This is a genomic window from Paenibacillus sp. BAC0078, assembly GCF_054483875.1.
Genome location: NZ_JBTLRW010000008.1, coordinates 115,344 through 173,014 on the forward strand (window position 1 = coordinate 115,344; position 57,671 = coordinate 173,014).

General features: G+C 52.1%; 47 protein-coding genes and 1 pseudogene (2 of these 48 cut by a window edge). 41 read left to right on the forward strand and 7 right to left on the reverse strand.

What is annotated here, in order from left to right; all coding sequences use genetic code 11:
• Positions 1-135 carry the 3' end of an MDR family MFS transporter gene (locus ACX1DY_RS16580; RefSeq protein WP_458965295.1) on the forward strand. The gene continues 1,359 nt to the left of window position 1, outside the view, so the window shows 135 of its 1,494 coding nt (coding positions 1,360-1,494); its start codon lies off the left edge, out of view; it ends in the stop codon at positions 133-135.
• A 174-nt stretch (positions 136-309) separates the two neighbouring features.
• On the opposite strand, the gene ACX1DY_RS16585 is transcribed toward ACX1DY_RS16580, so the two are convergent.
• On the reverse strand, positions 310-1,212 hold the full coding sequence (locus ACX1DY_RS16585) for a DMT family transporter (RefSeq protein ID WP_458965296.1): 903 nt from the start codon (positions 1,210-1,212) through the stop codon (positions 310-312).
• A gap of 123 nt (positions 1,213-1,335) precedes the next feature.
• On the opposite strand from ACX1DY_RS16585, the gene ACX1DY_RS16590 reads away from it, so the two are divergent.
• The 5 genes from ACX1DY_RS16590 to ACX1DY_RS16610 all read left to right on the forward strand — a co-directional run bounded on the left by ACX1DY_RS16590 (position 1,336) and on the right by ACX1DY_RS16610 (position 6,449).
• The gene (locus ACX1DY_RS16590; protein WP_458965297.1) at positions 1,336-2,211 is read left to right on the forward strand and encodes a LysR family transcriptional regulator; all 876 of its coding nucleotides are present in this window, start codon (positions 1,336-1,338) and stop codon (positions 2,209-2,211) included.
• 105 nt (positions 2,212-2,316) lie between these two features.
• Positions 2,317-3,357 (forward strand): LacI family DNA-binding transcriptional regulator, encoded by a 1,041-nt coding sequence (locus tag ACX1DY_RS16595; protein ID WP_458965298.1) that lies wholly within the window; start codon positions 2,317-2,319, stop codon positions 3,355-3,357.
• A gap of 36 nt (positions 3,358-3,393) precedes the next feature.
• Positions 3,394-4,554, forward strand: a complete 1,161-nt coding sequence (locus tag ACX1DY_RS16600; RefSeq protein ID WP_458965299.1) for a Gfo/Idh/MocA family protein — start codon at positions 3,394-3,396, stop codon at positions 4,552-4,554.
• A 40-nt stretch (positions 4,555-4,594) separates the two neighbouring features.
• Positions 4,595-5,326: a ThuA domain-containing protein gene (locus ACX1DY_RS16605; RefSeq protein ID WP_458965300.1), complete on the forward strand. Its 732-nt coding sequence runs from the start codon at positions 4,595-4,597 to the stop codon at positions 5,324-5,326.
• Between the two features lie 19 nt (positions 5,327-5,345).
• Positions 5,346-6,449: a Gfo/Idh/MocA family protein gene (locus tag ACX1DY_RS16610; protein WP_458965301.1), complete on the forward strand. Its 1,104-nt coding sequence runs from the start codon at positions 5,346-5,348 to the stop codon at positions 6,447-6,449.
• Positions 6,450-6,608: 159 nt separating this feature from the next.
• Here ACX1DY_RS16610 and ACX1DY_RS16615 read toward each other — a convergent pair whose 3' ends face one another.
• Positions 6,609-6,815 (reverse strand): DUF1657 domain-containing protein, encoded by a 207-nt coding sequence (locus ACX1DY_RS16615; RefSeq protein ID WP_458965302.1) that lies wholly within the window; start codon positions 6,813-6,815, stop codon positions 6,609-6,611.
• Between the two features lie 162 nt (positions 6,816-6,977).
• Between ACX1DY_RS16615 and ACX1DY_RS16620 the strand changes: the two genes are divergently transcribed.
• The 9 genes and pseudogenes from ACX1DY_RS16620 to ACX1DY_RS16660 all read left to right on the forward strand — a co-directional run bounded on the left by ACX1DY_RS16620 (position 6,978) and on the right by ACX1DY_RS16660 (position 17,701).
• The gene (locus ACX1DY_RS16620; protein ID WP_458965303.1) at positions 6,978-7,838 is read left to right on the forward strand and encodes a DUF421 domain-containing protein; all 861 of its coding nucleotides are present in this window, start codon (positions 6,978-6,980) and stop codon (positions 7,836-7,838) included.
• 1,039 nt (positions 7,839-8,877) lie between these two features.
• Positions 8,878-10,044: pseudogene (locus ACX1DY_RS16625) on the forward strand (right-handed parallel beta-helix repeat-containing protein); the annotation flags it as partial.
• A 21-nt stretch (positions 10,045-10,065) separates the two neighbouring features.
• Complete coding sequence (locus ACX1DY_RS16630; RefSeq protein ID WP_458965304.1) at positions 10,066-11,547, forward strand: pectate lyase family protein; 1,482 nt, start codon at positions 10,066-10,068, stop codon at positions 11,545-11,547.
• A 104-nt stretch (positions 11,548-11,651) separates the two neighbouring features.
• The gene (locus tag ACX1DY_RS16635; RefSeq protein WP_458965305.1) at positions 11,652-12,629 is read left to right on the forward strand and encodes an aldo/keto reductase; all 978 of its coding nucleotides are present in this window, start codon (positions 11,652-11,654) and stop codon (positions 12,627-12,629) included.
• A gap of 213 nt (positions 12,630-12,842) precedes the next feature.
• A complete protein-coding gene (locus ACX1DY_RS16640; protein WP_458965306.1) occupies positions 12,843-13,820 on the forward strand; it encodes an AAA family ATPase in 978 nt (325 codons plus the stop codon).
• Between the two features lie 2 nt (positions 13,821-13,822).
• Positions 13,823-14,911: a DUF58 domain-containing protein gene (locus ACX1DY_RS16645; protein WP_458965307.1), complete on the forward strand. Its 1,089-nt coding sequence runs from the start codon at positions 13,823-13,825 to the stop codon at positions 14,909-14,911.
• Positions 14,908-16,245: a hypothetical protein gene (locus tag ACX1DY_RS16650; RefSeq protein WP_458965308.1), complete on the forward strand. Its 1,338-nt coding sequence runs from the start codon at positions 14,908-14,910 to the stop codon at positions 16,243-16,245. Before ACX1DY_RS16645 ends, ACX1DY_RS16650 begins: the two co-directional genes overlap by 4 nt.
• A gap of 33 nt (positions 16,246-16,278) precedes the next feature.
• On the forward strand, positions 16,279-16,686 hold the full coding sequence (locus ACX1DY_RS16655; protein ID WP_458965309.1) for a MerR family transcriptional regulator: 408 nt from the start codon (positions 16,279-16,281) through the stop codon (positions 16,684-16,686).
• A gap of 91 nt (positions 16,687-16,777) precedes the next feature.
• Positions 16,778-17,701 carry an alpha/beta hydrolase gene (locus tag ACX1DY_RS16660; protein WP_458965310.1) on the forward strand — a complete coding sequence of 308 codons (924 nt, stop codon included), beginning with the start codon at positions 16,778-16,780 and terminating at the stop codon, positions 17,699-17,701.
• A 116-nt stretch (positions 17,702-17,817) separates the two neighbouring features.
• Here the strand turns inward: ACX1DY_RS16660 and ACX1DY_RS16665 are convergent, their stop codons facing one another.
• Positions 17,818-19,872 carry a beta-galactosidase gene (locus tag ACX1DY_RS16665; protein ID WP_458965311.1) on the reverse strand — a complete coding sequence of 685 codons (2,055 nt, stop codon included), beginning with the start codon at positions 19,870-19,872 and terminating at the stop codon, positions 17,818-17,820.
• Between the two features lie 147 nt (positions 19,873-20,019).
• On the opposite strand from ACX1DY_RS16665, the gene ACX1DY_RS16670 reads away from it, so the two are divergent.
• The 5 genes from ACX1DY_RS16670 to ACX1DY_RS16690 all read left to right on the forward strand — a co-directional run bounded on the left by ACX1DY_RS16670 (position 20,020) and on the right by ACX1DY_RS16690 (position 26,944).
• Complete coding sequence (locus ACX1DY_RS16670; RefSeq protein ID WP_458965312.1) at positions 20,020-20,853, forward strand: helix-turn-helix transcriptional regulator; 834 nt, start codon at positions 20,020-20,022, stop codon at positions 20,851-20,853.
• A gap of 182 nt (positions 20,854-21,035) precedes the next feature.
• Positions 21,036-23,663: a hypothetical protein gene (locus tag ACX1DY_RS16675; RefSeq protein WP_458965313.1), complete on the forward strand. Its 2,628-nt coding sequence runs from the start codon at positions 21,036-21,038 to the stop codon at positions 23,661-23,663.
• Positions 23,664-23,704: 41 nt separating this feature from the next.
• Complete coding sequence (locus tag ACX1DY_RS16680) at positions 23,705-24,418, forward strand: ABC transporter ATP-binding protein (RefSeq protein ID WP_458965314.1); 714 nt, start codon at positions 23,705-23,707, stop codon at positions 24,416-24,418.
• Positions 24,415-25,797: an ABC transporter permease gene (locus ACX1DY_RS16685; protein ID WP_458965315.1), complete on the forward strand. Its 1,383-nt coding sequence runs from the start codon at positions 24,415-24,417 to the stop codon at positions 25,795-25,797. Before ACX1DY_RS16680 ends, ACX1DY_RS16685 begins: the two co-directional genes overlap by 4 nt.
• Before the next feature lie 49 nt (positions 25,798-25,846).
• Positions 25,847-26,944, forward strand: coding sequence for an efflux RND transporter periplasmic adaptor subunit (locus ACX1DY_RS16690; RefSeq protein WP_458965316.1), 1,098 nt, complete (start codon positions 25,847-25,849; stop codon positions 26,942-26,944).
• Positions 26,945-27,333: 389 nt separating this feature from the next.
• Here ACX1DY_RS16690 and nagZ read toward each other — a convergent pair whose 3' ends face one another.
• Positions 27,334-28,650 (reverse strand): beta-N-acetylhexosaminidase, encoded by a 1,317-nt coding sequence (nagZ, locus tag ACX1DY_RS16695; RefSeq protein ID WP_458965317.1) that lies wholly within the window; start codon positions 28,648-28,650, stop codon positions 27,334-27,336.
• A 119-nt stretch (positions 28,651-28,769) separates the two neighbouring features.
• On the opposite strand from nagZ, the gene ACX1DY_RS16700 reads away from it, so the two are divergent.
• The 12 genes from ACX1DY_RS16700 to ACX1DY_RS16755 all read left to right on the forward strand — a co-directional run bounded on the left by ACX1DY_RS16700 (position 28,770) and on the right by ACX1DY_RS16755 (position 39,746).
• Positions 28,770-29,273 carry a ferritin gene (locus ACX1DY_RS16700; RefSeq protein WP_458965318.1) on the forward strand — a complete coding sequence of 168 codons (504 nt, stop codon included), beginning with the start codon at positions 28,770-28,772 and terminating at the stop codon, positions 29,271-29,273.
• A gap of 270 nt (positions 29,274-29,543) precedes the next feature.
• A complete protein-coding gene (locus ACX1DY_RS16705; RefSeq protein ID WP_458965319.1) occupies positions 29,544-30,407 on the forward strand; it encodes a cation diffusion facilitator family transporter in 864 nt (287 codons plus the stop codon).
• 128 nt (positions 30,408-30,535) lie between these two features.
• Positions 30,536-31,441: an NUDIX hydrolase gene (locus tag ACX1DY_RS16710; RefSeq protein WP_458965320.1), complete on the forward strand. Its 906-nt coding sequence runs from the start codon at positions 30,536-30,538 to the stop codon at positions 31,439-31,441.
• Between the two features lie 20 nt (positions 31,442-31,461).
• Positions 31,462-31,953 carry an NADAR family protein gene (locus ACX1DY_RS16715; RefSeq protein WP_458965321.1) on the forward strand — a complete coding sequence of 164 codons (492 nt, stop codon included), beginning with the start codon at positions 31,462-31,464 and terminating at the stop codon, positions 31,951-31,953.
• Between the two features lie 414 nt (positions 31,954-32,367).
• A complete protein-coding gene (locus ACX1DY_RS16720; RefSeq protein WP_458965322.1) occupies positions 32,368-32,781 on the forward strand; it encodes a bacteriohemerythrin in 414 nt (137 codons plus the stop codon).
• Positions 32,782-32,961: 180 nt separating this feature from the next.
• Positions 32,962-34,155, forward strand: coding sequence for a metallophosphoesterase (locus ACX1DY_RS16725; protein WP_458965323.1), 1,194 nt, complete (start codon positions 32,962-32,964; stop codon positions 34,153-34,155).
• A gap of 191 nt (positions 34,156-34,346) precedes the next feature.
• Positions 34,347-34,838 carry a MarR family winged helix-turn-helix transcriptional regulator gene (locus tag ACX1DY_RS16730; RefSeq protein WP_458965324.1) on the forward strand — a complete coding sequence of 164 codons (492 nt, stop codon included), beginning with the start codon at positions 34,347-34,349 and terminating at the stop codon, positions 34,836-34,838.
• 97 nt (positions 34,839-34,935) lie between these two features.
• Positions 34,936-35,754, forward strand: coding sequence for an SDR family oxidoreductase (locus ACX1DY_RS16735; RefSeq protein WP_458965325.1), 819 nt, complete (start codon positions 34,936-34,938; stop codon positions 35,752-35,754).
• 79 nt (positions 35,755-35,833) lie between these two features.
• Positions 35,834-36,511, forward strand: a complete 678-nt coding sequence (locus ACX1DY_RS16740) for a response regulator transcription factor (RefSeq protein ID WP_458965326.1) — start codon at positions 35,834-35,836, stop codon at positions 36,509-36,511.
• Positions 36,508-37,884, forward strand: a complete 1,377-nt coding sequence (locus ACX1DY_RS16745; protein ID WP_458965327.1) for a sensor histidine kinase — start codon at positions 36,508-36,510, stop codon at positions 37,882-37,884. Before ACX1DY_RS16740 ends, ACX1DY_RS16745 begins: the two co-directional genes overlap by 4 nt.
• 69 nt (positions 37,885-37,953) lie before the next feature.
• On the forward strand, positions 37,954-39,072 hold the full coding sequence (locus tag ACX1DY_RS16750) for an ABC transporter permease (protein WP_458965328.1): 1,119 nt from the start codon (positions 37,954-37,956) through the stop codon (positions 39,070-39,072).
• On the forward strand, positions 39,069-39,746 hold the full coding sequence (locus tag ACX1DY_RS16755) for an ABC transporter ATP-binding protein (RefSeq protein ID WP_458965329.1): 678 nt from the start codon (positions 39,069-39,071) through the stop codon (positions 39,744-39,746). Before ACX1DY_RS16750 ends, ACX1DY_RS16755 begins: the two co-directional genes overlap by 4 nt.
• Positions 39,747-39,827: 81 nt before the next feature.
• Here the strand turns inward: ACX1DY_RS16755 and ACX1DY_RS16760 are convergent, their stop codons facing one another.
• Both ACX1DY_RS16760 and ACX1DY_RS16765 read right to left on the reverse strand, forming a co-directional pair.
• Positions 39,828-40,421: an AarF/UbiB family protein gene (locus tag ACX1DY_RS16760; protein WP_458965330.1), complete on the reverse strand. Its 594-nt coding sequence runs from the start codon at positions 40,419-40,421 to the stop codon at positions 39,828-39,830.
• A 28-nt stretch (positions 40,422-40,449) separates the two neighbouring features.
• On the reverse strand, positions 40,450-41,220 hold the full coding sequence (locus ACX1DY_RS16765; protein ID WP_458965331.1) for a HipA family kinase: 771 nt from the start codon (positions 41,218-41,220) through the stop codon (positions 40,450-40,452).
• Between the two features lie 192 nt (positions 41,221-41,412).
• On the opposite strand from ACX1DY_RS16765, the gene ACX1DY_RS16770 reads away from it, so the two are divergent.
• The 8 genes from ACX1DY_RS16770 (at position 41,413) to ACX1DY_RS16805 (ending at position 55,908) form a co-directional block, all read left to right on the forward strand.
• Positions 41,413-43,671, forward strand: a complete 2,259-nt coding sequence (locus ACX1DY_RS16770) for a hypothetical protein (RefSeq protein ID WP_458965332.1) — start codon at positions 41,413-41,415, stop codon at positions 43,669-43,671.
• A 164-nt stretch (positions 43,672-43,835) separates the two neighbouring features.
• On the forward strand, positions 43,836-46,838 hold the full coding sequence (locus ACX1DY_RS16775) for a glycosyl hydrolase (RefSeq protein WP_458965333.1): 3,003 nt from the start codon (positions 43,836-43,838) through the stop codon (positions 46,836-46,838).
• Between the two features lie 248 nt (positions 46,839-47,086).
• Positions 47,087-47,950 carry an ABC transporter permease gene (locus tag ACX1DY_RS16780; protein ID WP_458965474.1) on the forward strand — a complete coding sequence of 288 codons (864 nt, stop codon included), beginning with the start codon at positions 47,087-47,089 and terminating at the stop codon, positions 47,948-47,950.
• 49 nt (positions 47,951-47,999) lie between these two features.
• Positions 48,000-48,905: a carbohydrate ABC transporter permease gene (locus ACX1DY_RS16785; RefSeq protein WP_458965334.1), complete on the forward strand. Its 906-nt coding sequence runs from the start codon at positions 48,000-48,002 to the stop codon at positions 48,903-48,905.
• Positions 48,906-49,036: 131 nt separating this feature from the next.
• Positions 49,037-50,638 (forward strand): extracellular solute-binding protein, encoded by a 1,602-nt coding sequence (locus ACX1DY_RS16790; RefSeq protein WP_458965475.1) that lies wholly within the window; start codon positions 49,037-49,039, stop codon positions 50,636-50,638.
• A gap of 122 nt (positions 50,639-50,760) precedes the next feature.
• Positions 50,761-52,326 (forward strand): response regulator, encoded by a 1,566-nt coding sequence (locus tag ACX1DY_RS16795; RefSeq protein WP_458965335.1) that lies wholly within the window; start codon positions 50,761-50,763, stop codon positions 52,324-52,326.
• 1 nt (position 52,327) lies between these two features.
• Entirely contained in the window at positions 52,328-54,052 is a 1,725-nt protein-coding gene (locus ACX1DY_RS16800; protein WP_458965336.1) for a sensor histidine kinase, read from the forward strand.
• A 53-nt stretch (positions 54,053-54,105) separates the two neighbouring features.
• Positions 54,106-55,908, forward strand: coding sequence for a glycoside hydrolase family 36 protein (locus tag ACX1DY_RS16805; RefSeq protein ID WP_458965337.1), 1,803 nt, complete (start codon positions 54,106-54,108; stop codon positions 55,906-55,908).
• A gap of 394 nt (positions 55,909-56,302) precedes the next feature.
• Here ACX1DY_RS16805 and ACX1DY_RS16810 read toward each other — a convergent pair whose 3' ends face one another.
• A complete protein-coding gene (locus tag ACX1DY_RS16810) occupies positions 56,303-57,190 on the reverse strand; it encodes a LysR family transcriptional regulator (RefSeq protein ID WP_458965338.1) in 888 nt (295 codons plus the stop codon).
• Between the two features lie 196 nt (positions 57,191-57,386).
• Here ACX1DY_RS16810 and ACX1DY_RS16815 point away from each other — a divergent pair, with 196 nt between their 5' ends.
• Positions 57,387-57,671 carry the 5' end (the start) of a YeiH family protein gene (locus tag ACX1DY_RS16815; protein ID WP_458965339.1) on the forward strand. 795 nt of this gene lie beyond the right edge of the window, so 285 of the gene's 1,080 nt are visible here — the first part of the coding sequence; it begins with the start codon at positions 57,387-57,389; the stop codon falls past the right edge of the window.

Here is a 57,671-nt window from a genome sequence, read left to right on the forward strand (position 1 = left end):
GATGTGTTCTTCCTGTCCGCCTGCATCGCGATAGCGGGAGTGGTACTTAGCTTAATCCTCCGCAAACCGAAGGTAGCACCTCAGCCTTCGCCTGACGGTCAGGCAACTGATCCGGCAATGATGATGGGCCATTAAATAAGAGTATACAAGTAGAAACGGCTTTGCCGTCCTCTGAAAGAGGCGGCATCCGTTTCAGCGAGAAATATAAGGATGATTGATGGCGTGAAACATATTAATCTTATATTTCAAAAAAGCCGCTTCAGCTTGTGCTGTTGCGGCTTTTTTTTGTGTGAAAATAATATCAAATCTCTATGAATTGGCCCGCCGTTTCTTGTGGAGCCTGATGGCACCGGGGGCAAAATGCGCTTTGCCCAAAAGCTCAGAGGCGACGATGCCCAGCAGAACAAGCGCTGCTCCGGTGTAGCCCTGCATCGACAGCTTCTCTCCGACAAACCAGAAGCCGAACAAGGCGGCGAATACCGGTTCCATGGAGAAAATCAGACCGGTGCGGGTTGGTGTCGTGTATTTCTGGGCGATGGGCTGAAGAATGAAGCCGCATGCACTGCAAAAGAGGCCCAGCGCCAGAATGGCGATCCAGCCGGACGTGGAAGAAGGCAACGAAGGAGTCTCGAACAAGGCAGACAGGACAAGTGCATATCCACCAGCAAAGCCTAGCTGCAGAATGCCGATGCTTAAGGTGTCGCAGGTTTTTACTGCTTTGCCGGTGAGCAGAATCTGTACCGCATAGAATACGGCAGAGAGTATGCAGAGGAAGTCACCAGGCTGAATACGCAGCGAAGAATTTAAGGTCAGTAGTCCGATTCCGGCGATGGCCAATATGGTGCCGAAAACTTGTGGAGGAGCGACTTTTTTTCTGAATACAAGCACTTCAATCATCGGGACAAAAATAACAGTCAAGGCGACAAGAAAGCCCGCGTTCGAGGTAGTTGTGGTCTTAAGGCCGAAGGTGATGCAGGTGAAAACGCCGAGCAGCAGGAATCCGAGCAATGCTCCGTATTTGAGTGTTCTGGCATCCACCTTGCGGAGACGCTTGTGGAAGAGGAGTGCCGCCAGAATAAATGCGAGCCCGAAGCGCAGCGCGATCAGATTAAACTCCCCGAGAGTCCCGAGCCCCATCTTCATGAACAGGTAGGAGGAACCCCAGAATATGGTTACTATAAAGAGCATCAGCTCAGCCTTGAGCGGCTTCATTTCATCATCATCCTTCTATAAATCAATTGGTTATAGTATAATACGCTCAAATACATAAGGTAACTGAATGTTTATCATATAAAACATGAGAATTTTTCATGTATACCGGAGGTGCGCAAAGGCTTGAGTATTAGCAAATATGAGGTGTTCCTGAAGGTTGTAGAGCTGGGCAGCCTAACCAAAGCCGCAGAGGTGCTGGGCTTCACCCAGTCCGGGATCAGCCACACGATCAGCAGTCTGGAATTGGAGTTCGGCTTCTCCCTGCTGATTAGAAACCGTTCCGGCGTTAAATTAACAGTAAACGGAGAACAGGTCGTTCAGCCTATCCGCGAGATTATCAAGTGGAACGAGCAGTTGAAGCAGCAGGTTGCGGATATCCACGGACTGGAGACAGGGACGATTACAATCGGCACCTTCACCAGTGTCTCTGTGCATTGGCTGCCGGGAATGATTAAGGAATTCCGCAAGGAATACCCATATATTGAATTTAAACTGATGGAAGGCGGATATTTGGAGATTGAGCAATGGATCGAAGCCGGAGTTATTGATTGCGGCTTTATTTCGCTCCCCACAAGGGAGAAATTTGAAGTGTTTCCGCTGAAGCAGGACCGGATGCTCGCTATTCTCTCCAAGGAGCATCCCTTGAGCAGGGCGCCATTTATGCCGCTTGCGCAGATTGCCTATGAGGATTTCATTATCCCGAAGGCCGGCTCGGATTATGATGTCAGACGGGTGCTGGAGAAGGCCGGAATCAAGCCGAACATCAAATTCTCGGCCGGAGATGACTATGCGATTATTGCGATGGTGGAAAATGGGCTGGGCATCAGCATTTTGCCGGAGCTGGTCATTCAGCGCCAGAAGCACAACGTAGCCATGCTGGAGCTGGAGGAGCGAAGCTTCCGTTCATTGGGGATTGCCGTCCATTCAATGAAATACACGTCTCCGGCCACCAAACGGTTTCTGAAGCATGTTCAGGACTGGTTTAAGGCTGATGATTAAAATTGATTGCGGCAATTCGGGTGCATATCACAGATTGGTGATTGACGGATGCCGAGCTTCGTGAGAGAATGTACGCGTGTACATTTTTGGTTTCGAAAAGAAAGGATGATTGCTATCGCAAGCCGCAAAGAAGTCGCTGAGCTGGCGGGTGTCTCCGAAGCTACCGTCTCCCGCGTACTCAACAACGTTGGGCCGCTCAAGGAGCAGACCAAGGAGCGGGTGCTTGCTGCCGCGAGAGAGCTTGGCTATACACCAAGCTCCCTGGCCCGCAGCTTTGCCCGCAGGCGGAGCGGCAACCTGGGTGTGATCATGCCTTATTTGCCCAAGGCGCGGCTGTTCTCCGCGTATTATTTCTCCGAAATTCTCAGCGGCATCGGGAGCCGGGCAAGAGAAGAGGGCTACGATCTGTTGATGATCTTCCGCGATGCCGATGAACCGCTGGATTACAGCGAATTGTTCCGGATGCGCAAGGTCGATGCCTGCATTGTCCTTGGGGCCAAAGAGGACGCCGGGGAGCTTGCCGCGCTGCGGAAGCTGAAGGAAGAGGGGCATCCGTTTTGTCTGGTCAACCAGCATTTTGAGGGCGAGAATTTTCACGAGGTGGATGCCGACCATGTTCTGGGTTGCCGTCTGGCTGTGAAGCATCTGCTTGAGCAGGGCTTTACCAGGATTGCTTTCTTGAACGGGCCTGAGGCCTATTCGAACAGCCGCGACCGTCTTGCAGGATATACGGACGCTCTGGCGGATGCGGATATCTCCTTGGACCCGATGCTCCTGTTCGAAGGGAATTTCAGCCGCCGAAGCGGAATCGCCGCAGCTCGGCAAATTGCCGCGCAGTTAGAGTGCATCGAGGCTGTTGCCGTTGCCAATGACCGGATGGCGATTGGCCTGCAGCAAGGGCTGCGGGAGCTGGGCATACCGGGAGAGCGGATGCCGGCCATCGTCGGCTATGACGATTCAGATGCCGCCGAGTTGGCGACTCCTGCACTGAGCAGCGTGCGGGTCCCTTTTTTTCAACTGGGGGAAATTGCTGCCGGCAAGGTGCTGGCACTGCCGGACGGCAGCGGAGACCAGGAAGCGGGCGAAGTCATCAGAATTAAGCTTCCTGCTGAGCTTGTGGTTCGTGATTCATCGCTAAAGGCTTAAAGAATCTGCATTTACATCACATTGAGGAGGAATCAGATGAAACAGCTTCGTGTCGGAATGATTGGCTACAAGTTCATGGGGAAGGCGCACAGCAATGCCTATCGCAGTCTGCCTATGTTTTTCCCGAAAGCGCTTAAACCGGAAATGTCCGTGTTGTGTGGACGGAATACCGCAGCCGTTCAGGAAGCGGCGGCCCAGCTAGGCTGGTCGGAAACCGTAACCGATTGGCGGGAGCTGGTTGCCCGCGATGATATTGACCTGATTGATATTAACGCCCCAAGCAATGCTCATAAGGAAATTGCGCTTGCGGCAGCGCGAGCGGGCAAACATATCTTTTGTGAGAAGCCGCTGGCCCTTAGCCTGGCGGATTCCCGCGAAATGCTGGAGGCAGCTGAAGCTGCGGGCGTTATTCATATGGTTGGCTTCAATTACCGGTTCTCTCCGGCGGTAAGACTGGCCAAAAGGCTGGTGGAGAGCGGACGGCTGGGGAAAATCTATCATTTTCGCGCCTGGTTTCTGCAGGACTGGATAATTGACCCCGAATTCCCGCTAGTGTGGAGGCTGCAGAAGGAGATCGCCGGGTCCGGCTCACATGGCGACCTCGGCGCACATCTGATTGATCTGGCACATTACCTCGTCGGGGATATGCAAGAAGTCATCGGCATGAGTGAAACCTTCATCAAGGAGCGGCCTTTAGCCGCCGAAATGACCGGACTCAGCGCCCGGGCGGGTGCCAATGCGGCTAGAGGGCCAGTTACTGTAGATGATGCCACACTGTTCCTGGCGCGTTTTGCTAACGGGGCGCTTGGCAGCTTTGAGGCCACACGTTTTGCTGCCGGTCACCGCTCGACTAATTCTTTTGAGATCAATGGCAGCTTAGGCAGCGTAAAGTTTGATTTCGAGCGGATGAACGAGCTGGAGGTGTATCTAAGCTCGGATGCTGAGGATGTGCAGGGCTTCCGGCGTGTACTTGCGACCGATCCTCCCCATGACTATGCGGAAGCCTGGTGGCCGCCGGGGCATACGATTGGATTCGAGCATACCTTCATTCATGAAATACTGGAGCTGTCCTCCGCAGTTGCGGAAGGCCGCCAGCCTGTGCCAAGCTTTGCCGATGGTGTGAAATGTCAGGCCGTACTGGAGGCAGTGGAACGTTCTATTCAGGAACGCCGCTGGACCCTGCTTTCTGAGATGTAAATTATTCCAACATTAGTATTCAGGAGAAGGAGTGACAATGATGAAGAAGGCATTAATCGTATGGGGCGGCTGGGATGGTCATGAGCCGGAGCAGGTTGCCGGAATATTCGCGGGGCTGCTGCGCCAGGAGCATTTCGAGGTAGAGGTTGCGGATACACTTGAGGTCTTCGAAGACCGTGAAAAGCTGCTGAGCCTCGATCTGATTGTTCCGGTCTGGACGATGGGGCAAATCACCCAGGAGCAGGTGGACAATGTATCGGCAGCCGTACAGAACGGGACCGGACTTGCGGGCTGTCACGGTGGAATGTGCGATTCTTTTCGGACCAATGTGGATTGGCAGTTCATGACCGGAGGTCAATGGGTCGCTCATCCAGGCAATGACGGAGTAGATTACAAGGTGGAAATCCACCCGGGCTCAAGTCCGCTGGTAGATGGTATAAGCGACTTCAACGTCTGCACTGAGCAGTATTATCTGCATTATGATCCGGCGGTGGAGATACTGGCTACAACACGCTTTCCCATCGTGGATGGGCCGCATGCCGCTAATAAGGCTGTAGATATGCCGGTAGTCTGGACCAAACGCTGGGGTCATGGCCGGGTCTACTACAACTCGCTGGGCCATCATGCCGACATAGTTGATTTGCCGCCGGTAAAGGAATTAATGCGGCGCGGTTTGCTCTGGGCGGCGGACGGCAAGCAGATTGCACAGGCACTGTTAAAAGATCAAGCGGCGTTCGCCGGGTACAGCGGCATGGCGGACAGCCAACTATAAGGCGGGGGCGAACAAGAAGATGGATAAAGTAAAAGTCGGCATTATCGGCTGCGGCAAAATAAGCGGTATCTATATGGAGAATTGTCAAAAGTTCGAGCTGCTGGACCTTGCCGCGTGTGCGGATATGGACCGTGTTAGAGCCGAAGAACAGGCAGCACACTACGGAATTCCCCTTGTCTATACGGTTGACCAGCTGCTGGAAGACCCGGAGATTGAAATTGTGATCAACTTAACGATACCTGCAGCGCATGCCGAGATCAGCCTTCGGGCGCTGGAGGCCGGAAAACATGTATACGTGGAGAAACCGCTCACCGTAACGAGGGAGGAAGGGCGGAGAGTACTGGAATTGGCCGCAGAAAAGGGGCTGCTCGTCGGCAGCGCTCCTGAAACCTTCCTGGGAGCCGGTATCCAGACAGCGCTGAGGCTGATTGAAGACGGCATCATCGGCCGTCCGGTTGCAGCAACAGCGTTCATGATGGGCCGGGGACATGAGCATTGGCATCCTGATCCGGAGTTTTACTACGCTGCCGGCGGCGGACCGCTTTTTGATATGGGTCCCTATTATCTGACAGCACTTGTACAACTGCTTGGACCTATCCGCACCGTGGCAGGGATGACCGGCAAAGCCTTGGAGGAGCGGACCATCACCAGCGAGAAGAAGGCTGGGCAAAAGATCCCGGTGGACATTCCTACCCACGTCGCCGGAACGCTGCAATTTGCAGGCGGTGCAATTGCCACGCTGATCACAAGCTTTGATATCTTCGGCGGCAGCAGCCTGCCGCCGATTGAAATCTACGGCACGGAGGGAACGATTCAGGTGCCTGACCCCAATACCTTCGGCGGTCCGGTGAAATTCCGCCGTATTGGAGAAAGCGAGTGGACCGAGCAGCCGCTCCTGCCTGGCTACGACCAGAATACCCGGGGAATCGGGCCGGCGGATATGGCCTACGCCATCCGCAGCGGCCGGCCACACCGGGCCAGCGGAGAGCTGGCTTATCATGTGCTGGAAGCCATGTGGGCTTGCCATGACTCTTCCGATTCGCACCGGTTCTATGAAATGCAAAGCACCTGCAGCCGGCCAGCGCCGCTTCCGCTTGGGCTTGCGCCATATACCTTGGATTAACAGGGTGGATACTGTCAAGACTTGGAAGGCTGACAGATAAGCAGTAAATCCTGTTGCCAGGACTCTTTCATAGCGGAATTATACTCCGCACAAAAAGCTCCCCATCAGCGCATGCGAATGAGGAGCTTTTTTGATGTGAACCGGATTTTGCAGGCTGAGTTAGAACCCTTTATACTGTGGTTCCTCATTCTCCAGCTCAGTTACACGGCTCTCCACCTGATCAACGATCTGCTGTGTTTGCTTAGCCGCATTGGTGAACAGGTTTTTGGCTTCTTTATTCTGGGTCTCCATTGCGAATTGCTCCAAGCTGGCTTGAGCGCTTTTCAAAGATGAGACACAGGTCTTTATTTGTGTGGATACAGTCATTTCATATTCCTCCTTGGATAGTGGTGCTTAATTTTCGCAACATAGTATCTGTCGTGACTCTGGGTTACATACAAGAAAAATTTTCTTGGTTAATCCCGCTCCATTTTACAAATAATGAATGTTGGTACATCGCTTGATACTATAGATAAGGAGGTTTCACTGATGCCTGAATGGCTGGAGGTTATTTGGCGCACAATGTTTGCTGTGGTCGTACTCTTCTTCTTGACGAAGCTGCTTGGGAAAAGACAGGTCTCACAGTTGTCGTTCTTTGAGTACATTACAGGCATTACCGTAGGCAGTATAGCGGCTTACATATCCTTGGATACAGACAAGACGTGGCATCTCGGCATCATTGCCCTGGTTGTCTGGGTAGCCTTCTCGCTGGGCATCGAGTTCCTGCAAATCAAGAGCAAAAAGGCCAGGGACTTCATTGATTTCAAATCGACCGTGCTGATTAAGGATGGAAAGATCCTCGAAGACAATATGAAAAAAGAGCGTTTGACCACCGATGAATTGCTGGCAGAGCTGCGGAAAAAAGATGTATTCAAGGTAGCGGATGTGGAATTCGCCATTATGGAGTCAGACGGGATGATCAACGTCCTGCTTACCCGGGAGAACCAGCCGCTAACGCCGAAGCATCTCGGTGTCAAAGTAGCACCGGAGCAGGAGACGCAGGCTGTAATTATGGATGGCAAAATTATGGACGAACCGCTGGATGCTCTCGGATTGACACGCGCCTGGCTGGATGGTCAACTGGGAAAGCTTGATGTGACCGCTGAAAATGTCTACCTGGGTCAGGTGGATTCCTACGGCGAGCTGACCGTGGACTTATATACTGACAGTGTAGAGCTGCCGCAGCCGCAGGACAAGCCGCAGCTCTATGCATTGCTGAAGAAATGCGAAGCGGACCTGGAGATGTTCGGCCTGTCAACCAATAACGAAAAAGCGAAGCAAATGTATGAGCAGTGCTCAAAGGATTTGCAGGCTCTGATCGTAAAGCTGAAGCCTCTCATTCAAAGCTGAACCAAGCAGCGCCGAAATGTATATAGCAAAACTAACCAACAAAAATGATCCGTTTTTTGTTGGTTTTTTTATGCAGTTCACATATCTGTAATAATCTCCCGAAAAAACATCTGTACAATTACAAATATTTACTTATAGTGGAGATTAGGCTGACCGCTGCAAAAAAACGGAATTCCCAGCGATCTGCATATCACGAATAAGGGGAGGCTGATAGAAAAGATAATTGTTTGGTTAAAAAATACAAAACACTATGGAGGTTAATGTTAACGTGAAAATTAAAAAGAAATTTACTCTCACCGCATGCGTTGCGCTTTCTGCTGTCCTTGCTTTTGGCAGCCTGCAATGGGGGATACCGTCAGTACAAGCAGCAAGTATCTTCAGCGATGATTTTGAGTCCGGCAATGCCGGGAATTGGACCAGCACGACAGGCACATGGTCTGTGGTACAGGATGGCGGCTCTCGTGTATATTATCAATCCAGCAGTACGGAGGGACGGACTTCTGCAGGCGACAGCTCATGGAGCAATTACAGCGTGCAGGCTGATGTGAAGGTGGATAATTTTAACGGAAGCAACCGTACTTATGTGTGCGGCCGCTATGCGGACGGCAATAACTACTACGCCGCTTCGTTGTCGAACAGCAATGGCGGGACACTTGAGATCCGCAAAAAATCCGGCGGTGCAAGCAGCACGCTTGCGGTCAAGACAGACTTTCCAATCACTGCGGGAACTGTGTATACGGTCAAGCTCGAATTAAACGGAGATTCGATCAGCATGTATGTGAATGATGATCTGCAGCTAAATGCACACGATAACATTTTAACTTCCGGAGGCATTGGCCTGGTCGCTTATAAGACCGCCGCCAAGTTTGATAACATTATTGTAAGCGGTGTCAGTACCAGTACGCCAACACCGTCTGCAACGGCTACGGCAACCCCGAACCCAAGTGCAACAGCAACAACCAGCCCGACAGCAGCGCCTACAGCTACTGCAACTCCTGCGGCCACCCCAACAACCGCACCAACCGCAACACCAGTTTCGGGCGCCATTTATGTGGCTCCGAATGGTGCAGCCGGCAATTCCGGGACGATTGGCAGCCCAACAACCCTTGCATCGGCACTAACCAAGGTAGCTGCGGGCGGCACCATCTATATGCGGGGTGGTACGTATGCTTTTTCCTCGCCGGTTACTATTGAGCGGGATAACAGCGGCACCTCCGGTTCACGCAAGAGCATTGTGGCTTACGGAAGTGAGAAGCCGGTGCTTGATTTCTCCGCCGAGAGCTTTGCTTCCACTGAACGCGGATTGCAGATTTTTGGACACTACTGGTACGTTAAGGGACTTGAAGTGAAGGGAGCCGGAGACAACGGGATTTTCATCGGCGGCAATTACAATATCATCGAGAATGTGGAGACCCACCATAACCGTGACTCCGGTCTGCAAATCAGCCGCTATGCTACATCGGCAGCAAGCATGAGCGACTGGCCGAGCTACAACCAGATTATCGGCGTGTATTCCCATGACAATTTCGATCCCGACAATGGAGAGGATGCCGATGGTTTTGCCGCCAAGCTGACGATTGGTCCCGGCAATGTTTTTGACAAATGCATTTCGGCCTGGAATACGGATGACGGATGGGATCTGTATGCCAAGTCAGAAACCGGACCGATTGGTGTTGTTACGATCAAGAACAGCATTGCTTACAAAAATGGGCAAACCTCGGATGGCAACTCAACAGCCAATAGTGACGGAAACGGCTTCAAGCTGGGCGGCGACAAAATTGCTGTAAATCATGTTGTGACGAACAGCATTGCCTTCCAGAATAAAAAACACGGATTCACCTACAACAGCAATCCCGGCTCTATTCAATTGACCAACAATACCTCATGGAGCAATGGCCAGAGCAATTTTGCTTTTGATGCAGGCACACATGTGTTCACGAACAACCTGAGCTTTGCCGGCACATCGAGCGACAAGACGAGCGGCACGGATGTTTCCAGCACTAATGTCTGGTGGAAAAGCAATGCCAGCACTAATGCCAAGGGTCTTGTGGCAAGCAGCGCCGATTTCGTGAGCCTGACCCCTTCGGTTGTGCGGAATGCGGATGGTTCGTTCAGCCTTGGCAGCTTCCTGAAGCTGGCCAGCGGCAGTGATCTGATTGGTTCCGGGACTCCAAGCGGCACGAATATCGGGGCAACTATTCAGTAATCCTAATGTGGGAGGAAATATATGATGGCGAAATTTCTAAAGTTCAAAATTGTTTCAGGGCTTGGCATTGCAATAATTATGGCACTTGTTTGCATTCTTCCCGCCAACGCTGCTCCTTTGGAGGAATCGTCTGAACTAACAGAGACTTCAGCGCTTGCAGCGGCAGGTTCGCTGAGCGCTTATAATCTGGCGGGATTCTCCGCTGGGAACACCGGCGGCGGTATCGTGGACGAATCGAACACCGCGCTGTACAAGAAAGTATATAATGCAACCGACCTGGCAGCGGCGCTCAAAAAAGGCTCCGGTGTAAAGGTTGTGGAAATTATGAACGACCTTAACCTGGGCTGGAATGAGCTTCCTTCTGCGGCCAAGACCTCACCTTTTTCCGCTCATAATTCGCCGTTAACCCATCCGGTGCTCCTGCAGACAGGAGTAAGCAAGATCAATCTTGACGGGTTCGACGGGCTGACGATCTTTTCGGCTAATGGAGCCAAGCTCAAACATGTTGCTTTTACAATCAAACGCAGCTCCAATGTAATCATCCGCAATCTGGAATTCGATGAGCTGTGGGAGTGGGATGAATCCACCAAAGGCGACTATGACAAAAACGATTGGGACTACATCACGCTTGAGGAGGACACTAATGTCTGGATTGACCACTGTACCTTCAATAAAGCGTATGACGGGCTGGTTGACTCTAAAAAAGGCACTACCGGCGTAACGATCTCCTGGTCTACCTTCAAGGGGGACGATAGAAGCGCAAACAGCTGGGTAACCCGGCAGATCAATGCGATGGAGGCCAATCCTGCTGCTTATCCAATGTATGCCTATCTGCGCAGCAGCGCTGTGGGACTCAGCAAGGATGATGTGATCGCAATCGCAAGCTCGCAGAAGAAGGGGCATCTGGTTGGCGCGACGTCTTTTGATTCCAGCAACGCCAAATTAACCATCACGCTGCATCATAACTTTTACCAGGATATTCAGGACCGCCTGCCGCGTCTCAGAGGCGGCAACGCCCATGTCTATAACATTCTGGCGGATAACTCTGCCGCTTGGGCAGCGAAATCAAGAATTACGGCAGCGATGGAAGCAGCGATTGCCTCTAAAGGCTATCACTTTACGGTCACCAGCAACGGTTCCATTGCTACGGAAGGCGGAGCCGTATTGCTTGAAAAGTCCAATATTATAGATATTCTGTATCCGCTGCGCAACAATCAGACCGATCCGGCTGACGCCAGCTACACAGGTAAAATCAAAGCAGTCGATACGATCTACTCGATGAATGGAGTTGTCTTCAGAGGCAATAGCGATTCCGCAGGAAGTCCGCTTGCTCCAGTACCGGCCCCGATTATTCCGTTCGCCTGGTCCGGCCTATCGGCGCTGCCTTACAGCTACACACAGGATGACCCTGCAACACTCGCTGCCAGATTGACAGGCTCGGATGGATCAGGGGCAGGAAAGCTGAGCTGGGCGAAGCAGAATTGGCTGAAAACATCGTACTGAGTAAAATTAGCGGATAGGGCTTGGTTTTTCAAATGCAGCTGACAGAGATATACTAATAAAAGATTGGTAGTTTTTATCTTCTAATAGGGAGGCTGCTGTCAGTTATGGAATATGTAAAACTGGGCTCTACCGGGCTAGATGTCTCACGGATTTGTCTGGGTTGTATGAGTTACGGCATACCTGAACGCGGGAATCATGCCTGGACCCTCAATGAACAGGAGAGCCGTCCGTTTATCCGGAAGGCGCTGGAGCTGGGCATTAACTTTTTCGACACCGCCAACGTCTATTCCGATGGAACGAGCGAAGAGATTGTCGGCAGAGCGCTCAAGGACTTCGCCACTCGTGATGAAGTCGTTATTGCAACTAAGGTGCACGGAAGAATGCGTCCGGGTCCCAATGGCGGAGGCTTGTCGCGCAAGGCGATTATGACTGAGATTGACCATAGTCTGAAGCGACTGGGTACCGATTATGTGGATCTGTATCAAATTCACCGCTGGGACCCGGCAACGCCGATTGAAGAAACGATGGAGGCGCTGCATGATGTGGTCAAAGCAGGCAAAGCCCGTTATATCGGCGCCTCCTCAATGCATGCCTGGCAGTTTCTCAAGGCGCTAAATGTCGCTGAACGCAATGGCTGGACGCGGTTCGTGTCCATGCAGAACTATGTCAATCTGCTGTACCGTGAAGAGGAGCGGGAGATGCTCCCGCTCTGTGAAGCGGAGGGGATTGGCGTAATTCCCTGGAGTCCGCTTGCCAGAGGCCGGCTGACAAGAGATTGGGAGGTACCAAGCACCCGTTCGGCAAGCGATGAATTCGGCAAGCTGCTGTATGCGAGAACCGAAGAAGCCGACAGGGCTGTTGCGCTACGGGTGAAGGAAATCGCCGGGGAACGGGGAGTTCCGCGTGCCCAAGTGGCACTAGCCTGGGTGCTGCAGAAGAAGCCGGTGACGGCTCCAATCGTTGGTGCGACGAAGATGGAGCATCTGGACGATGCGGCTGCTGCAGTATCAATTAAGCTGAGCCCGGAAGAGATTCTGCAGTTGGAAGAAGCTTATATCCCGCATCCGGTGGTTGGTTATTAGGATAATTGGCTTGAGATGGATTGAGTGAATTTGAATGTACTGCGAAGTGGAACCGGCGGCTGCCGGTTCCTTTTTGCTTTGATTATATGCTGCACGGTATTGCTGCGGCTATATTATTTCCGCTGAGACTTATCTATTATTTATTGGAGGCGCTTTCTGGTATGATTAAACTCTAATACATACTAATATATGGAACGGATGGTGTTATTCCTCATGAATCTTCAGGAAGCTGCGGCAATAATACAAGCGATTAGAGTTAATCTGGCCAAGGTAGTCGTCGGCAAGGAAGAGGGGGTGGACCTGCTTCTTACTGCCCTGCTGGCGAATGGTCATGTGCTGCTGGAGGATGTGCCAGGCACAGGAAAAACGCTGCTCGCCAAGACACTGGCCCGCTCGCTGGACTGCTCCTTCAAGCGGATACAGTTCACCCCGGATCTGCTTCCGTCGGACCTGAGCGGCATCAACTATTATAATCAGCAGACCGGTGAGTTCCAGTTCCGCCCTGGACCTGTATTCGCCAGTATTCTGCTGGCCGACGAGATTAACCGGGCCACGCCCAGAACCCAGTCCAGCCTGCTGGAATGCATGGAGGAGCGGCAGATTACGATCGACGGTGTCACGCATGAGCTGGAAGCGCCGTTCCTCGTCATTGCGACGCAGAATCCGGTGGACAGCCAAGGGACCTTTCCGCTGCCGGAAGCGCAGCTCGACCGGTTTCTGATGCGGATTACGACGGGTTATCCGACTTTTGAGGAGGGTATTCACATCCTGCAAAGATTCCGCGAGAACAATCCGCTGCTCGACACGGTCCCGGTTGCAACAGCGGGAGAAATTCAGGAGCTCCAGCGGCTTGCTGCGGCGGTCAGCGTTAGCGATGATCTGCTGGCTTATATGGTTTCCATTGTCGAAGCTACCCGTAAGGCGCCTTCAGTCAGGCTCGGAGCAAGTCCCCGGGCAGGGTTCGCCCTGCTCCGCGCTTCGCAGGGGTACGCACTCATCCGGGGCCGGGATTATGTGCTGCCGGATGATATTAAGGCAGTTGCCGGTGCAGTTCTGGCGCACCGCCTGCTGCTGCAGCGCGGACCCGGCTCGCGGGAAGGGCAGGCCGCCGAGCTTGTGCAGCAAGTGTTGCGTGAAGTGGAGGTTCCTGCGGAGACGGCTTCCGCATATAGAGGCGGAAGGGTGGAATAGCGATGACTCTGCCCTGGTTCATCATCAGCACTGTATTGCTGCTGATGTTCATTTCTGCGGTCTACCAGCGGAATGCGCTCAAGAAGGTCAGCTATACCCGTTATTTCTCGGCCAAGGCTGTCTATGAAGGCGAGCAGGTTGAGATGGTGGAAGAGATCGTCAATGCCAAGCTGCTGCCGCTGCCCTGGCTGCGGCTGGAATCGAGCATCGCCCGGGGGCTGGATTTCGGCAGCCAGGAGAATCTGGGTATTTCCAGCGGCGACATTTATCAGAACCATGTAAGCCTGTTCTACTTAAGATCCTACCGTCATATTAAACGCAGACATTCGGTCCGCTGTGAGAAGCGCGGGTTATTCCGCCTGGATACGGCCACCATGACAACAGGGGACTTGTTCGGGCTTAGCCGGAGTTCCAGAACCTTTCCGCTGCAGCTCGAATTAATGGTGTATCCCGTGATGCTGCAACTGCATGAGCTCCCGCTGCCGATCCATAGCTGGCTTGGGGATTTGCCGGTCAAAAGGTGGATTGTGGAGGACCCGTTTCTTACAGCAGGCACGCGTGAGTATAGTCCCGGGGATTCTCTGGGGTCGATTAACTGGAAGACGACAGCCCGTACAGGACAACTGCAGGTGCACAAAAAGGATTATACGGCTGATTCCAGACTGGTCATCTGTCTGAATGTGGAGATCAGCGATTCCATGTGGAGAACGGTGACGGATGTTGAACGAATTGAGCTGGGAATCCGGTATGCCGCTACAGTTGCAGAATATGGGATGGGGCATGGCATTGAGACCGGACTGCTCAGCAATGGAAGATTGGATGGCGAAGGGGAACGGGATCCGGTTCATGCTGAGCAAGTGGACCGGCTTGAAGATCTGCTGGGTCTATTGGCTAGGCTTAACCTGGACAGAACTCTGCCAATGAGCAGACTGCTGGAGCTGGAAGTGGAGAGCGGAGCCAGCGACACTGATTATCTGATCATTTCCTGCCACCGGGGCACGGAGCTGCAGCTTGCCGCCGAGCAGCTTAGGCTGCTCGGTAATGGTGTAGAGTGGCTGGATATTCCAGCCGAGGGGAGGGACAGCGCATGAAGCGATGGTCAATGCAGGATCTGACAGCCGGAATTCGGCTCTGGCTCTCCTGGTTCGTAGTGTGGCTGCTGTTCCTTCCTGTGTGGATCATCCTGCAGGCCTACCTGCAGCCTGAACAGAGTGCTTTGCCTTGGATCTATACCTTGCCGCTGGTAGCGGTGGCAGGTGTGCTGCAGCGGAAATGGTGCAGCCGGAAGTGGAAGATGCTCCTGATCGCTTTGCAGCTTGGTACGGCAGCGCTGCTCCTGACGGGAGCGCCGTCAGTCAAAGAGCTGCCGCTGCTTGCCGGCGGTTTCCTATATGCGTATATGGGCATGACCGCGGCTTCAGGCCAGAGCAACCGGTTAAGAACTTATATTATCGGGATCGCCCTATATTTCATTGCCGCCATTGCCTATGACCGCATTCCTGTGCTTCAGCCAAGTGTGTCCATCTTGACCTGGAGCGGAAGCCTGTGTCTGATTCTGGCTCTGCTGGATTCCAACAGCAGCCATTTGCGCTACAGCTCCTTTGCAGGAGAGACCTCGCGGCTTCCCGGAGGGCTGCGACGCCATAACCGCTTGTTCGTCATTGTGTTTGTGGCTGTAGCCGCAGCGCTGGCAGCAGGTGCGGGCCGGGCACTCGGGCTAATGCTGTGGCAGGCCGTACGGCTGTTTTTTACCTGGCTTAGCCGCCTGTTCTCAGGCTCCGAAGAGCCGCCGCAGGACGAAGCCGCTCCACCGCCGGCAATGCCTGAGCTTCCTGCGGCGGAAGCAAACGAACCGGGTCTGCTCGCTATGATTCTTAATTTTGCCTTCTACGCGCTGGCAACGGCGGTTATAGCTATCTTGCTTTATTATGCCTTGCGCTGGCTTTACCGCAATACAGGCGGACTATTGCGCAGAATGATGGATGCCGTGCTGTCCATGCTCCGCAGAGAACTGCCGCCGGAGACGGCAAGCTACAAGGATGAAGAGAAGAGCATCTTCGCCTGGGAGAGATCGGTGCAGGGGGTCAAGGAATATTGGCGGAACAAGCTGCTTCCAGCTTCGCGCAGGGACCGCTGGGAGGATATGTACAGCTCCCGGGAGCAGACGCGCTGGCTGTACCGTCATTGGCTGAATGCCAAACGCGCTGCCGGGTATGAGGTGAAAGGCTACCTGACGCCCCGGGAGACAGAAGCGGACGTGGCTGAATGGGCGGAGACTGCTGTCAAGAAGCGGCCGCGTAAGGATCAGGAGGGCGCTTCGGCAACTCCGGGCGAGCTTCTTCATCTGTACAATCAGGCCAGATACGGAGAGGCGGACCCTCCGGCGGCTGAAGTGGCGGCGCTTAAGGATCGGCTGAAGCTATAAAGATGCTTTTATAGAAGGACTGGAGGGTTGAAAATGGTCCGCTATTTGCGGGGAGAATTGGCAAAGGAAGCACATGTGAATGCTGAAACGCTGCGGTATTATGAGAAGCACGGGCTGCTTCCGGTGCCACAGCGCTCAGCTGCGGGTTACCGGGTCTACAACGAGGAGACACTGAAGCGAATTGCTTTTATCCAGAATGCCAAGAGCTGTGGTTTTACGCTGCGGGAAATCAAAAAAGCGCTCGTCAAGTCTACAGACGGCAGCATCGGAATCCCTGATTTTATCGCGGCAATTGAACGGAAAATCATCGCTGTCGATCTTGAGATTGCCAAGCGCGAGAACATCAAGGCTCAGCTCAGCGATCTAAAAAGAAATCTTCAATCGGTTAACCGGCACCATGGTGTAGAGGAGACTCTGCAAATCTTGCATATGGATTCGTAAACCGGGATGCTGGGCCACTTTCCTCTTGACTCTGTACTCAGATACAGGGTTTACAATGCAGGCATCATACCTGACAGGAGGAAAAACAAAGATGTCGAACCGTACAGAAATGCTGAACGCAATAAAAAGTCATTTGAAGCAAATCAATAGAATTGGTGCGCGAACTGTTGCGCAAATCCGTGAGGACCTGGCCGCTGCTGCCGAAAGCCTGCCAAGGCTTCCGGGGGTGCAAACTGTGAAAGTACAAATCGCACAGCTACATGGAGAGTGGGTTGACTGCACAGATGAAGCTGCCGGGGCGGGCAAAGGGAAAGTGATCCTCTATTATCACGGCGGAGGTTTTATTTCCGGCACTTGTGAAATCTATCGGGATTTGGCTGCACGTATATCGGCGGCAAGCGATGTCCGTGTCCTGACTGTGGAGTATCGCCTGGCCCCTGAGCATGTCTATCCGGCAGCAAATGAAGATTGCCTGGCCGCATATGACTGGCTGCTTGCGGAAGGTTATTCACCTGAGGACATTATTCTCGGAGGCGATTCGGTAGGGGCTTCTCTCGCGCTTATGACACTGATTACCCTGCGGGATGCTGGCAAGAAGCTGCCTGCTGCTGCCTTTCTGCTCTCTCCGCATAGCGATCTCGTTCACCTGGACGGCGAATCCTATGACAGCAGGGCAGAGATGGACCCGACGGGAAGCCGGGCGGGAAATCAACGGATTCTGGAGGATTATCTCGGAGACCATGCCGGAGGCATGCCTCTGCTGCTCTCCCCGCTAAGAGCGGATCTGCAGGGACTGCCGCCGCTGCTGATCCAGGCCGGTGATCAGGAGGTACTGCTTAGCGATGCCGAACGCTTGGCGGAGCGGGCGAGTACCGCAGGAGTGCAGGTTACACTTGAAATTTGGGAGGACCTGTGGAGCGTATTTCAAATGATAGCTGCAATCCTCCCGGATGGGCAGCAGGCAATCGGGAACATCGGCACTTATGTTAAGAACATTTGGAACTTGAAAGAGTAGATCAATATGATCTACATCTTTGGATAATTCTGAGGCTTTTTTGTTACACATGGCAGGCTCCCCCGCACCCGAACTCATTCTGGTGTGGAGGAGCCTTTTTATTTTCAAATATGGAATTAATGCAACAACAGAACGCCGAAGCCTTCAAGTGTGAAGGAGCCTGAAACCGTCCGGCCTGTCAGCAAATCTCTTTTCTGCTCTTTGAGCCGGATCGTTGCCGGTTCTTCGCTGTAGTTAAGCAGGAACGTGTAGCTTGCAGTTTCGCTCTTGCGGATTTGCAGTTCAACTTCACCGGGCAGCTCCAGCCACTCTGCAACCGGGGATGCTAAATTCAGACTATCTACGATCTTGAGCGCTGCCTGTTCGTTAAATACAGCTCCGTAATACCAAACCTCGCCTTTTCCGCGTTTGTTTCTGGTGACCGCCGGTTTGCCGGCGTAATAGTCAGAAGCATAAGTGCCCATGATCTCGACGCTGTCCTCTTCGACATGAAGAATATCGTTGAAGGCATCAGCTACGGTAAGCGCCTCAGGATCATTGCCCCACTGGATGGAGGTAGGTAGGCGAGTGCCTTTGATCAGGGTGAATTCTTCTACGGTGATTCCGCAAAGGTCCTTGGCCGCACCGGGAAAAGGCCGCATATAGCACTGTCCGCGGGTATCCTTGTAGCCCGTCCGGCAGCCAAAAATCAGCTTTCCGCCTTGCTGCACATATTGATCCAGCAGTGCCGCTGTCTCATCGCTCATAATCGCCGGATGCGGATAGATCAGCACCTCATAAGGAGTCAGGTCTTCGAGAGTGGTCTTGCTGCGCAAGTAAATGAGATCATTCGGGATATGCCGTTTCTGCAGCGCCTTGAACCATTCCTTGTTGCTCTGCCACATGAAGGGCCCGTACCAGACGTCGTATTCGCCGTCCCATTCATTGTCGTAATCACGGAGAATGGCAATCTTCGCTTCGTTCCGCGTTCCTACGATGTGCTTGCCGGCTACAGCCAGCTCCCGGCCAACCTGCGCAGCTTCCTTGACCCTGCGGTTTGGCTGGTTATGGTAATCATTGATGCCGTGCCAATAGATTTCATTGCCCATAGTTGCCGTCCGCCAGCGGAAGTAGAGCAGCTTGTCCGCTCCGTGGGCAATGGACTGATACGTCCAGAGGCGCATTTGACCCGGCTTCGGAGACGGCATATCCATGCGGTTTACCCAGCCCCCAGGGCCGGATTGCTGCTCCATGATGCAGAAGTTCGGACTGATGGAGCGGACTACAGACAGCGAGAGGCTCCAGCTCCGGTCTCGCAGCGGGTTAACCTCATTTGTAATATCACTAATGGAGGAGAACTGCGGATAAGAGTCATAGCTGAAAAAGTCCAGCAGCTCGTCATTTAGCTCATGACTGTCCAGATGGCCGAACAGGCCATTGGTGGTTACCCACTGGGAAGGGGCAAACTTACGGATTATTTCCGCCTGGATTCTGGCAAAAGAGATTGCGTTGTCAGAAATAAACCGCTTCTCATCCAGCGCCTGATGCGGATTGGGCTGCATCGGAGAAGGGGTAGGACGCGGCAAGAAGACCTGTGACCAGCTGGTGTAGGTCTGATTCCAGAAGACGGTTCCCCATGCATCGTTCAGTCTCTCCAGTGTTTCGTATTTGGCCTGCACCCATTCGCGGAAGGCTTTGTGGTCGCTCTCCGAATAGAACACATTGATCTCGCAGTTCAGCTCATTGTCAATCTGCCAGCCGACTACGCCCGGATGTGTGCCATAATGCTGTGCAAGCTGTGTGGTTATTCTGGCGCAGAGTTCCCTGTACTTAAGGCTGCTGTAATTATAATGACGGCGGGAGCCGTGCTGCAGAGTTACCCCGTCGTAAGTAACATTCAGCACTTCGGGATAACGCTCGGTCAGCCAGGCGGGAGGGGTAGCGGTCGGCGTGCCCAGAATGACCTTTAATCCATAGCTGTGAGCCAGATCTATGGCCCGGTCGAACAGATCGAACTGAAAAACGCCTTCCTGCGGCTCAAAGATGGACCAGGCAAACTCAGCCATCCGTACAATTGTGAATCCGGTTTCAACCATGCGCCGGAAATCGTCAGCCCAGAGCTGCTCCGGCCAGTGTTCAGGGTAATAGCAGGCACCAAGCTCGAACGTTTCTGCATTAGCATGAGTCTTCATTTTCCAACCTCCAAGTGTAAAAAATATGCTTTATGAACGCTATGAACCTATTGTAGTATTAGGTGAATGGGTTCTCATATAACACAATATTGCTAATATATGATTATATTGCGTGCTTGCTTAACACGGGCCAGGGAAGGGTGCAGGATGAAAAAACAATGGGTTTTACCGGCGCCGGCGTACATGCATTATGTGTGTTACCCGGAATTTTTGGGACATTATACTGACTTTCCGCAGCATGCGGAGCGAAGAAGCGAAGGTTTTCTGAACAGCTATAATTTGCATCTGGTTTTTGGCGGCGAAGGGTATGTTTTTCAGGATGGTGAACGGATTCCAATCGGGCGGGGCAGAGGATTTCTGTTCCCGAAAGGAGCATATCAGCAGTATGGCTCTGACCCTGTTCAGCCCTGGGAGGTGCGCTGGATGCATTTCAGAACCGGGATTTCCCTTCCCTTGCTGGAGGAGGTGGACAAGTCACGCGGTTATTTTTTTTCTTTTGATCCGGATGCGGGCCTGATCCCCGTCATGGAGGAGATGTACAGGCTCAGTGATTCCTATGCAACCTCCAGCGAGCCCAGGCTGTCGGCCTTGCTCTATGAACTGCTGATCACGCTGCTGCAGAATTCCGAACCTCTGCACGGGTCGGTTCCTCTAGAGATCAGGCACTCTATCCGCCACACGGCAGATATGATCCACAGGGAATGCGAGCGTCCTTGGACACTGGAGGCTATGGCCAGGCTTGCGGGCTACAGCAGCTATCATTTTCTGCGCTTGTTCCGGGCGATCATGGGGAAGACGCCTAACCGTTATTTGACCGATTGCCGCTTGGTGAGAGCGAAGCTGCTGCTCGTTTCGACGGAGCTTTCCGTTGCGCAGGTCGCTGTCCAGACGGGCTTTCAGCAGTCCAGCTATTTCATTAAAGTCTTCAAACAAATGGAAGGCATGCCGCCCAACCAGTACAGACGGGCCTTCGGATCATAAGCAGGCGCGATTTTTATGCAGATAGTTAACAATGTTTTTACACGAACGGCGCATTCTGCGCTGTTTTTGATATAAATGGAACAATAAGGTTACAACCTGAGCGGAAGGGTTACAAATTGGATACATTTCCCTCGTCCGCTGCTACTATAATTATTCTAGCTAAAATTCTTGGGGGGAAATTGATGAGAACGTATAAAAATACATATGTCGCCCTGCTTATAAGCACCTTTGTTATTGGCCAATTAGCTGGCGGCATAACACCTGGAGCCGTGCAGGCTGCAGGCAGCTCAAATACCGCAGCTGTGGCAGCCGCGGCGGCGTCTGCAATAAAACCTGTCCAAATGGCGCCAGGAGTTACGGCAACGATCGAAAATGTGAATATATGGGCGCAGCCTGGCGGCAACATTCTGGCTTACACGCTGAATTATTCCAATGCAAGCGGTGTAAGCGCGAACTTAACGCAATATTTCTCGCGGGTAGTTACTCCGGGCGGGTCCGTGATTCCCGCCAATCCGGTAACTGCCGATGTGCTCAAAAAGAAGGTCGGAGCCAAAGAAAACCTGCGTGTGACTTACTATGTCAATGTAGGCCAGACCAAATCGCTTCAGGGCTTCAAGGTTTCTATGCACGTCTGGGATGCCAAAGCCAAGGGATATTTGAGACAGGCAGGCAGCTTTGCCCTTCCGGCGAGCTACTCCACAACGGTGGCAACCGGGACAAGCCTGAATATGATTATGAACAATATCCCTGTTACTGCAGCGGCAGAATCCCTTCAGCTCTATAAATACAGCGGCAAGGTGTACGCCAAGGTGGGAATAAGCCTAACCAATAAAGGCAGCAAGGTGCTCACTGATCCCGGCTACACCGCTTATTTAGTTTCGTCCAGCGGGACATCCTTTGAATTGGCCCTGAACAGCTCCCAATCCAGCTACAAGGTACAGCCGCAGGAAAAGAAGAGCATCTACTACCTGACTGAAATTCCAGCCTACCTGAAAACCGACAACATGAAGCTGCAATTCACACAAAAGGATGAAACGCTGAAGCTTGAGCTGGCAGGCGCATCGTTTAAGCTTCCGGCTGTGACAGTTCCAAACCTGGTGGTGGCGAATGGGGCCATTAAGAAAATAACGATCAACAGCAATACCATAGAAACCAAGCTCAGCAATGCCTCTGTGTATGCCGATAAGGCATCGGCTGCCTGGTCTTTTCAGCTTGAGCTGAAAAATACCGGCAACAAGGCTGTCACGCTTCCCACATACGAGCTTGCCGTCAAATCTGCAAAAGGGACAAGCTTTCCAGTCAACGCCAAAGCCTTGAACGGCATAACGCTCAGACCATTGGAAGTGAAGGTAATTCCGCTCACTGCCCAGGTTCCGCTTGAGGTGGAGCAGAACACGCTGCAACTGCAAATGATCGAAGCGGTCAGCCAAGGCCAGACGCAGCCTTCCGGCAGCACCGGAGCAGGCGGAACAACCGGAACACCTGGAGCGGAAACAGCGGTAGCTGAGAGTGCTGTGTCCAAAATTACTTTCCCGATAGCTTATTTCACCATTCCATATACGCTTCGTGCCGATATCCAGAAAGGGCAGGAGTATCGAACCACCACGCCTTTCGGTTCCTTCTCCTACAGCCTGCAGTCGATTCAGCGTTATCCGTGGAAGGATGACGATATCGTTGTAGCTAAAGTAAACCTGACCAATACACAGTCTGTAACACTGTCCCTGCCGGAGCTGAAGGGTGCGCTGAAGGTAGGAAATCTGGATTTGTCCGCTTCCACGGACCTGCTGCTGGATAAGGATTCTCAAGAGCTGGCCCCGGGAAGAACTGCCGAAATCTCCATCATCACCAAAATTCCATATGCCGAAAACTTCGATTCGATGAACATCAGCATGTATACTACGGCAAACGAGGAGAAGCTGCCATTCCTGTCGCTTACCACGAACAGTGCGATCAACGATATTCCGTCCATTGAACGCGGAGGCAGCTACACGGTTTCAGGCAAAGGTAAAAACGCCAAGCTTCAAGAGAACAGAACCATCGTCTATCCGGGCAGCGGAAACTACAAAATCGTCTATACAGAGCTCTTGATGAGCAATGAGGAAAAAAGACAAAGCGCACTAGCCCGTATGCAGGCCTATTATCAAACCACGGACGGACAGTTCTATGAAGCACAGCCTGCCCAGACTACGGGCCTGGCGGCTCCCGGAGGCAAGCAATTGATTACCTTCTGGGCCAAGATTCCCAAGTCGGTGGCAACCTCGGAAATCTCTATGTATTTAGGGCCGGGAATCATCGGCAGCAAGCTTAGCGAGTCTGGACAGGAAGCAACCGGATATATCAATATTGCTTCGCTGAAGCTTACTCCGCAAACGGTCACCCCGGCGAAGGATTTGTCGAGAATCTCGCTGTATCCGTATATCCTGACGGTGCTGAGCTCAGACGGAAAGATTACGGAGGGCAGCGACACTATAAGCATTGTACTGAACTACAATCTGATGCAGGACCGCACCTACGATACGCAAGCGCTGAGCCATAAGCTGATCGTTAAGATCACTGATCCGTTCGGCCAGTCGACGGAGAAATCGCTCACTCTTGGCACAGATCTGACAGAAGGCGACAACAATACGTATTCCACAACCATCGTCAGAAGCCTGTACAAGAAGATTGGAGGCGGCTCTTACAAAATTACGCTTTATGATGAGTTCCAGGGCGAGCGGATGGAGCTCGGCAGCCAGTCTTACTTCCTAACTTATGAACCGCTGCCGGTCGTTGAGAAGCCAACCACTGAGAAGCCGGGTACTGATAAATAACGAGGGTTCCATCTATCACAGACTAAGAAGGAGCAGCTTTTATGTTGCGAGTCGATAAAATTACACATTCCTTTAAGACCGGCAATGAATGGACCAAGGTCCTTCATGAAATCAGCTTTAGCGTTAAGCAGGGTGAGATGGTTGCCCTCCTGGGCAGCTCGGGCTCAGGCAAATCTACAATGCTGAATTTGATGGCTGGTCTCATGAAGCCGACCGAAGGCCATATTTACATTGCCGATCAGGATATCGTGCGGATGGGCGAGAACAAGCTTGCCGAATTCCGCCGCAAGCACATCGGATTTATCTTTCAGGCGTACGAGCTGATTACCAGCCTTACCGTACGGGAGAATGTAGAGCTGCCGCTGGTGTTCCAGTCGGTATCTCCCTCCATCCGCAAGCAGAAGGCGCTGGCCCTGCTGGAGCAGGTGGGGCTTCCCGACAAGGCGAACCTGTTCCCTTCACAGCTATCGGGCGGACAACAGCAGCGTGTAAGTATTGCCCGCTCGCTGATTACCGAGCCTTCCGTCATTTTTGCGGATGAGCCTACCGGGAACCTGGATACCAAAACGGAGGAGGAAATCATCAGCATTCTGCTGAAGCTGAACCAAACGATGAAGACCACATTTATAGTTGTAACCCACGAGCAGGAAGTGGCAGATCAAATGCAGCGCACCTTCTCACTTCGTGACGGATATCTGATTAACGGACAGCACTTAGCTGTGGAAACGGAGCGCGCAGAGGAGGGGAATCCGTGAAAATCAGGGATATTTCCCGCATGGCCTGGGATCAGGTCAAGCGGCGCAAGGTGGTTACCGGATTGTGTATGGCCGGGATTTCCATCGGCTGCGCCGCGATTATCGCAGCACTAAGCATCGGACAATCCGCGCAGGTCTATGTGACCAATGAAGTGAACCGTAATTTCAAGATGGATGAAATTACGGTCACTCCGGGCGGAGGTATTCCTTCTCCCAAAGGCGGCAGTGGCTCATCTTCAGACACGAGCAGCAACCTTGATCCCGGCAAGCTGACCTTCCAGAAGATGAAGATCATCCAGGGCCTCAATCACGTGGTTGCCGCAGCACCTTTTCAGGATACTGGTTATATGCAGATGCTTACCGTTGATAACAAGATCACTGACGTTCAGGTTATCGCAACGGATTTGCGCATGCTGACCAAATATGATAAGCACTTCAAGCAAGGCGGACCGTCGGACGTTACGGGCATGGTTGTCCTGAACCACGGGGCGACACTGGGCTTGATGGACCTTGAGACCCGGCAGAAGATTTTCGAAACGCTGAATAATGATCCCTTCAACCAGGAGGCCATGGACCAGTACAACAACCTCATGGTGGTGCCTTCAGAGATGTACCGTCAGAAGGTTCAACTGCAGGCCCAGGATTACAGCTCGTCCTCCGTGCAGCCGGTGGTCAAGCTTAGTTCTCCGCTCCAGGTGAGCGGGATTCTGGCCAGTCCATCAGGAACAAGTGATGACCGGGCAACCTATGATAAGATCATGTATGTGTCTCTGGAGACAGCCGCGCAGCTCCAAAAGGAGCTAAGCTTCAATAACGACGCAACCGTTCAAAACGTGGAAGAAGGAAGCTACAGCTCCATCACCGTGAAGGTGGACAGCATGGATAACATCAAACGGGTGGAAGAGCTGATTAAGAAGCTCTCATTAAATGCGAACGACAATCTGTACCAAATGGATCAGCTCAAAGAGCAATTTGATATGATCAAAATGGCGGCCCTTGGCATCGGCGTATTCATCCTTGTCATTGCTTCTATTTCGATCATCGTGGCCATGACCATGTCAACCCATCAGCGCCGGCGGCAGATCGGGATTATGAAGGTACTCGGCGCCAATATGAGGCAGATCCGCAATATGTTCATCACGGAAGCGGCTTTGCTTGGACTGCTGGGCGGTTTGCTAGGTGTGCTGTTCTCTTACCTGATCATCATGGGACTGAACAAGCTCGTGAGCAGTTCAGGGGATGGCCTATCCTTTTTCATCCCGCTGGTGACGATTCCGATTGGTTTGGCGTTCGCGATTATGACCGGAGTCCTCTCAGGAATCTATCCGGCGATCAGTGCCTCCAGGACGGATGCGCTCACAGCGATTAAGCGTGATTAGCCATGAACTTATACTTTCTTGTATTTCCAGTTGAAAGGAAGCAGAAACAATGAAAAGGATTATAAAGAGGACCGTGAAGTGGATTATCATCGTCGGAATCATTGCTGCTGCAGGCTATCTCCTGTACACCAAAGTCTTTAAGGGAGAAGAGCCGGCGGCTGTTGTAGAACCTCCGCAGGTGATTAGCTTCCCTGTTACCCAGGAGACGGTTACGAGCACTGTTCAGGTCAAAGGAAAGTCGAAATATCAGGAGGAAACGCTGGTCTATGCACCGTATGCATCCAAGGTAACAAAGTGGAAGGTGGAGAACGGCGGACAGGTGAAGAAAGGGGATGTGTTGTTCACGCTGGATGAGTCGACCCTGAAAAATGAGATTGCCACAACAGAGGCAGCCATCCACAAGGCGAAGCTGGAGGCGGAGCTGAATGCTTTTGTCAGCCAGCAGGAAGATACCTCAGCGACTCCGATCGGGACTGAAGCGGAACGGCTGAAGGCACTTGCAGCCCAGGAGACAGCACGTCTGACAGATGAACTGAATCAGGCAAATTCCGCCATCCAGGAGCGGGAGCTTGCCGACAAGAAAGCAAAGCTCAAAACCGCTGTGTACCATGCTCCTGCGACCGGAATTTTTCTGTATGACAGCAGCACCGAACGTCCTCAAATGGTTACGGACAATCAATACATCGGCAAAATTGTTGACCTGGGCAAGCTCGAATTCATCGCCCTTGTGGGAGAGCAGGATATCTTCCGCATCAAGCAGGGTATGCAGGTTAAGGTGAAAATGACTGCCATGAAGAACTTAACCATAGCAGGAAAGGTGACCAAGGTCTCGAAATTCGCCACAACCACCACCGGCCAGAACACGGCTGGACAAGTGCCGCAATTCGAGGTTGTAATTTCTTTGCAGCCGGAAGAGCATTTGATCGGCGGTCTCAGCCTTAGCGGGGATATCGAGACATTACGCAAGGAAAAAGCCACTGTAGTCTCCAGCATTGCCGTAATTCACGAGGGAGACAAGGCTTTTGTCATGCTGGACAAGGGAAATGGCCAGTATGAGCGCAAGGAGATCAAGATTGGCATTGAAACCACAGAGAAGACTGAGGTTGTCTCTGGACTCAAGCCGGGGGATACTGTAGTTCTGCAGTAGCTCTGAATTGAAGGTCAGCCTGCATCAACGGAAATCCGGTTTCCGCTGATGTAGGCTGATTTTGTTATTCTTTAGGAAATTATGATTTCTCTTTCTTGTGGATAAGGTGCTATATAGATTTTCGGATATAGAGTAGTTATATAGTTGGAAAAAGGAAACTTAATTAGGTCATATTCCTACGTCAAGAGCGAAATGAGCTGAATTAGTTAACCTTTTTCCACTTCACCTGCGGAGAATAGGGTGCTCGAGCAAATTAGTGATCCTTTTTCCACTTGGAATTACCGAAGGATTCATAAAGGGTCCTCCAGGCAACGCAAAACTGAAATCTAAAGCGGCTACGTTGTCCATGAAGGTCGGCGTGGCCGTTTTGTTATTTTAACTAAAAAGTATTAAAAAGTTTTGCGCCAGGCTTTGATGTCCTGGTTCAATTGTGTAAGGTCGGGAACGGCGACAGGGTTGTCTGTGAGCTGATACTTTTGCTTGAGTGACAGGATGCGGTAGACGCTCTCATCTATTCTTGATTCTGGAATCTCCCCGCTTCCCACGGCAGTCAGCAGCGCGTTTCGCAACGCCTGTTCATTGCTGTACTCGTGGGCAACCAGCAGAATGTCGCTTCCGGCAAGTACCGTATCCACAGCGGCGGAAGCCAGGCTGTAGTTCTTGGCGATAGCCCCCATGGTCAGATCATCGGTGATGACGACTCCCTTGAAGCCCATTTCTCCGCGAAGCTGATCTCCGATGATCACCTTGGACAGGGAAGCTGGACGCTCGGGGTCAAGCTTTGGAAAAAGAATATGCGCCACCATGACTGCATCCGCATGCTCCTTGATCGCAGCCTGGAAGGGCAGCCATTCCAGCTTCGCCAGTTGGGCTGTTGTCTTCTTCACGACCGGAAGCTCCAGATGGGAATCGACAGAGGTATCGCCATGTCCGGGAAAATGCTTGACCACCGGAATCACGCCTTCGCTCTCAATTCCCTTCAGCTCGGCAATGCCCAGCTCGGTTACCCGGCCTGCGGTACTGCCGAAGGAGCGGTCGCCGATAACCGGATTGTCCGGATTGCTGTTAATATCAAGCACTGGAGCAAAATCCATATTAAAACCGGCGGACAGCACCTCCCTGGCCAGCAGCCTGCCCATCGTTCCCGCAGCCTCGGCATTGCCGGTCGCGCCCACTTTTCCATTTGCGGGGATCACGGCGTATTCATCAGGCATCCGGCTGACCTTGCCGCCTTCCTGATCGACGCTGATGAAGAGAGGGGCGGGATTGCCCTCATTACTCTTCTTCAGGTCATTAGTGAGCTTGACCATGCCCTTCAGGGATTTAATATTATCCGCATAAAGAATGATTCCGCCGACCTTGTCTTCGGCAATCATCTTTTTGGCCTGCTCATCAAGGACTGTACCCTCAATGCCGACAAGAAGCATCTGGCCGATTTTCTCTTCCAGAGTCATACCGGCTATTTGCTCTTTGATCGCCTCTTGAGCACCGCTTTCGGTGGAGCCGGCAGCAGTGGGAGATGCTGTATCTACCGGAGTTGGAAGAGCGGATTTGGAAGGAGAAGGCGCCGCAGCAACAGTCTGCTGGGGCACTGCCTCCCCAGGCGAAGCATTATTGGAATTTGTGCTGCCGCTGCAGCCGCCAATCAGGAATAGACTGGTGAGGGCCACAGCCGAAATGAGAGCTTTATAGTCTGACCCGTTCATTTGAAAATACTCCTCCTTTCGTTTGCTGAATAACAAGTACTAATGTTAAGATATAGGGGACTTTTACATAAAGGCTTGCCGCCTGTAATTACAAAATAATAGGATGAGGTGACGTGTCAATGAAAGATGATTTGGTGAACACGCTTAACGAACAGATGAACTTTGAGTTTTACTCTGCCCATGTGTACCTGGCGATGGCCGCGTATTGTTCCGGTGAAAGTCTGGATGGCTTCGCCAACTTTTTCTTGATTCAGGCCGAAGAGGAACGGTTTCACGCGATGAAGATCTACAGATTCCTTAATGACCGCGACTACCGTGCGACCCTGGCGGCACTGCCTGAGCCGAAAAATGAATATACCTCGATGCTGGATGCGTTCGAGCATGCCTTCGCCCATGAACAGCAGAACACCAAACGATTCTATCATCTTGCTGACCTGGCGCTGGATGAACGCGAGCATGCGACAATCTATTTCCTGAAATGGTTCATTGATGAGCAGGTTGAAGAAGAAGCGCTGTTCAGCAATATTATCGCCAAGCTGAAACGTATCGAAACCGACAGCAACGCCTTCTACATGCTGGATGCAGAATTTGCGGCCCGTACATTCACTGCTCCAGCCGAGTAAGCAACTGAACCAGCAGCTCTGTTGAGCCGCTCAAACCCGGCAGTTTGCAGCCGGAACGGATACTTTCCTTTAGGGGAGGGTATCCGTTTTTTCATTTTATAGCGAAAGTTGAACGGAGGCAAACAATGTTACGGCCCGCAAAACAATTCCGGTCTTCCAACTCTATTTGGTAGGGTTAACACTTGCGCTGTCTGGCAACACTGTTTCTCTAGACCCACCCGAAGATCAGCGTGTAGTATGGAGGTATACTATTTTTTGGAGGTTCTTTTTTTGGAAAACTACAGCGACATCAAACAGAGTGAAAAAGGAGCTTGGCTGAGCTTATTTGCCTACATACTGCTATCTGCCGTCAAATTATTTATCGGAACTGTCTCGGGATCGCAGGCGCTGCTTGCCGACGGACTGAACAACAGTACGGATATTATAGCGTCGATTGCGATTCTGGTTGGACTCAGGATTTCGAGAAGACCGCCTGACTCCAATCACGGGTATGGCCACTACAGAGCAGAGACCATAGCTGCGCTGGTTGCTTCTTTTATCATGATTGCTGTAGGGATCCAGGTTCTGTACCAGAGTGCGAACAAATTTTTTCAACCCGCGCTGGAAACGCCTGATCTCATTGCCGCTTGGACGGCCGCAGGCTGTGCCCTGGTTATGCTCGCGGTGTACCTTTACAACATTCGTTTGGCCCGTGCGCTGAACAGCAATGCGATGCAGGCAGTGGCACAGGATAACCGCTCGGATGCGCTTGTAAGTATCGGGGCTTTTATCGGGATTATCGGCTCACAGTTTGGTTTGCCTTGGCTTGATCCGCTGACTGGTACGATAGTCGGACTATTGATCTGCAAGACGGCTTGGGATATATTCCGCAAGGCCTCTCATGACCTTACTGACGGATTTGATGCCTCAGAGCTGGAGCTGATGAAGCAGACTGTGGCTGGAATTGATGGTGTTGAATCCATTAAGGATATCAAAGCCCGGATACACGGCAATAATGTCCTGGTTGATACAACGGTGCTGGTAGATTCCACATTGAATGTAGTCCAGAGCCATGACATCACCGAAGAGATTGAAGGTCAGTTGAAGGACCGGCACCAGGTGGCGAATGTTCTTGTTCATATAGAGCCTGTGTAGATGCACCGAAGCCTGAGGAATCAGGCTTTTTTTATTGTGCTGCGGATTAACTTTGTCTATAATAACATTATGATAATAACATGTTGATAATAATTGGAGATAAAAAAAGAAAGCAAAGGAGTCTGCGTATGTCCAAACGAGCAAAAACTGACCGAAACGGCTTAACCGAGCAGCAGTATTTAGAAAAATATAATCCCGGGATGTATGAGCGTCCGTCCGTTACTGTCGATATGCTTATTTTTACCGTCATGGAGCAGGAGCAGAACAATTACCGCAAGCTGTCCGAGAAATCTCTGCAGCTTCTGCTGATTCAGCGCGGGGAGCATCCTTATCTGGGACAATGGGCGCTGCCGGGCGGTTTCGTCTCTGTGGATGAGAGCCTGGAGGATGCTGCCCGCCGGGAGCTGTTCACTGAGACGAACATCGACAATATTTACATGGAGCAGCTCTATACCTGGGGAGAGGTCCAGCGTGATCCGCGGATGCGTGTCATCAGCAGCGCCTACATGGCGCTGGTTGACCGCACGGCACTGAATGTGAGAGCAGGAGATGATGCCGACGCTGCGGATTGGTTCAAGGTCGCCTATGATGTGCTTGAGACCAGCCGCGGGGAGCAGGCGAACGGCTATAAGCAGGAACAGCAGATACGCATTACCCTAACGAACGAGAGCACAACCTTGACAGGTGTAGTGAAAATTACGGAAATTGTTCAAGGCCACGTACGGCGGGTTGAACGTGAGATTACCGAGAATGACGGCTTTGCCTTCGATCATTTGAAGATGATTCAATATGCCATCGAGCGTCTGCGCGGCAAAGTGGAATATACCGACATTATTTTCAATCTGATGCCACCGCTGTTCACCTTATCCGAGCTTCAGCGGGTCTATGAGATTATTCTGGGCAAAGAGCTGCTCGCCGCAGCCTTCCGCCGTAAAATCGCGGGCAGCGTGACTGAAACAGAGGAATTCACCAAGGATGCCGGTCATCGGCCTTCGAAGCTATACCGCTATAACATGAACCGGGATTTGAATTAATGTAGAATGGAGAGTTTATAATGGAGCAATTTACTTATTTTTATCGGAGCGCGTCGCCATTTTCACAGTGGTATCCCTGCAGTTTTACTGCGGAGGGGAATCTATTCGATTGCGCGGAGCAGTATATGATGTATGGCAAAGCACGACTATTCAAGGATGAGGAAATAGCCAAGCAGATTTTGCGGGCCAGAACCCCCAGAGAGCAGAAGGAATTGGGAAGGAAGGTGAGCGGTTTCAATAAAGCTATGTGGGATAAGCACTGCAAAGAGATTGTCTACCAAGGCAATAAGGAAAAGTTCCTTCAGAATGAGGAGCTGCTGCAGATCCTGCTGGGTACTAAGGGGACTACATTGGTGGAGGCCAGCCCAACGGATCGGATTTGGGGTGTTGGATTGGCCGAGGATGACCACCGTATCCGCAGCAGAGCGACCTGGCGCGGCACCAACTGGTTAGGAGAGATTCTGACGAATCTGCGGGAGGATCTATTGCAGGGAGAGCATACCCGGGCATGATTTTTTAGCCAACGGCGGGTGCTCCGTTCTAGTGCGTGAATGCAGAGTACACTATAATTGCCAGGATTACGAGCATGATGAGCCAAGTGAGCGGGTGATTAGGATTTAGGTTCCAGCCAATTCCAGAGATTTTGCGAGTAAACAACGGCTGTCCAGAGTTTTTACCGAAGTATCTGCCCCACATAGTGTACCTTCTTCCTTCAGTTAACAGCAAAGCTGCTTTTATTGTGATCTAATTTTACTCCTCCGCGAGCCTACTTGTAAATGACATTCCCATCCATAGCTGTATTTATAACAGACGAATATTTTGCTGCAGATTGTCGTGTGATGTTGTTAATAGAACTTTTATGCGGATATGTGGAGAATTAGATAAGCTTGTCAAATGTAAATTTTGGTAGAGAGTAGGGTGGGGCAGTGATTAACTGGAAGGAATCATACGAAATTGGAGTGGAGCGGATTGACTGCCAACACAGACAGCTGCTTGCGAAGCTGAATGAGTTTTTTGAAGCATGTACGAACCAGCAGGGAAAAGAGAAAATCGAAGAGACCCTGAAGTTTCTGAAGGAGTACACGCTTGAGCATTTCGGCAATGAGGAAGAATTGATGGAGGAGATCGACTTCCCCGAACTGGCCGAGCACCGCAAGACCCATGCTGAGTTTGTAAAAACCGTACTGGAACTGGAAGAAAGCATCAAGGCTAAGGGAGTATCTGTACTTTCCACAATCAAGCTGAACCGCACGTTAACGGACTGGCTGCTCAATCATATTAACAAATGTGATAAGCTGATCGGGGAATGCATTGCCAATAAGGGCAATCAAGCTGTATAACCTGAATATAAAAAGATGAAGATGCCGCAGGGCATTTTCTTTTTTTGCTTTTTTACGGAATGAAGCTGTGGAGCGGCAGGTTTATCTCATCCCCCGGGCAGAATTAATCCTCGTCAAATACTTTGTGTTATGATTTGAGGTAGAACGAATAGATAAACTGCATGCTAAAGGAGTGGAATCATGAAAATACTGCGTATGCTCGCTTCCGGGCTGGTCATGCTGCTTGTGCTGGGACTTGTGAATGTCTACATTGGATTTCATCTTTGGGTTTTGCTAGATTATTGGCTGCCCGGTATTTCGGCCGCTGTATACTGGCTTGTTTTTCTGATCGTTGCTTTTGCCTATGTGATCGGGATGGTTCCCTGGCCGCAGGCTGTGAAGCCTATCGGCAGACTGTTCAAGGTTACAGGCTCCTATTATCTGGCTTGCATGGAGTTTGCCGTTATTATGCTGCCGCTTACTGATCTGCTGTATTGGGTGCTGGGGCTGATGGGGGTTGAGCGTGCGGGCTTTACTTCTGAGGCTGGAGCAACACTGGTGGTCCTGCTTGCCGTCTTCCTGATTTGGGGCTCACGCAATGCCTGGAGTACGGTCGTGCGCAAGCATCCGATTCAGATCGGCAAGTCCATTGGATCGAGCACTCCGCTCACCGTCGCTGTCGCTTCCGACCTGCATCTGGGCAACATCGTGGGCAATCGCCATTTGCGTAAAATGGTTGCGGAAATCAACCGGATGCAGCCCGATCTTATTCTGCTCGCCGGAGATGTGCTGGATGACAGTATTGAGCCGTTCATCCGCAACAGGATGAGTGAACAGATCAAGCAGCTCAAGGCGCGCTATGGTGTATATGCGGTACTCGGCAATCATGAATACTACGGCGGTTCTATCGCTGAATACACGGAACTCATGCACAGTATCGGCATCAAAGTGCTGCAGGATGAGGTAGTGGAAACGGCAGGTCATTATATCGTTGGCCGGAAAGACAAAACTGCGGAGTCCATGGAGACCGGAGGGCGGCGAAGCGTGGCATCCTTGCTGGAAGGGCTTGACCTCTCGCGTCCTGTCATTATGATGGACCATCAGCCAACCGGGTTTGATCTGGCAGCCAAGGCTGGTGTAGATGTTCTGCTCTCCGGTCATACACACCGCGGGCAGATCGCTCCCAATCACTGGATTACGAAACGGCTGTTTGAGCTGGACTGGGGTTACTTGCGCAAGGATAACATGCATGTAGTCGTCTCCTCCGGCTATGGAACCTGGGGACCTCCAATCCGTCTGGCCAGCCGCTCCGAGCTGATCAAGCTGGAGGTTATGCTGGAAGGCAGCAAGCAATATGGGGAGGAACCTATTCACGGAAACCCTGTCCTGGTTTAACAGGTAAGAATCTGCCTGGTCTTTTTTATCTTCGAAACCAACCCCATTATCTCTATAAAAAGAGCTGATGGGGTTATTTATATGGTTGCAGAAGGTGCGTATGAAATTAAAGCTTTGACATTCGCCACTGGATAAGTTACCTTTATTTCAATATAGTTAAGCTATTAACTAAATGGAGAGGAACAATGACGATGGACAGATTGCAAGAAGACAACAAGGGGAAGGAAGAAACGGATATTGACGATTTGCAGCAGCTTGTGCTGGACCTGCCGGCGCCTAATGAGGCATTTTTCACTCTGGTTGAGACAACGGCGAATCTGGTGGCGGTATCCGAGAAATACTGGCAGTCCCAAGGGCTGAATGGTGCAAGAATCCGTGTGCTGGTGGAGATTGCGCGGCAGGGCGGAACCATTCTACCTTCTGTGCTTGCCGGACGGATCGGGGTTACCAAGGCAAATATCAGCCTGCTGCTGACACCGCTGGAGAGGGATGGATACATTAGCAGGGCTGAGCACGTTCAAGATGGGCGTAAGACTATCCTTTCACTTACTGAAGCCGGGCGTAAGCTGCTGGCTCAGCAGCTTCCCGGGAACCGCGCAACCGTTGCGCAGGAGATGAACCGGCTGGACGCGGAGGAGTTAAGACAACTGATGTCGCTGCTGCACAAACTGAACAGGCAATAATTGTGGGGGAGGGCAATGCAATACAATCCCGCAGCAAGAATCTTTGGAAAAATAGTTAATAGCTTAACTAAATGAACATTAAAGGCGGGGAAGAAATATGACAATTATGATTACCGGAGCTACAGGCCAGCTTGGACAATTGATTATAGAACAGCTTGTGCAAAAGATTCCGGCGGAACGGATCATTGCCGGTGTGCGTCAGCTAGACAAGGGGAAGGCTTATAAAGAGAAGGGGATCGGGCTTCGCCTAGTGGATTATGATGTGCCGGAAGCACTTGAGGAGGCCTTTGCCGGAGTATCCCGGCTGCTGCTGATCTCCAGCTCCCATAGGGATGATGCTGTCCGGATCACCCAGCACACTAACGTAGTGGAAGCGGCTAAGAAGGCCGGAGTTGCGCATATCCTGTATACCGGCTTTGCTTTTCCGCAGCATGGCAATAAGGCAGCGGGTAATGTACATTCTCAGACGGAACAGGCAATCCTCGATTCGGGACTTGCTTATACTTTTGTACGGAATGCGCTATACATTGATTTCGTAGGTGTGCTCGGACTGAATGAGGCGATAAGCAGCGGTGTGCTCACGACGTTCCCTGGAGGCTGGCGGTTCAATGCCGTTACTCGTAGCGATCTTGCGCTGGCAACCGCTCAAATCCTTGCCGGAGAAGGGCATGAGCAGCAGATTTATGAGCTGGCAGCACCGAAGACATGGACCTTTGCCGACCTGGCGCAGGCGCTTACAGAGCTTGCCGGTAAACCGGTGGTTCACGTAGAGGAGCCCGCAGCTCAACACTGGATTTACAATTTTCTCAGCAGTATTGATACGGTGTCTGCCTCAGAGGATCTGCAGCGGTTGATGGGGCGCCCTGCAACTGCGCTCAAGATGAGCATACTGCCTTTTGTCAACCCCCGGAATTAACAGCCCTTAGTTGTCTTATCATGTTAATGTTGCTACTATGGGGACAGCTATGCAGGGATTTTCCGGGGAGTGTGAAGGAATGAAGAAGATATTGGTAGCCGATGATGATGTGAATATCCGCACGCTGCTACGGCATGTATTAACCAGGGATGGTTATTTGGCTGTGGAAGCCGCCGACGGGCGGGAAGCGATAGAACTGATGAAGGGGAGCACGGTCGATCTTGCGGTGGTGGATGTGATGATGCCGCATGTGGACGGGCTGGAGCTGTGTCAGCACATTCGGGAAACGTATGATATTCCGATTATATTGCTTACTGCCCGCCAGCAGCTCAGCGATAAGGAGCAGGGATATTTGCGCGGGACGGATGATTATGTGACCAAGCCCTTTGAGCCGGAGGAGCTGCTGTTCCGCATCAAGGCGCTGTTCCGCCGGTATTCGGTGGCTGCTAGTGACAAGATCCGCCTAAATTCACTGGTGATTGACCGCAAGAATTATGAGATCAGCAGCGGTGAGGATGTGCTTTTGCTGCCGGTGAAGGAATTTGAGCTGCTCGCACAGCTTGCACAGTATCCGGGGCGTCTATTCTCGCGCAGCGAGCTGATTGAACTGGTGTGGGGAGCGGATTACGAAGGTGATGAGCGGACGGTGGATGTGCATATCAAACGCCTGCGCGACCGGTTCAGCGATTACAGCAATGATTTTACGATCCGCACTGTACGGGGCATCGGCTACAAAATCGAATTGGTGAACCCATGAAATCTCTCTATGTAAGAATGAGTATATTGTTCTGCTCGGTGATTGTGATCAGCAGCCTGCTGGGATTTCTCGTATCCAATGTCTATTATCAGGCCAAAATCAAACCGCAGAACGACGCCAAGCTAACCAAAATGGCCACCGGGGTGCAGCAGTTTATCGAAGACCACCCGGATGCGGTAGAGGAATATCTGCAAAGCACCGCCTCCTTGGGTTACAAAATATATCTCTCGAATGATCAGGGCGATGAACGGTTCTATGGCCTGCCTTTCCGTAAAAATGATCTGCAAGAGGGAAAACTGCAAAAGGTGCTGGCAGGAGGCATCTATCACGGTGTAGCGAATTTCCCCAGCAAGGCGTTTATTACCGGATTCTTCGATAATCAGCTTAGCAACACGATAGGCGTGCCTATACATAAGGACGGACAGACCTATGCGATGTTTATGCGCCCGGATGCTGAGGTACAGTTCGGCGAGCTGCGGATCTTTTTTGCGGTGCTGATTGCATTTACGATTCTGTTCAGCCTGTTGTTTGTTCTCATTACTGTCCTTCATGTTGTGAAACCGATCACCCGGCTGACTGAGGCGACGAAGAAAATCTCCAAGGGCAGATACGACATCAAGCTCTATACAGCGCGGCGTGACGAAATCGGCCAATTGGCCTCCCACTTTATGATTATGAGCCGGGAGCTGGAGCGGACGAACCGGGCACGCCAGGAGTTTGTCGCCAACGTCTCGCATGAAATCGAATCGCCGCTGACCTCCATTCAGGGCTTTGCCCACTCGCTTAAGGACGGTACAGTGCCTGACCCGCAGAGAGTGGAGTACCTGTCCATCATTGAGGAGGAGAGCCGCAGATTGTCCATGCTGAGCAAGCAGCTGCTCACCTTGTCGTCGCTCGATTATGATGAGAATGCACTGGATAAGAGGGATTTTGACCTTCGTGCCCAGCTGCGCCAGGTTGTGCAGATTATGGAGTGGAGGCTGACGGAGAAGGAGCTTGCCGTACGGCTGCATGTGGCGGATATCTTTCTTGAGGGCGACTCCAATCTGCTCTATCAGGTGTGGATGAATCTTGTGTCCAATGCGGTAAAATATACGCCTGCGGGCGGTTCCATTACCATTTCAGCGCGTATCTTGGATCACAACTGTATTGTTACCGTAACGGATACCGGCGAGGGGATACCGGCGGATCAGCTGCCGATGATTTTTGACCGCTTTTACAAGGTAGACAAGGCACGTACCCGCGACAGCAACAGCACCGGTCTGGGGCTTGCGATTGCCCGTAAAATTATCGAGGTGCATGGAGGCACCATCGAAGCAGCAAGCACACCCGGGATAGGGACAACCTTCACGGTGACACTGCCGCTCTTGTAATTTATTATTCATACTGCGTTCATTTTCGCCTTCTAAACTGTGTCTATACAGAGTAGAAGGAGTGGTTACATGTTTTTAGCTATCAGGGAGATGAGGCACTCCAAAGCACGCTACAGCCTCATAATGGTCATTATGCTGCTGGTCTCGTTTCTGGTCCTGTTCGTGACTGGACTGGCCAGAGGCCTTGCCTATGCCAATATTTCAGCCGTGGAAAATATGTCCGCAAACTATTTTGCCGTGCAAAGCGACGCTGATCATGCGTTCAGACGTTCCCAATTAAGTGATACGGAGCTAGCTGCTGCCCGTTCGATTACCGGGGACAAGAATGCAACACCGCTGGCGGTGCAAATGAGCACCATTACGGCAGACGGCGCCGATGTAAAGGCGGACATTACTTTTTTTGCAGTAGATATGGATGGTATGCTTGCGCCAAAGGTGGTTCAGGGTGATGGCATTACCAATAAAACCAAGGGCAGTGTCGTTGTGGATTCTAAGCTTAAAGAGTCGGGAATCAGCATCGGCAGTGTGATCAAGGATCAAGCTTCCGGGCTGACCTTTAAGGTAGCCGGTTTTGTAAAAGACAGCTCCTACAGCCATACGCCTGTCGTGTACATCAACAATCTGGACTGGCAGGCGATGAGACAGGGTACAGGACAGGGAGGCAGCAAGACCCAGCCGGTTCCTTATAATGTTATTGCGCTCAAGGCTACTTCCGCTCAGACCACACAGATCACAAGCAAGCTGGACAATGTGGAGGTCATTACGCAAAAGCAGGCGATTGCCAGCATCCCTGGTTATTCTGCTGAACAGAATTCACTCTTGATGATGATCGTGTTCCTGTTCGTGATTGCCGGGTTCGTGCTTGCGGTATTCTTCTATGTGATCACGATCCAGAAGTCCAGCCAGTTCGGCATCCTGAAGGCAATGGGCACCAAAATGTCCTATTTGGCCTGGAGTGTGGTCGGCCAGGTGCTGATCCTCTCCGTAGCCAGTCTGACGATCAGCCTGCTGCTGACCTTTGGGATGAATATGGGGCTGCCGGATTCGATGCCGTTTCAACTGGAGGGCCAGACGATTGTGCTGACCAGTGTGCTGTTTGTCGGTATGTCACTGCTGGGTTCGCTTATTTCTGTAGCTAAAGTAGCAAAAGTAGACGCCTTGGAAGCGATTGGGAGGACTGGAGCATGAGCGCCAAACTGATAATGAAGCAAGTAACTCACACTTATGGTGACGGAGATGGGGCAAGAACCATTCTGAATAAACTTGATCTTACTGTAAATGATAGTGAATTTGTTGCTGTACTGGGGCCTTCAGGCACCGGCAAAAGCACCTTTCTCTCCGCCGCAGGAGCGCTGCTGACTCCGACCAGCGGGGAAATCTACATCGACGGAGAGCCGCTGACGGGCAAGGATAAGGGCGCTTTGACTGAGCTGCGGCTGCAAAAAATCGGCTTTATGTTCCAAAGTGCACAACTTCTTCCGTATCTGAAAGTAGAGGAGCAATTGCTGTACGTAGCCAGATTGGCGAAGCTTGGTACCAAGGAGGCAAAGGAGCGTTCAGCCTATCTATTGAAGCGGCTGGGAATTTGGGAACGGCGGAACCATTATCCTGAGAAGCTCTCCGGCGGCGAGAAGCAGCGTGTGGCGATTGCCAGGGCGTGGATGAACAAGCCGGCGGTTCTGTTCGCGGATGAGCCGACAGCCAGCCTCGATTTCAACCGCGGCAAAGAGGTTGTGCAGATGATCGCAGACGAGGTGAAGAACGAAGGTAAAGCCGCTGTCATGGTGACCCACGACGAGCGGATGCTGGAATGGTGCGACCGGGTGCTGTATTTGAAGGACGGCGTACTGGTTGAACAGTAGGAATAGCCTATCTAAAAAATTAACGGATACCAGCCTGCATAGGGACGGTATCCGTTTTTCTTTTTGGCAGCATTGTTATGGCTAAGGAATAATAGATGCTTGACTCCACTCAGCGTATATCGCTGGATCTTCCTTTTGGACATAGTGAATAAACGGGGCTAAATAACCTATATTTGCAAGACTGCTTAGTATTCTTGCCGGATAGGGCTGGACTGTCCTATACGAATTCACATGATCAATCACCTTGATCTGTTCCTCGGGCGTAACATATACATGGCGCAATGCAGAATCAATCCTTGTAAATCCGACTCGTTTCATTTCATTAAGCATCGTTAACAATCCTTTAGCAAGAAAAGAAGGAAAGGATTGCTGGCCAGAAAGAAACACTTTAATGCCTTGTCCCCGGATAAATTCCATAATGATATAGTTCTGCCCGACCTCGTATACTTGGGGAACAAACGATGCAGAGGAGGCCCTAAGGAGAGAGTCAGCCTCCTGCTGAGCATCGGACTCATCAGCATAAACCTTGACACAAGTAGTTGGCGATAGCTGGAAAACTGCACCTTGTGCGCCCGCCCCAAGAAAGGGTAAGCCTGCCGGATTGCACCACTGTACCTCATAGGGAAGCCCAGGCCGATGAACGCCGGGATATACCTGGATATTGAAGTCTGTCATACTTTATCACCCCTCCGAAATAACCTTTTCACACTGAGAAATTAGCTTGCAGGAGGCTCAGCCAATTAGGGAGATTACACTTTCGGCTATTTAATGCATACGAGACTGCTGCAATTTCCTCTTGAGTAACCCCCCATTCAATTGGCATTACAGCCATAACCTCAAGCAGTTCGCCTGTGGGTAGTGCTGTGATGTTAGCTATTGCTTGTCTAAATGAATCAGTCCCCTTCAAAAAGGGAACAAATTTAGCATACAATGATCCCCAAAACATGCGATGCACAGAAACTGAATTCAAAATCGACGGCACCGTCCAGTTTGGTCCATTGAAGATATTGGCATTATCTATCATCCACAGTTTTGGAAACTCCCCCCTAGAGACCAGGATATTTTGCGCAGAATCGTTCCACAAATAGCGGTCATTGTTATCCAACCAGTAGTCAAATGCAATGATATCAGCGGCCTGAGTAATGTTAATACAACCGGCAAGTTCTGCATCTGTAGGATGGTTCGTACAATCAGGAACATATCGGCTACCAAAATGCGGACCCAGTCCTAGATCGTACCCAAAGTTTAAGCAATGATTCCTCACAGTCTCGTGAATGTAGATAACTTGACTATCGGGAACAGGGAGATTCAATCGCTTTGCTATCCAGCAGGATATCATCTCATTCGCAAGAGCCCGAACTCCCTGAGGATTACTTGATAGTTTGACTACATATAAATTACCATCGCTGCATTCCATCAAGTGAGGCACACTCCATCCAATAAGCGGTGTAATGTATTTGACAGCCTGAATCATGAACCCACCTCCTCTAAAAGGGTCAATTTGATTCAATTCTAGTGTATGTCCCTCAGAGAGTTTTGGTATAGATAGATGCTCCATCACATCAACCTTCTTTGCTGAGCAGCAGAATTCGTTGCTCACGGGGATGCACGGTTCCGCTGCTTGAAGGTAAGCTTAAAGAGAGTGTGAAAGGAGGAATGAAGCGTTATGGCTAACGCTGACAATACGGTGCATACCTGGTCTCCGGCTTCGCTGGGCGGTGGCGGCTATATTACAGGACTGATTCAGCATCCGTCCCTAAGCGGAGTGTTATACGCCCGCTGCGACGTGGCGGGGATCTTCCGCAGCTCTGATGGAGGCTTCACCTGGGAAACCCGGAACGGGGGGTTGACCAAAGCTTACCACCACCAGGTTCAGAGCTTTGCCATTAGCCCTCATCATCCTGAGGTGCTGTTCCGCTGCTCCGGTGAGGTGAGAAGCCGTAAATTCTACGGCTCGGTACACAAATCCGCTGATGGCGGGCACAGCTGGTGGGAAGTCTGCACAGGTATGGGCTTCTATGGCAATGGGCCGACAAGGATGTACGGCGAGGTTATCGCGGTGGATCCTTTTGACCAGCGGATTGTAGCTGTCGGTGGCTATACAGGAGGCTTATGGATAAGCCGGGACGAAGGGGAGACCTGGAAGCAGACTCAGTTGCCGGAGGAACGATTCGGGTGTGTTGTTTTCCATCCAGGCATACCCGGAGTGCTGTATGCAGGAACAATAAGCGACGACGATTTGAACATGGACTATGCCGAGGTCGGGGAAGACGGAGTGCTTGGACTGCTTCAGGATCAACCCAGGGGCAAACTGGGCAGATTATATGCCAGCAGCGACCACGGAGAAACTTGGACACTGCTGCATGAAGGCCCCAGCTTCGCCGAACTGTCGTTTGACTGCCGGAATCCGCAGCGCCTGATGGCCGCCTGCATCTGGAAGGGGATCCGCAGCAGCGCGGATGGCGGACGGACCTGGCAGCCTGCCATGACCGGGCTGCTCCCGGGTGAACAAAGGTACGGCACTATCATCCAGGATATCCATCAGCCGCAGAGATTGTACACCGCCCCGGATCTCCGGCCGCATATGGAGGACGTTCCGCCGATTCCGCTGTATGCTTCCGTTAACGGCGGTGAACAATGGGAGCTGCTTCAGCTTCATTCCGAGGAGGATCTGAGCGGGTTTCCCGCATATATGGACCATTTCGGAGGAGGGTCGCGGGCTTTCGCAACGGGCTGGGCCATCTCTAAAATCATTGTGGACCGCTTCTCGGAAGGCCGCCTCTACCTAACCAATTGGTACGGAGTAGCCGTCAGCGAGGATGGCGGCAGGACGTGGTGTGCAGGGCAGTTCCGGGGACTGGAAACGACTTGCATGGAAGCTGTATTCGCTGCTCCGCAGCAGCCGGGCAAGTTCTGTATCACAATGGCGGACCATCCGCCAAAGATAACAGAGGATGGCGGGCGAAGCTTCCGCGATTTGCCTGGACTGCCCGATTATTCAGGCAGCACCGCCGTTGTCATCGCTAGAGCAGATCACCGCCGCTATCTCTACGGACTTGTCGGCCGTGGGCGGACAGCGTGTATTGCCGCCAGCAGTGATAACGGAGAGAGCGCTACCGCCGTGCTCACTCTGGGTCCGGGGCTGTTCGTTCAGGCTTTGCGGGAGGACGGCGTGCGCTCCGGCATCTTCTATGCCTATATTGACGGGCCAGTCGCGTCTGGCGCCGGAATCTATCGTTCCGTGGATGGAGGAGAATCCTGGCTTCGAACGGCTTTTCGTCCGCCGGGTTATATGGCGTCACTGCCGCATCAGAAGCGCTGGATTGAAGCCGAGCTGCTGTCCGTAGTCGTCTATCAGGTCAAGAATGCTTGCGGAGCCAATCAACTGCTGGCGGCAAGCCCCTTTCAGGAAGGCCGGATTCTGGTTGGCGAATGGACCGAGGGCATCTGGCAGTCACAGGATGGGGGAGACAGTTGGGCATCCATAGGCGAAGGACTTCCGTTCGAGCGAAGCGGTCCCGCTTCTGTATTGAACGTAGTGGCTTACTCGCCCAATCGCTTAGGTAAAATATATGCCGGCTTTATATCGGAAGGCTTGTGGTGTAGCGGTAGTGACGGCCAGAGCTGGAATAAGCTATACCCGGCTGCAGAAGGAGAAATTTTCAATGCTTCGGCATTATCCGTTGGTACTGGAGAGCACGGCGAAGATCTGCTGATCCTTGCCAGCGAGCCGATGGTGGTGAACGGGACGGATTCACAGGTGGTGTGCAGCCGGGATGGCGGTATTCACTGGGAGACCTGGGACCAGACTAATCTGGGTGCGGTCCGCTGGAAAGGAATTGCTCTGGACAGCGGGGGCAAGGGGCTGATTGGTGTATCTTGCGGGAACGGGGCCTTTCATTCGACGATCATAGACAAATCGTAGACAAAAACACAAATTTTTCAAAAATACCGGACATCATTGCTGCAGCACACTTTTCGTTGCTGCTGTACCTTGTTGAATATTGTAGAAAACGCTTACATTGGAGGTGCCGGACGATGTATTCATCGTAATTCCACCGGCTAAATCCCAATGGAGGCCTGATTAAAATGGTTCCACGAACAGGCAAGATATGGTTCCAGGGTTGGCTCGCTGCAGTACTGTTGATCGCATCGCTTGTTGTGTCGCCAGCCGTTTCCAGGGCGGCTGGCGAGAATCTGCTCAGCAATCCCGGTTTTGAAGCCGGGGATACAGGGTGGGAGAAGTGGGGCAGTCCGGTGGTCACCACCACCGAGAAGCATGGGGGAGCAAAAAGTCTCCAGGTAAAAAGGAATACAGGAGGCGCTTCAGCTTCAGTGGCAGTTCAGGAAGGTAAAACCTATCGTGTCGGATTGTGGGTCAAATTTGCCGGAACAGGAGTCACGAATGGTGTCATAGATATGGATGCTTTTGGCCCGACGCAGACGAAGGAGCAGCTTCACTTCTCGGGTTCTACCGCCTGGGAGTACCGGCAACTGCTGTATACGCCGGGGCCAGGTGTGCAGTACGTCCGGCTCTCCTTCTGGAACAGCACCAGCAAGGATTATTACATTGATGATGCTGTGATCCGGGAGAATGTGGATATTGAGCGCCCAAGCATCCCCGGCAATTGGCAGGCCGTGCATGAACCGGACTCCCTGAAGCTGGTCTGGGCCGGCTCCACGGATGATATGGGTGTCGAATCCTACCAGTTGTCCTACAAAAGGGCGGATGCCCCGGATTGGAACACAGTAGCAATTCCTCAGCAGGCTGGCGTTACAGAGTACACCTATACTTTGAACAATCTTGATCCGTTCTCTGTGTACGCCATTATGCTGCGGGCGAAGGATGTGGCCGGCAACACCTCTGATGCTGTCATGGGGCTGGAAGCTACCCCGGGGCCAAATCAGGTTGTGAACGGAGATTTCGAGACCGGTATGCTGGCTCCAATGCAGGGCACTGGGACGGTGCAGACCACAACATATGATCCTTATTCGGGGCAATATGCTGTGCAAATGCAGAACCATTCTGCGATCAAGACAGCCGAGATTCCCGCTCAAGGCGATACCTCCTATCTCGTCTCGTATTGGGGCAGATTCAATGCCAGTTCACCGGGGACCTTCACGGTAACACTCGACGTTTATCGGGAAGCCTCTACAGCTTCATACCCGCTCTATACAAACCGGACAGCGGCATGGTCGCGTTCGGAACAGCAGATTCAGACGGCAATTGACGCGGTATACCTGCAGCTCCATGCGGGTAATTCGAGCGGCGGAGATATGTTCATGGATCAGCTATTTATAGGCGAAATGCCTGAGCTGCCCGCAGATCTTTCGCCGAGTGCGCCTGCGGGGTTTGCTGTTAGCGGTGTGGATGGTGTGTCCGCGCAGCTCAAATGGGCCGCTTCGACAGGACCTTTTGGTGTAAAAGCGTATAAGCTGCTGTACAAAAAAGCCTCTGCTGCCGAATGGAGCAGCTTAACGGTTCCGTATGTTCCCGGCCAGTCGCAATATGCCTATAAGCTGGAGGGCTTGTCGCCTGAAAGTCTATATGATATAGCGGTACAGGCCGTCAGTGAAGGAACTGCGATCTCGGCAGCAAGCTCGCTTCAGGTAACAACCGGGACCATGTCCCCGGTCAATCCTAATGCGTCTCCAGAAGCGGCAGCTTTGCTGGACCGTCTGTATGCCACGGTTGGGAATGCCGTCTATACGGGACAGCATAATTATTACGAACATCCTACGCAGTGGTATGACAAGGCAGCAGAGCTGACCGGATATTATCCGGCATTATGGGGCTCGGATTTCGCCTATTATATTGGCGGAGATATGAGCGCAATGCGGCAATCCATGATTGATGAAGCGATAGCGAAGGGCCATGCAGGTACGATGGTAACGCTGACGTATCACGAGACCCGGCCTATGGACCCGAATACCTCTGGCTGGGAAAGTGTCACGGGAGATGTGACGGAGGCGCAGATGACGGATATCGTGACCCCGGGCACAGCACTGTACAACCAGTGGGCTGCCCAGGTGGACGAGGTTGCCGGATATCTGGAACAGCTAAAGGATGAGGGAATTCCGGTATTGTGGCGGCCTTATCATGAGATGAATGCTGAATTCTTCTGGTGGGGTGCGCGGCCGGAGCTGTTCAAGCAACTGTGGCGCAATATGTATGACCGCTTCACCAATCTGCATGGGCTGGATAATCTGATCTGGGTATGGAATCCGAATGCGGAAAGCTCCTGGGCGTATGACTCGGCCCCTTATTATCCCGGCCATGAGTATGTGGATGTGCTGGCTATGGATATCTACAATAACGATTACCGCGACACGTATTATAACAAGCTTGTGCAGCTCAGCGGCGGCCGGCCCATAGCCATTGGGGAGAATGGCGAGCTGCCGGATATGCAGATGCTGCGGGAGAAACAGCCGCGTTATGTATACTTCATGACGTGGGCAGAGTATTTGACTGATAAAAACTCAATCAGCAGCATTCAGGCGCTATACAGCGATCCGCGTGCCCTTAACAACGGCGAGACAGGCAACGGCCCCTTCATTCCACCGCCAGTGGACAGCTATATCATTGACGAATTTGAGACTTACGGCGGTTCGAATGGAAGCCTGCGCTCCAAATGGCAGCGCAATGTCTCCGGCAATGCCGCGACGGTAACCCTGGACACGTATCATCTGAACGGTGGCACCTATGGGCTGAAGCTGGATTACACGGTCGGCAATCCCGGCTATGCCGGAGTCTACCGCAGCATGGGCAAGGAATGGCCGGGCATGGAGGCCATATCGTTCTGGCTGCAGCCGGATGGCTCGAACCGGCAGCTGGCGGTTCAATTTCATGAGACGAACGGCGAGGTGTGGGAAGCCAGCATCAAGATTGAAGGGACCTCGGCACGGGTTGTGACCATCCCCTTCACCAGTTTTGCCCGCCCCGGCTGGTCTACTGGTGGCAATGGGGTCATTGATCTGGGCTCTATTAAGGAATTCGCCTTCTATGTAGCGCAGGGCAGCGGAACCCAAGGCAGTGGAACGTTGTATATCGACGATGTGAAAGCTATCAAGCTTCCGGTTGCTGGGGAGTAGTGAGGTTATTGCTTCCGGTTGCCGCCTTACCTTGCTTCACGGCCGCATTTCACGCATCATTGCTGGACCACATTTTTCGTTGACCACGGTACTAGTGGCTCCTTCCCGATCTGCATAAGATGAAGATGTAAAGCAAAGAAACAGGAAGGATGACAGACGTGGAAATCCAACGAAAGCTCATCACTAAAACGAAAGGAAATCAGGATAATAGGTGGTCCAGGTGGATCAGGCAATGGGATATTCAGCTAATGGTTGTACCGGCGCTGCTGTTCATCTTTGTATTTAGCTACTTGCCGATGTACGGGGTGCTGATGGCGTTTCAGGATTATCAGTTGTTTGGCGGTTTTTTGCACAGTCCCTGGGTCGGGCTGAAGCATTTTGAGGCGTTCTTCAATTCGCCGGACTTCTGGACGGTCATGCGCAACACGATTGTCATCAGCCTGCTGAAGCTGTGCATTGGTTTTCCGGCTCCGATTCTGCTGGCGCTGATGCTGAATGAAGTGCGGCATATGCTGTTCAAAAGGATCATCCAGACGGTCAGCTATTTACCGCATTTTCTCTCGTGGGTGATCGTGGGCGGATTCGTAGGCTCCATGCTTTCGACCGACAATGGAAGCGTTAACATGCTACTTATGAGCCTGCATCTTACTACTGAGCCGATCAGCTTCCTGTCGGTGCCGGAATACTTCTGGGGCATTCTTGTTGGAACGGGCATTTGGAAGGAGATGGGGTTCGCGGCCATTGTCTATCTGGCAGCCATTGCCGGCATTGATCCGCATCTCTATGAAGCCGCTTCCATTGATGGAGCAGGGCGCTTCAAGCAGATTCAGCTAATCACGCTGCCCTGCATCCGGCCGGTCATTATCATCTTCCTGATTCTGGCCGTGGGCAACATTCTGAATGCCGGCTTTGAGGATATTCTCATTCTGGCAACAAATCCGATTCTGCGGGATGTGTCCGATGTCATCGACACCTATGTCTACCGGATGGGGATTCTGAACAACCGGTTCTCCTACGCAGCAGCGGCGGGGTTATTCAAGGCAGTTGTCAGTATCGGCCTGTTAGCTCTGGCTAACAAGGCAGCGAGAAAAATGGGCTCAAGCCTATGGTAAGCAAATGGTCAGCTATTCTAATTGTGACAGGGAAAGCGGGGAACAGGTTATGTTGAGGCTGTCTTCGGGAGACAAAATACTGCACGCATTAATCTATATATTGCTGCTGCTGCTGGGCTTCATCACCCTGTACCCCTTCTGGAATTCCTTGGTAATTTCCTTCAATGTAGGCTCAGACACAGCGCTTGGGGGGATCACATTCTGGCCGCGCAGTCTAACGCTGGATAATTACGAGGTGGTGTTCCGGGACAGCCGGATCGGTCACGCCTTCTTGATCTCTATCCTGCGCACCATTGTGGGGACTACGCTGTCGGTGATGTTTACAGCTATTTTGGCATATGGCTTATCCCGGCAAGAGCTGATGGGACGCAAATTTTACATGGTGTTCTGCATCATTACGATGTATTTCAGCGGCGGGCTGATTCCAAGCTTTCTGCTGCTGCGCGAGCTTGGCATGCTGGATACGTTTTGGGTGCTTGTCGTTCCCGGATTAATCAGTGTGTATAACATGATCATCTTCCGGACTTTCTTTCTGGGGCTGCCGGCAGGCCTTGTTGAATCGGCGCGGATTGACGGCTGCAACCACATTGGGGTGCTGCTTCGCATCATTTTACCGATCTCCGGGCCTGTCGTGGCTACCTTGTCACTGTTTACGGCTGTCGGCCATTGGAATGATTGGTTCTCAGCCAGCATTTATATTAACAACCCCGATCTGATTCCCATCCAGACCCTGCTCAAGCAAATTCTCAACTCCAATATCGTAACGGATCAGCTACAGCAGGCGATAGGGAGCAATGCGGCGGCGCAGGACCGGCTGGCGCTGGTGCAGTCGGTGACGAGCAAATCGCTGATTATGGCAACTACAATGGTAGCAACGCTGCCGATTATTATGGTCTATCCGTTTCTGCAGAAATATTTCGTAAAAGGTGTGCTGATTGGTTCGCTCAAGGAGTAGGAGGAACCCTGAAGCAACTTATATAGGCCTGAAAGCAGGCCGCACCAAGTGAACATTAGAGAGGGGTTACTCATTTGAAGCCTACTAAGCGTTTTTCGCTGCTGACGGTTGTGTTGTGCACGGTGCTTCTGATGGCCGGTTGCGGAGGAGGAAATAATGCTGCGGCTCCAACCGCGGAACCTACCAAGGAACCTGCCGCTACGGAGACTGCTGCTGCCAGTGCAACTGCAGATGCTGCATCACCAGCTATAGGAAGCACTGTGAAGCCGGTCGCCTTCACTTATTATAGCAATTACGACTGGGATACCACGGAAGAGTGGGGCAGGGATTCCACGACCCGCTGGATCGCAGACACGCTGAAGGTTACGATGACGCCTGTTCAATCCAGTGGCGCTGCGGAGACCAAATTCAGCACGATGATTGCCTCAGGTAGTCTGCCGGATCTCATTATGATGGACCGGGGAGCCAATGTGGAGCGCCTGCGGCAGCCCGGCCTGCTGGTTCCCCTGGATGATTATCTGGACCGTTACCCCAATTTGAAAAAAAATGCCGGAGAAGCAACGCTGAACATGCTCCGCTCCGAGGACGGCAAGCTGTACCAGTTCCCGAACTGGTACACGTCAAGCCCGAACGGCAATGGGGGCTGGATTATTAACCGGAAGATTTATAAGGAGCTGGGGTCGCCGAAGCTGGAAACCTTCGATGATCTCTACGCCTACCTGAAGCTGGTGAAGGGGAAATACAGCGATGTGGTTCCGCTTGAAGTAGGGGCTAAGGGCCGGGGAATTGATACGATGTACGGCGGCTTTGCCGAGAATAAGCCTTATCTGCCCAAAGCCAATCCGGTTGGCAATACGCTGCAATCCATTTTTGAGGACCAGGTATTCATCGAGAACATGCAGTTCGCAAGCCTGCTGTTCCGCGAGAAGCTGATTACTCAGGACCTGTTCACACAGACCGGCGACCAAATCTCCGAGAAGCTCAAAACGGGCCGGGTGGCGGTCTACGTGGACGGAGATGTAGTGAACCCGGGCCGGGGGGCTGACAGTGCGCTGCGCGCAGCCGATCCCGAAGCCGGCTACGATATCATCTGGCCGATTCATAAGGCCGGCCTTGCTGCCAGCAAGATTACCCCGAACAATTACAATTCGCTGGGCTGGAATGTGCTTGTGATCACGAAAAATGCGAAGGACCCGGAAGCTATTTTCTCCTATCTGGATTGGGTGACAAGCGATGAGGGCCAGCGCATACTGAATTTCGGACGCCAGGGTCTGTACTGGGATAAGACCGATGCGGACGGCGTGCCGATCCTGAATGAACAAGGGCTGAATACTCCGCAGGGTGACAAGGACAAAGAAAGAATCGGCCGCTTTAACTGGGTTGGCAACACTACCTTCATTGACCATACCAAAGCCAAAATGGATGCGCAGCTGCCGCCAGACAAGCAAAATTGGACGACACTGGCCCAGCAAAAGGTAACCTGGAAGACCTCCAAAAACTTTACGGAGTTCGTGAATCTGGACCCGCTGCCTGACTCCGAAGAGGGAACTATTGCGACCGCAGTGAATGATATTTACCAGGAGGTCTTTGCCAAAGCACTGTATGCAAAAAGTGATGAAGAGGTCAGCAGCCTCTTAAATAAAGCCAATGAGGATGCGAAACGCGCAGGTTATGAGAAGCTGCTCAAATTCCAGACAGAAAAATGGCAAAACAACCTCAGCAAGATGAAATAAAGCTAGAGCGGGGTCTAAGTGTGGGGTATACTGTAGCCAAGTGTACCCCCATTTTACTATAAAATGTAATTTTGGTGAATGAATTCGAGCGGCTGAAGTCTGAGTTCGAAGGATGGGATAGGATGTACAAGGTGCTGCTGGTGGACGATGAGCTGCTGGATCTGGAGGGTCTGCAGCGCTTCATGGATTGGGACGGTCTTGGCATGGAGGTGTGCGCAGCCGCGAGTAGCGGCTTTGAAGCGCTGGAGGTGCTGGAATCCCAGGACGTGGATATTATTGTCACGGATATCAGAATGCCGATTATGTCAGGAATGGAGCTTGCCCGCAGAGCTCTGGAGCTAAGCCCGAAGCTGAAGATTGTTTTTGTGAGCGGGTATGAGGATTTCCAGTATGCCAAGCAGGCGATTTCCATGAACGCCTCCGGCTATGTTCTGAAGCCGATGGACGATGAGGATATGCGCCGGACGCTTGAAGAGGTGCGGGAGACCCTGGACCGGGAAGGTGAGCACTCGCATTTGCAGCGCTGCTTCTCGGAATCGGAGCCGCTTGTCAAAAGAGAGCTGTTCCTGCAGCTTCTGGACGGGATGCCGGATGAAGAAAGGGTGCTGCCGCTGCTTAAGCGGATCGGCATTACCTGGCGGACAACCCGGCTGTACACAGCGCTGCTGGAGCCCGATGATTTGTCCTGGAAGCTGAATGGCTACGGAGATGGAGCCAAGGCGGACATGGAGAACCGGCTGGAGAGAGCGGTCGAGCTTTTTTGCGCCGAGGAACGGATTCAGGCCTGCAGAACGGAGCGGTTCCATTATGCGCTGATTCTGGAGGAGAACGTGGACAGCGGACGGCTGCGCAGACTGATTGAACAGGCGGTTAGCGGACTGCCGCTTACGGTGACGATCGGGGTCGGGCCTGCTGTGACGAGTCTCAGGGAGCTGCCGGACTCTTTTCAGAAGGCGAAGCATGCGCTCGGACTGAAGCTGTTCCTGGGCAAAGGCAAGCTTATTCTCCACTCCGATGCCAGAGGGCCGATCTCAGCCAAGGCCAAGGATCTGGACAGCATACTCCAATCTTTATTTGCGGCTATGTCCTCTTACCGGCTGGTGGATGTGGACGACTGTAATGAAGAGCTGTTCGTGTGGGTAGGAAATATGGAAACCAAGCTGGAGATTTATCAGTTGTTTTTGCACATTGTCTCCAAGCTGGACGCTTATCTGCATACGATTAATGAGGATTTTTATGAGCTGCTGGGACTGGAAAAGAAGCACCTGAGCATTTTATATCATCTGGAGACGATTGAGGACATGAAATCCTGGCTCCGCCGCCGGATGTTCGAGCTTTCAGAGCGGCTTCAGCGCAAGCGGCAGGGCAAGAAACGCAAGCTTGTCGCTGAGATTGAGAAGTATATCGAAGAGCGTCTGGAGCATAATGTCATGCTGCGGGATGCGGCGAATCATTTTTCTTTTTCACCCAATCATCTGGGGCAGATCTTCTATGAGGAGACCGGGGTTTATTTCTCGGACTATGTCAGTCTACGGCGGTTGGAGCGGGTCAAGCAATTGCTTGGCGATCCTAAGCTGAAGGTCTATGAGGCCGCCAACCGTGTGGGATACAAGAACCTTTCCCATTTCAGCAAGCAGTTCAAGGAGTATTACGGCGTCAGTCCGGGCGACTACAGGAGACATTTGTAAGATGCGGCGCATACTGAACATTCCTTTCGGATACAAGCTGATTCTGCCCTACGTGCTGTGTTTGCTGGTTGCTGTACTGACGGTAGGACTGTTCGCCTATGCGCATTCCGTAAGCTCTCTCAAAGAGAAAACAAGGGAGAATATTCAAGGCACGCTGCGGCAAATGCGCGACAATATCCGTTACCGCACCGATGATATCGAACGGATTTCGAATATGCTGTATTACAATTATAGTCTGCAAAATGCATTGCGGCGCTATGATCAAGGATGGTACAGCTATGAGACGATGACGAAGACACTGATGCCGACGCTTGAAAATCTGCTCAATTATACGGCCAGCAATATTGGTCTTTCGCTGTATCTCAAGAACGATAGTTTTCCGGAAATTTTCTACAAGGAAGAGGAGCAGAATCCGCTGCTCTCGACCAAACGGTATGAAATCTATCATCTGCAGCGGATTCAAGAGGCCGACTGGTACCGCATGCTGGAAATTTCGGGAGCCCTGCCTGGTCTCAGCCGGTGGCAGCAGATTTTGCAGGATAAGGAGGATGGAAATATTTCGCTGCTGCAGAAGCTCGATGATGTCCAGCGGGGGCAGGAGATCGGACTCGTCCGGGTGACCGTTCAGATCCGTGATCTGCTGGATTCCGTGGATTACCGCAAAATCGGGGAGTACAGCACGCTCGTAGTACTCGACCAAGGCGGGAGAATTGTTCTGGCATCATCACCGGATGGAGAAGCGGGACATTCCGATACTGCCAAGCTGGCTACGGGCCGGCTGATGCTAAGTGAACCGCTGCACGGGCTTGGCTGGCAGCTGCAAGCCTATATCCCGAACAGCCTGTTCGACGAGAGCGCAAATGAGGTGCGCCGGATGACCCTGCTCGTCAGTCTGGCCAGTGCCTTCGTACTCGCTTGCCTGGGAATTGGGGTGTCCGGTTATTTCTCGCGGCGGATTCAGAAAATTGTGGGATCGCTGAATGCTTTTCACGACGGGGACTTTCACCAAAGAATCCGCTTCAAAGGCAATGATGAGCTGGCGCAAATCGCCACCGCCTTTAACCGGATGGGCAGCAACATGGAAGAATTGATTCATAAAAACTATGTCGCCGATCTCCAGAAAAAAGAAGCGGAGCTGGAATCGCTGCAAGCGCAGATCAACCCTCATTTCCTCTACAATACCCTCTCTTCCATCAACCGCCTTGCCCAATTCGGAGATACCCAGAAGCTGCACATTCTTGTGCAGGAGCTGGCCAAATTTTACCGTCTCTCCTTGAACCGGGGAGAAATCTTAACAACTGTTGGCAAAGAAATCGAACATGCCAAAGCCTATATTGCCATTCAGTGCATCAAATACAGCGACCGGCTGACTGTTTATTATGATATTGATCCCGGGGTGCTGGAGTATACGACGGTCAAGCTGATTTTGCAGCCGATGATTGAAAATGCGCTGGAGCATGCCTGGTTCGGAACCACGCTTGGCATCCGGCTTGTGGTGGAGAAGCGGGGGACGGAGATTGTGTTCAAAATCATTGATAATGGCGTAGGCATGAATGCGGACACCATCCGGCAGATTCTTGCCCCGGAGGGGCCTCGGATCGGATACGGCATCCGTAACGTCGATTCCCGGATCAAGCTGCATGGCGGCGATGGCTACGGGGTAATGATTGCCAGCCGTTCCGGTATAGGTACCTGTATACAGATCACTATTCCCTGCCGGATGTAGAAGCCTGAAACCACAGGCGAGGAGCATCCGCAGTAAAGGAGCCAAGGACTCTATTGAAGACCTTAATTACCGATTGCTGTGAACTCAGATTGGAAGGTCATACTGGCAGCTTTGAAGCTTCACTTTCTCTGGAGGATAACAATGGGGAAAACGGTGTTCACTATGTGCGCCTTGACCTGCAAGCGCCGGTTCCGGCAGTTCCCCCGAAGCTTTCACTGAGTTGGAGCTATGAGGCGGTGGATGTCCAGGGCTTGTGGCACCCGGCAGTGGAGCGCAGCCGGGGGCTGATTCCCGATTGGTGGCAAGGCTTCTCCTCCAGAGCCACTTCCGCTGCTCCGGTTGTAAGCCTGTACGGGAACCTTGGCAACAATGTGCTGACCTTTGCCTGCTCGGATGTTCTGCAGCCGCTGGAGCTGCATGCGGGTCTTAACGAGGAAACGGCCAGCTTTCATTGCTCTGTGCTGTTTTTTGCCGAGTCAAGCCCTCCCGTGGCGCATTACACGGCTGTCTTACGGCTCGATGCCCGCAAAATCCCTTACTATGAAGCGCTGGAAGGGACGAGTGAATGGTGGGCGGGTCTTGCAGGCTGTGAGCCGTCCCCGGTCCCGGAACCAGCCAGAGAGCCGATGTACTCGACCTGGTACAGCTTTCATCAGCAGCTTGAGCCGGAAGCGGTGGAGGCTGAATGCAGAATAGCGGCAGAGCTGGGCTGTAAGGCGGTGATTGTGGATGATGGCTGGCAGACCTCGGATGAGGCCAGGGGTTATGCATATTGCGGGGACTGGAGAAACAGCCCTGATAAGATACCGGATATGAAGGCTCATATTGCCAGGGTCCACGGGCTTGGGATGAAATACTTGCTGTGGTATGCCGTTCCGTTTATCGGTAAGCATAGCGAGGCCTGGCAGCGCTTTGAGGATAAATTGCTGTACTATAGCGGAGATTTTGGCGCAGGGGTTATAGATCCGCGGTTCCCCGAGGTGCGGGAGTATTTGACGGCTATTTATGAGCGGGCTTTACTGGAATGGGAGCTGGATGGCTTTAAGCTTGATTTCGTAGACAGCTTTTATGTGCCAAAGGGTTCATCTGCTCTGAATGGGGGCGGGCGGGACACGGATTCCGTGCCGGAAGCGGTGGATCTGCTACTGAGCGGAATCATCTCCCGTCTGCGGCGGCTGAAGCCGGATGTTCTGATCGAATTCCGCCAGAATTACATTGGCCCGCTGATGCGCAAATACGGCAACATGTTCCGGGCCGGCGATTGCCCGAACGATGCCCTGCAGAACCGGATCAAGACGCTGGATATCCGGCTGATCTGTGGCGCTACTGCGGCCCATTCCGACATGCTGATGTGGAATCCCGGGGAGAGTGCGGCAAGCGCCGCCCTGCAGTTCATTAACGTGCTGTTCTCCGTCCCGCAGATATCTGTCCGGTTGGGGAATCTGCCGCAGGCGCATTTTGCAATGCTATTCTTCTGGTTGTCCTTCTGGCGCGAGCACCGTGATGTACTGCTGGACGGCCGACTCGAGCCACATCACCCTGAGCTGCTGTATCCTCTGATCATCGCCCGAACGCAGCAGAAATGGGTATTAGCAGCCTATCAGGATACTGTAGTTCCCTTAACAGGAGATTTGCCCGAGCTGGTGCTTGTAGTGAACGGTACGCTGCTTACCCGCCTTGTGCTCGAGCTCGACCGTGACCCGGGAGAGCTGGAACTGCGCGTCTGCGATTGCCAGGGAGCTCTAGTTGCGGAGTATATTGTGGCGTGGAAAAGTGGAGTATACGCCCTCAATGTGCCCCCGGCAGGTGTAATTGCGATTCGACCTGTGCGGGGGAGTGGGATACGCGGGAAATAGTTGGAGAGTGAGTAGCGGTGCAGTGGAGTGGACTGAAACACAAGTCCTAGAATAAGCCTGAATGTGACTGAACTTGGAAAATGTATAATGGGTTCCCCTGTATTGTGACTGGTCCAGATGAGGTACTGTCCTTAATTCAGGCGGGAGATGCATTCTACTGCACTTTTTACAACAGATGCCCCCTATATCCATCGAAAAAGAGAATCTACTGCACTCTGTGCAGCAGAATCCAGTGGAAAAGGTGCTTTTTCTCTGAAATTCAGAAATCTATTGCGCGAAATACAGCAGAATACAATTCACCTCCGAACATTGAGCATTCTATTGCAGAAAGTGCAATCATAACCAGAAAACTCTTAAATATAAAAGTAACGGAGGGGATGTGGAGAATGTCCGCCTACGTCTTCTGCAGATCAAGCAGCTTCTGAACGAACACACTGACCGCCATTCCTGCCGGATTGTCCTTGTGCCGGATAATCAGGAATTCCCGTTCAAGGAGTCTCCGCCGTAGCCGCAGCTCATTGAGTTCACCGCTGGCCAGTTCCTTGCGCACAATCCATCTCGACACCATGCCCAGTCCCAGGCCAGCAGAGACCGCTTCCTTAACACCTTGACTGCTGTTGAACACATAGGTCCGTTTGACGGAAATACCCGACGCCTCCAAAAAATGATCACTAAAGGCACGGGTGCCTGAGCCATGCTCCCGCAGCACCCATATCTGATCCTGCAGCATACGGTTCTCGACCATGATGTTGTTCGCAAGGGGATGCCCGGCAGGAGCGATAACGATCATTTCGTCCTTCATATAGGGAATGATCGTCAGGTCCGCATCTTCGGTCTCCCCTTCAATAAAGCCAACATCCAGTACATTCGCTCTTACAGACGCAATGATTTCCTCAGTATTTCCAATCGTTACCTGAAGATTGACTTGCGGATATTGCTTGGCAAATTCAGCAAGTCTGGCAGGCAGAATGTACTCTCCGATGGTGAAGCTGGCCCCGATGTGGAGGTTTCCCGTGACTTCGTGCTGCAGCAGCCTGATCTCTCTGTCAGCCTCTTCATAATGGGAAAGGATCTGCTTGGCATGTCTATAGAGAATTGTTCCGGCTTCTGTCATGCGCACCTGTTTGGGGGAGCGGTGTAGCAGCTTCGTTCCCAGTTCATTTTCCAAATTGCGGATATGTAGACTTACCCCGGGCTGTGACAGGTTCAGCAGCTCACCGGCTTTGGAGAAATGGCTTTGCTCCACCACCGTTACAAACACCCTCAATGCATCGACAATCATAACAATACCTCATTTTTCTTCGAGTTTTCAGGCTTGTTTCCTAATGTAATTCCTACTGTAACACACGTTACCCGGTTAATCATAAGTATTTGTAATGATACAAATAGCAAAGCCATATTTCACTTCCCCTTCTGGCGCTCTTATAGTGAAGCTATAGAGAGTAGCCGCCACGTGCGGCGGATGGAGGGTGAAGTGAATGAATCACGCACACAAGCTGTATCACAGTACATTTAGACATGGAGGGTTTATCCAGGGAATCGCAATTACTCTTGTGATTGCTGTTGCGGCCAAATTTTTAGCCTTGCTGCCGTTCTTAAGCATTATGGGACAGCTGGTGCTGGCGATTCTGCTGGGTATGGCGGTGAGAGCAGTCGTTGCTGTGCCGCAGAAAGCAATGGCAGGTATCCAATTTTCAGGTAAAAGCTTGCTGCGGGCAGGAATCATTCTGCTCGGGATGCGTCTGAACCTTTATGACATAGCT

Excerpts from the sequence above, each read along its gene's own strand:
- ACX1DY_RS16585 (WP_458965296.1), bottom strand. The coding sequence starts at position 1,212 with ATGAAGCCGCTCAAGGCTGAGCTGATGCTCTTTATAGTAACCATATTC.
- ACX1DY_RS16595 (WP_458965298.1), top strand. The coding sequence starts at position 2,317 with ATGATTGCTATCGCAAGCCGCAAAGAAGTCGCTGAGCTGGCGGGTGTC.
- ACX1DY_RS16600 (WP_458965299.1), top strand. The coding sequence starts at position 3,394 with ATGAAACAGCTTCGTGTCGGAATGATTGGCTACAAGTTCATGGGGAAG.
- ACX1DY_RS16605 (WP_458965300.1), top strand. The coding sequence starts at position 4,595 with ATGAAGAAGGCATTAATCGTATGGGGCGGCTGGGATGGTCATGAGCCG.
- ACX1DY_RS16610 (WP_458965301.1), top strand. The coding sequence starts at position 5,346 with ATGGATAAAGTAAAAGTCGGCATTATCGGCTGCGGCAAAATAAGCGGT.
- ACX1DY_RS16615 (WP_458965302.1), bottom strand. The coding sequence starts at position 6,815 with ATGACTGTATCCACACAAATAAAGACCTGTGTCTCATCTTTGAAAAGC.
- ACX1DY_RS16620 (WP_458965303.1), top strand. The coding sequence starts at position 6,978 with ATGCCTGAATGGCTGGAGGTTATTTGGCGCACAATGTTTGCTGTGGTC.
- ACX1DY_RS16630 (WP_458965304.1), top strand. The coding sequence starts at position 10,066 with ATGATGGCGAAATTTCTAAAGTTCAAAATTGTTTCAGGGCTTGGCATT.
- ACX1DY_RS16635 (WP_458965305.1), top strand. The coding sequence starts at position 11,652 with ATGGAATATGTAAAACTGGGCTCTACCGGGCTAGATGTCTCACGGATT.
- ACX1DY_RS16640 (WP_458965306.1), top strand. The coding sequence starts at position 12,843 with ATGAATCTTCAGGAAGCTGCGGCAATAATACAAGCGATTAGAGTTAAT.
- ACX1DY_RS16645 (WP_458965307.1), top strand. The coding sequence starts at position 13,823 with ATGACTCTGCCCTGGTTCATCATCAGCACTGTATTGCTGCTGATGTTC.
- ACX1DY_RS16650 (WP_458965308.1), top strand. The coding sequence starts at position 14,908 with ATGAAGCGATGGTCAATGCAGGATCTGACAGCCGGAATTCGGCTCTGG.
- ACX1DY_RS16655 (WP_458965309.1), top strand. The coding sequence starts at position 16,279 with ATGGTCCGCTATTTGCGGGGAGAATTGGCAAAGGAAGCACATGTGAAT.
- ACX1DY_RS16660 (WP_458965310.1), top strand. The coding sequence starts at position 16,778 with ATGTCGAACCGTACAGAAATGCTGAACGCAATAAAAAGTCATTTGAAG.
- ACX1DY_RS16665 (WP_458965311.1), bottom strand. The coding sequence starts at position 19,872 with ATGAAGACTCATGCTAATGCAGAAACGTTCGAGCTTGGTGCCTGCTAT.
- ACX1DY_RS16670 (WP_458965312.1), top strand. The coding sequence starts at position 20,020 with ATGAAAAAACAATGGGTTTTACCGGCGCCGGCGTACATGCATTATGTG.
- ACX1DY_RS16675 (WP_458965313.1), top strand. The coding sequence starts at position 21,036 with ATGAGAACGTATAAAAATACATATGTCGCCCTGCTTATAAGCACCTTT.
- ACX1DY_RS16680 (WP_458965314.1), top strand. The coding sequence starts at position 23,705 with ATGTTGCGAGTCGATAAAATTACACATTCCTTTAAGACCGGCAATGAA.
- ACX1DY_RS16690 (WP_458965316.1), top strand. The coding sequence starts at position 25,847 with ATGAAAAGGATTATAAAGAGGACCGTGAAGTGGATTATCATCGTCGGA.
- nagZ (WP_458965317.1), bottom strand. The coding sequence starts at position 28,650 with ATGAACGGGTCAGACTATAAAGCTCTCATTTCGGCTGTGGCCCTCACC.
- ACX1DY_RS16700 (WP_458965318.1), top strand. The coding sequence starts at position 28,770 with ATGAAAGATGATTTGGTGAACACGCTTAACGAACAGATGAACTTTGAG.
- ACX1DY_RS16710 (WP_458965320.1), top strand. The coding sequence starts at position 30,536 with ATGTCCAAACGAGCAAAAACTGACCGAAACGGCTTAACCGAGCAGCAG.
- ACX1DY_RS16715 (WP_458965321.1), top strand. The coding sequence starts at position 31,462 with ATGGAGCAATTTACTTATTTTTATCGGAGCGCGTCGCCATTTTCACAG.
- ACX1DY_RS16725 (WP_458965323.1), top strand. The coding sequence starts at position 32,962 with ATGAAAATACTGCGTATGCTCGCTTCCGGGCTGGTCATGCTGCTTGTG.
- ACX1DY_RS16730 (WP_458965324.1), top strand. The coding sequence starts at position 34,347 with ATGGACAGATTGCAAGAAGACAACAAGGGGAAGGAAGAAACGGATATT.
- ACX1DY_RS16735 (WP_458965325.1), top strand. The coding sequence starts at position 34,936 with ATGACAATTATGATTACCGGAGCTACAGGCCAGCTTGGACAATTGATT.
- ACX1DY_RS16740 (WP_458965326.1), top strand. The coding sequence starts at position 35,834 with ATGAAGAAGATATTGGTAGCCGATGATGATGTGAATATCCGCACGCTG.
- ACX1DY_RS16745 (WP_458965327.1), top strand. The coding sequence starts at position 36,508 with ATGAAATCTCTCTATGTAAGAATGAGTATATTGTTCTGCTCGGTGATT.
- ACX1DY_RS16750 (WP_458965328.1), top strand. The coding sequence starts at position 37,954 with ATGTTTTTAGCTATCAGGGAGATGAGGCACTCCAAAGCACGCTACAGC.
- ACX1DY_RS16755 (WP_458965329.1), top strand. The coding sequence starts at position 39,069 with ATGAGCGCCAAACTGATAATGAAGCAAGTAACTCACACTTATGGTGAC.
- ACX1DY_RS16760 (WP_458965330.1), bottom strand. The coding sequence starts at position 40,421 with ATGACAGACTTCAATATCCAGGTATATCCCGGCGTTCATCGGCCTGGG.
- ACX1DY_RS16765 (WP_458965331.1), bottom strand. The coding sequence starts at position 41,220 with ATGATTCAGGCTGTCAAATACATTACACCGCTTATTGGATGGAGTGTG.
- ACX1DY_RS16770 (WP_458965332.1), top strand. The coding sequence starts at position 41,413 with ATGGCTAACGCTGACAATACGGTGCATACCTGGTCTCCGGCTTCGCTG.
- ACX1DY_RS16775 (WP_458965333.1), top strand. The coding sequence starts at position 43,836 with ATGGTTCCACGAACAGGCAAGATATGGTTCCAGGGTTGGCTCGCTGCA.
- ACX1DY_RS16780 (WP_458965474.1), top strand. The coding sequence starts at position 47,087 with ATGGTTGTACCGGCGCTGCTGTTCATCTTTGTATTTAGCTACTTGCCG.
- ACX1DY_RS16785 (WP_458965334.1), top strand. The coding sequence starts at position 48,000 with ATGTTGAGGCTGTCTTCGGGAGACAAAATACTGCACGCATTAATCTAT.
- ACX1DY_RS16790 (WP_458965475.1), top strand. The coding sequence starts at position 49,037 with ATGGCCGGTTGCGGAGGAGGAAATAATGCTGCGGCTCCAACCGCGGAA.
- ACX1DY_RS16795 (WP_458965335.1), top strand. The coding sequence starts at position 50,761 with ATGTACAAGGTGCTGCTGGTGGACGATGAGCTGCTGGATCTGGAGGGT.
- ACX1DY_RS16800 (WP_458965336.1), top strand. The coding sequence starts at position 52,328 with ATGCGGCGCATACTGAACATTCCTTTCGGATACAAGCTGATTCTGCCC.
- ACX1DY_RS16810 (WP_458965338.1), bottom strand. The coding sequence starts at position 57,190 with ATGATTGTCGATGCATTGAGGGTGTTTGTAACGGTGGTGGAGCAAAGC.